The 54,833-nt window shown below is 65.1% G+C and carries 56 protein-coding genes and 1 pseudogene (1 of these 57 running past the window's edge); 24 read left to right on the top strand and 33 right to left on the bottom strand.

All coding sequences use genetic code 11. From position 1 onward, the window contains the following. The 8 genes from ABID26_RS30405 to ABID26_RS30370 all read right to left on the bottom strand — a co-directional run. Positions 1–145, bottom strand: partial view of a 2,3-bisphosphoglycerate-dependent phosphoglycerate mutase gene (locus tag ABID26_RS30405; protein WP_126096991.1) — the 5' end (the start) only. Its footprint begins 476 nt before the window's first position; 145 of the gene's 621 nt are visible here — the first part of the coding sequence; its start codon is at positions 143–145; its stop codon lies beyond the left edge, outside the window. Positions 146–174: 29 nt separating this feature from the next. After that, on the bottom strand, positions 175–996 hold the full coding sequence (dapB, locus tag ABID26_RS30400; protein WP_126096990.1) for a 4-hydroxy-tetrahydrodipicolinate reductase: 822 nt from the start codon (positions 994–996) through the stop codon (positions 175–177). Then, positions 993–2,843, bottom strand: coding sequence for an ABC transporter ATP-binding protein (locus ABID26_RS30395; protein WP_126096989.1), 1,851 nt, complete (start codon positions 2,841–2,843; stop codon positions 993–995). Before ABID26_RS30395 ends, dapB begins: the two co-directional genes overlap by 4 nt. Before the next feature lie 135 nt (positions 2,844–2,978). Further along, positions 2,979–4,004, bottom strand: coding sequence for a glucokinase (locus ABID26_RS30390; RefSeq protein WP_126096988.1), 1,026 nt, complete (start codon positions 4,002–4,004; stop codon positions 2,979–2,981). Positions 4,005–4,337: 333 nt separating this feature from the next. Continuing rightward, positions 4,338–5,420 carry a penicillin-insensitive murein endopeptidase gene (gene mepA / locus ABID26_RS30385; RefSeq protein WP_126096987.1) on the bottom strand — a complete coding sequence of 361 codons (1,083 nt, stop codon included), beginning with the start codon at positions 5,418–5,420 and terminating at the stop codon, positions 4,338–4,340. An 89-nt stretch (positions 5,421–5,509) separates the two neighbouring features. Then, positions 5,510–6,415 carry an SDR family oxidoreductase gene (locus tag ABID26_RS30380; RefSeq protein ID WP_126096986.1) on the bottom strand — a complete coding sequence of 302 codons (906 nt, stop codon included), beginning with the start codon at positions 6,413–6,415 and terminating at the stop codon, positions 5,510–5,512. Between the two features lie 12 nt (positions 6,416–6,427). After that, complete coding sequence (gene queG / locus ABID26_RS30375) at positions 6,428–7,585, bottom strand: tRNA epoxyqueuosine(34) reductase QueG (protein WP_126096985.1); 1,158 nt, start codon at positions 7,583–7,585, stop codon at positions 6,428–6,430. Continuing rightward, the gene (locus ABID26_RS30370; protein ID WP_126096984.1) at positions 7,566–8,258 is read right to left on the bottom strand and encodes a glutathione S-transferase family protein; all 693 of its coding nucleotides are present in this window, start codon (positions 8,256–8,258) and stop codon (positions 7,566–7,568) included. The genes queG and ABID26_RS30370 overlap by 20 nt, the downstream gene beginning before the upstream one ends. 161 nt (positions 8,259–8,419) lie before the next feature. Between ABID26_RS30370 and ABID26_RS30365 the strand changes: the two genes are divergently transcribed. Beyond that, complete coding sequence (locus ABID26_RS30365; RefSeq protein WP_126096983.1) at positions 8,420–9,226, top strand: undecaprenyl-diphosphate phosphatase; 807 nt, start codon at positions 8,420–8,422, stop codon at positions 9,224–9,226. A gap of 266 nt (positions 9,227–9,492) precedes the next feature. Here the strand turns inward: ABID26_RS30365 and ABID26_RS30360 are convergent, their stop codons facing one another. Both ABID26_RS30360 and rsmI read right to left on the bottom strand, forming a co-directional pair. Then, positions 9,493–9,870, bottom strand: a complete 378-nt coding sequence (locus ABID26_RS30360; RefSeq protein WP_126096981.1) for a YraN family protein — start codon at positions 9,868–9,870, stop codon at positions 9,493–9,495. Further along, complete coding sequence (gene rsmI / locus ABID26_RS30355; RefSeq protein ID WP_245460168.1) at positions 9,863–10,759, bottom strand: 16S rRNA (cytidine(1402)-2'-O)-methyltransferase; 897 nt, start codon at positions 10,757–10,759, stop codon at positions 9,863–9,865. Before rsmI ends, ABID26_RS30360 begins: the two co-directional genes overlap by 8 nt. A 156-nt stretch (positions 10,760–10,915) precedes the next feature. Here rsmI and ABID26_RS30350 point away from each other — a divergent pair, with 156 nt between their 5' ends. Then, positions 10,916–11,104 carry a hypothetical protein gene (locus tag ABID26_RS30350; protein WP_126096979.1) on the top strand — a complete coding sequence of 63 codons (189 nt, stop codon included), beginning with the start codon at positions 10,916–10,918 and terminating at the stop codon, positions 11,102–11,104. A gap of 202 nt (positions 11,105–11,306) precedes the next feature. Here ABID26_RS30350 and hemW read toward each other — a convergent pair whose 3' ends face one another. The 4 genes from hemW to rph form a co-directional block, all read right to left on the bottom strand. Next, entirely contained in the window at positions 11,307–12,485 is a 1,179-nt protein-coding gene (hemW, locus tag ABID26_RS30345; protein WP_126096978.1) for a radical SAM family heme chaperone HemW, read from the bottom strand. Continuing rightward, positions 12,482–13,144: an RdgB/HAM1 family non-canonical purine NTP pyrophosphatase gene (gene rdgB, locus ABID26_RS30340; protein WP_126096977.1), complete on the bottom strand. Its 663-nt coding sequence runs from the start codon at positions 13,142–13,144 to the stop codon at positions 12,482–12,484. Before rdgB ends, hemW begins: the two co-directional genes overlap by 4 nt. After that, the gene (locus ABID26_RS30335; RefSeq protein WP_126096976.1) at positions 13,144–13,554 is read right to left on the bottom strand and encodes a VOC family protein; all 411 of its coding nucleotides are present in this window, start codon (positions 13,552–13,554) and stop codon (positions 13,144–13,146) included. Before ABID26_RS30335 ends, rdgB begins: the two co-directional genes overlap by 1 nt. Positions 13,555–13,738: 184 nt before the next feature. Then, positions 13,739–14,455 carry a ribonuclease PH gene (gene rph, locus ABID26_RS30330; protein ID WP_126096975.1) on the bottom strand — a complete coding sequence of 239 codons (717 nt, stop codon included), beginning with the start codon at positions 14,453–14,455 and terminating at the stop codon, positions 13,739–13,741. 167 nt (positions 14,456–14,622) lie between these two features. On the opposite strand from rph, the gene hrcA reads away from it, so the two are divergent. The 5 genes from hrcA to cysK all read left to right on the top strand — a co-directional run bounded on the left by hrcA (position 14,623) and on the right by cysK (position 19,602). After that, positions 14,623–15,705, top strand: coding sequence for a heat-inducible transcriptional repressor HrcA (hrcA, locus tag ABID26_RS30325; RefSeq protein WP_126096974.1), 1,083 nt, complete (start codon positions 14,623–14,625; stop codon positions 15,703–15,705). A gap of 30 nt (positions 15,706–15,735) precedes the next feature. Then, entirely contained in the window at positions 15,736–15,933 is a 198-nt protein-coding gene (locus ABID26_RS30320; protein WP_126096973.1) for a hypothetical protein, read from the top strand. A 115-nt stretch (positions 15,934–16,048) separates the two neighbouring features. Beyond that, positions 16,049–17,389 (top strand): PQQ-dependent sugar dehydrogenase, encoded by a 1,341-nt coding sequence (locus ABID26_RS30315; protein ID WP_126096972.1) that lies wholly within the window; start codon positions 16,049–16,051, stop codon positions 17,387–17,389. Positions 17,390–17,814: 425 nt separating this feature from the next. Further along, on the top strand, positions 17,815–18,432 hold the full coding sequence (locus tag ABID26_RS30310) for a LysE family translocator (RefSeq protein WP_126096971.1): 618 nt from the start codon (positions 17,815–17,817) through the stop codon (positions 18,430–18,432). Between the two features lie 189 nt (positions 18,433–18,621). Then, the gene (gene cysK / locus ABID26_RS30305) at positions 18,622–19,602 is read left to right on the top strand and encodes a cysteine synthase A (protein ID WP_126096970.1); all 981 of its coding nucleotides are present in this window, start codon (positions 18,622–18,624) and stop codon (positions 19,600–19,602) included. 220 nt (positions 19,603–19,822) lie between these two features. On the opposite strand, the gene ABID26_RS30300 is transcribed toward cysK, so the two are convergent. Together ABID26_RS30300 and ABID26_RS30295 are read right to left on the bottom strand one after the other, a co-directional pair. Then, complete coding sequence (locus tag ABID26_RS30300; protein WP_126096969.1) at positions 19,823–21,070, bottom strand: RNA polymerase sigma factor; 1,248 nt, start codon at positions 21,068–21,070, stop codon at positions 19,823–19,825. 4 nt (positions 21,071–21,074) lie between these two features. Next, positions 21,075–21,437, bottom strand: a complete 363-nt coding sequence (locus ABID26_RS30295; protein WP_126096968.1) for a YciI family protein — start codon at positions 21,435–21,437, stop codon at positions 21,075–21,077. 252 nt (positions 21,438–21,689) lie between these two features. Between ABID26_RS30295 and ABID26_RS30290 the strand changes: the two genes are divergently transcribed. The 3 genes from ABID26_RS30290 to ABID26_RS30280 all read left to right on the top strand — a co-directional run bounded on the left by ABID26_RS30290 (position 21,690) and on the right by ABID26_RS30280 (position 25,353). Continuing rightward, entirely contained in the window at positions 21,690–22,649 is a 960-nt protein-coding gene (locus ABID26_RS30290) for a TAXI family TRAP transporter solute-binding subunit (RefSeq protein ID WP_126096967.1), read from the top strand. 180 nt (positions 22,650–22,829) lie between these two features. Then, positions 22,830–24,914 (top strand): TRAP transporter permease, encoded by a 2,085-nt coding sequence (locus ABID26_RS30285; RefSeq protein WP_126096966.1) that lies wholly within the window; start codon positions 22,830–22,832, stop codon positions 24,912–24,914. Positions 24,915–24,975: 61 nt separating this feature from the next. Beyond that, positions 24,976–25,353: a DUF1850 domain-containing protein gene (locus ABID26_RS30280; RefSeq protein ID WP_126096965.1), complete on the top strand. Its 378-nt coding sequence runs from the start codon at positions 24,976–24,978 to the stop codon at positions 25,351–25,353. Positions 25,354–25,397: 44 nt separating this feature from the next. Here ABID26_RS30280 and ABID26_RS30275 read toward each other — a convergent pair. The 3 genes and pseudogenes from ABID26_RS30275 to ABID26_RS30265 form a co-directional block, all read right to left on the bottom strand. Continuing rightward, positions 25,398–26,990 (bottom strand): annotated as a pseudogene (locus ABID26_RS30275) (DUF4166 domain-containing protein); the annotation flags it as partial. 190 nt (positions 26,991–27,180) lie between these two features. Next, entirely contained in the window at positions 27,181–27,630 is a 450-nt protein-coding gene (locus tag ABID26_RS30270; RefSeq protein ID WP_126096964.1) for a thiol-disulfide oxidoreductase DCC family protein, read from the bottom strand. A 179-nt stretch (positions 27,631–27,809) separates the two neighbouring features. Beyond that, a complete protein-coding gene (locus ABID26_RS30265) occupies positions 27,810–27,956 on the bottom strand; it encodes a hypothetical protein (protein ID WP_126096963.1) in 147 nt (48 codons plus the stop codon). 392 nt (positions 27,957–28,348) lie between these two features. Between ABID26_RS30265 and ABID26_RS30260 the strand changes: the two genes are divergently transcribed. The 3 genes from ABID26_RS30260 (at position 28,349) to ligD (ending at position 32,470) form a co-directional block, all read left to right on the top strand. Beyond that, positions 28,349–28,852, top strand: a complete 504-nt coding sequence (locus ABID26_RS30260; protein ID WP_126096962.1) for a YciE/YciF ferroxidase family protein — start codon at positions 28,349–28,351, stop codon at positions 28,850–28,852. Between the two features lie 183 nt (positions 28,853–29,035). Next, on the top strand, positions 29,036–29,935 hold the full coding sequence (gene ku, locus ABID26_RS30255) for a non-homologous end joining protein Ku (RefSeq protein ID WP_126096961.1): 900 nt from the start codon (positions 29,036–29,038) through the stop codon (positions 29,933–29,935). Between the two features lie 12 nt (positions 29,936–29,947). Beyond that, positions 29,948–32,470: a DNA ligase D gene (gene ligD, locus ABID26_RS30250; RefSeq protein WP_292374779.1), complete on the top strand. Its 2,523-nt coding sequence runs from the start codon at positions 29,948–29,950 to the stop codon at positions 32,468–32,470. Positions 32,471–32,688: 218 nt separating this feature from the next. Here the strand turns inward: ligD and ABID26_RS30245 are convergent, their stop codons facing one another. Beyond that, positions 32,689–33,363 (bottom strand): ArsR/SmtB family transcription factor, encoded by a 675-nt coding sequence (locus ABID26_RS30245; protein ID WP_126096959.1) that lies wholly within the window; start codon positions 33,361–33,363, stop codon positions 32,689–32,691. A gap of 169 nt (positions 33,364–33,532) precedes the next feature. On the opposite strand from ABID26_RS30245, the gene ABID26_RS30240 reads away from it, so the two are divergent. Both ABID26_RS30240 and ABID26_RS30235 read left to right on the top strand, forming a co-directional pair. Next, positions 33,533–33,901: an NIPSNAP family protein gene (locus ABID26_RS30240; protein WP_292303388.1), complete on the top strand. Its 369-nt coding sequence runs from the start codon at positions 33,533–33,535 to the stop codon at positions 33,899–33,901. Further along, positions 33,898–34,242 (top strand): antibiotic biosynthesis monooxygenase family protein, encoded by a 345-nt coding sequence (locus ABID26_RS30235; RefSeq protein ID WP_126096957.1) that lies wholly within the window; start codon positions 33,898–33,900, stop codon positions 34,240–34,242. The genes ABID26_RS30240 and ABID26_RS30235 overlap by 4 nt, the downstream gene beginning before the upstream one ends. A gap of 157 nt (positions 34,243–34,399) precedes the next feature. On the opposite strand, the gene mbfA is transcribed toward ABID26_RS30235, so the two are convergent. Next, positions 34,400–35,383 carry an iron exporter MbfA gene (mbfA, locus tag ABID26_RS30230; RefSeq protein WP_292304289.1) on the bottom strand — a complete coding sequence of 328 codons (984 nt, stop codon included), beginning with the start codon at positions 35,381–35,383 and terminating at the stop codon, positions 34,400–34,402. A gap of 170 nt (positions 35,384–35,553) precedes the next feature. On the opposite strand from mbfA, the gene ABID26_RS30225 reads away from it, so the two are divergent. After that, complete coding sequence (locus tag ABID26_RS30225) at positions 35,554–35,877, top strand: hypothetical protein (RefSeq protein ID WP_126096955.1); 324 nt, start codon at positions 35,554–35,556, stop codon at positions 35,875–35,877. 215 nt (positions 35,878–36,092) lie between these two features. Continuing rightward, positions 36,093–37,070, top strand: a complete 978-nt coding sequence (locus tag ABID26_RS30220) for a threonine/serine dehydratase (RefSeq protein ID WP_126096954.1) — start codon at positions 36,093–36,095, stop codon at positions 37,068–37,070. 244 nt (positions 37,071–37,314) lie between these two features. On the opposite strand, the gene ABID26_RS30215 is transcribed toward ABID26_RS30220, so the two are convergent. Genes ABID26_RS30215 through ABID26_RS30200 form a run of 4 tightly spaced genes read right to left on the bottom strand, consistent with a single transcriptional unit; the run spans position 37,315 to position 41,043 of the window. After that, entirely contained in the window at positions 37,315–38,451 is a 1,137-nt protein-coding gene (locus tag ABID26_RS30215) for an ABC transporter permease (RefSeq protein ID WP_126102478.1), read from the bottom strand. Between the two features lie 8 nt (positions 38,452–38,459). Continuing rightward, complete coding sequence (locus tag ABID26_RS30210; RefSeq protein ID WP_126096953.1) at positions 38,460–39,380, bottom strand: ABC transporter ATP-binding protein; 921 nt, start codon at positions 39,378–39,380, stop codon at positions 38,460–38,462. Next, on the bottom strand, positions 39,377–40,342 hold the full coding sequence (locus tag ABID26_RS30205) for an HlyD family secretion protein (RefSeq protein ID WP_126096952.1): 966 nt from the start codon (positions 40,340–40,342) through the stop codon (positions 39,377–39,379). Before ABID26_RS30205 ends, ABID26_RS30210 begins: the two co-directional genes overlap by 4 nt. Then, the gene (locus tag ABID26_RS30200; protein ID WP_126096951.1) at positions 40,339–41,043 is read right to left on the bottom strand and encodes a DUF1956 domain-containing protein; all 705 of its coding nucleotides are present in this window, start codon (positions 41,041–41,043) and stop codon (positions 40,339–40,341) included. The genes ABID26_RS30205 and ABID26_RS30200 overlap by 4 nt, the downstream gene beginning before the upstream one ends. Positions 41,044–41,133: 90 nt before the next feature. Here ABID26_RS30200 and ABID26_RS30195 point away from each other — a divergent pair, with 90 nt between their 5' ends. After that, positions 41,134–41,607, top strand: a complete 474-nt coding sequence (locus ABID26_RS30195) for a CYTH domain-containing protein (protein ID WP_126096950.1) — start codon at positions 41,134–41,136, stop codon at positions 41,605–41,607. Continuing rightward, the gene (locus tag ABID26_RS30190) at positions 41,604–42,542 is read left to right on the top strand and encodes a CHAD domain-containing protein (RefSeq protein ID WP_354417338.1); all 939 of its coding nucleotides are present in this window, start codon (positions 41,604–41,606) and stop codon (positions 42,540–42,542) included. Before ABID26_RS30195 ends, ABID26_RS30190 begins: the two co-directional genes overlap by 4 nt. A 153-nt stretch (positions 42,543–42,695) precedes the next feature. On the opposite strand, the gene ABID26_RS30185 is transcribed toward ABID26_RS30190, so the two are convergent. Together ABID26_RS30185 and ABID26_RS30180 are read right to left on the bottom strand one after the other, a co-directional pair. Then, positions 42,696–43,517: an alpha/beta fold hydrolase gene (locus tag ABID26_RS30185; protein ID WP_292345353.1), complete on the bottom strand. Its 822-nt coding sequence runs from the start codon at positions 43,515–43,517 to the stop codon at positions 42,696–42,698. Between the two features lie 55 nt (positions 43,518–43,572). Further along, a complete protein-coding gene (locus ABID26_RS30180; protein WP_126096947.1) occupies positions 43,573–44,367 on the bottom strand; it encodes a helix-turn-helix domain-containing protein in 795 nt (264 codons plus the stop codon). Between the two features lie 113 nt (positions 44,368–44,480). Here ABID26_RS30180 and ABID26_RS30175 point away from each other — a divergent pair, with 113 nt between their 5' ends. Both ABID26_RS30175 and ABID26_RS30170 read left to right on the top strand, forming a co-directional pair. Continuing rightward, positions 44,481–45,341 carry an NHL repeat-containing protein gene (locus ABID26_RS30175; protein WP_292345355.1) on the top strand — a complete coding sequence of 287 codons (861 nt, stop codon included), beginning with the start codon at positions 44,481–44,483 and terminating at the stop codon, positions 45,339–45,341. Between the two features lie 102 nt (positions 45,342–45,443). After that, positions 45,444–46,370 carry a DMT family transporter gene (locus ABID26_RS30170; RefSeq protein WP_292345357.1) on the top strand — a complete coding sequence of 309 codons (927 nt, stop codon included), beginning with the start codon at positions 45,444–45,446 and terminating at the stop codon, positions 46,368–46,370. Positions 46,371–46,507: 137 nt separating this feature from the next. Here the strand turns inward: ABID26_RS30170 and ABID26_RS30165 are convergent, their stop codons facing one another. Continuing rightward, positions 46,508–47,209, bottom strand: a complete 702-nt coding sequence (locus ABID26_RS30165; protein ID WP_292345359.1) for a phosphatase PAP2 family protein — start codon at positions 47,207–47,209, stop codon at positions 46,508–46,510. A gap of 13 nt (positions 47,210–47,222) precedes the next feature. After that, entirely contained in the window at positions 47,223–47,561 is a 339-nt protein-coding gene (locus ABID26_RS30160; RefSeq protein WP_292345361.1) for a hypothetical protein, read from the bottom strand. Positions 47,562–47,998: 437 nt separating this feature from the next. On the opposite strand from ABID26_RS30160, the gene ABID26_RS30155 reads away from it, so the two are divergent. Further along, positions 47,999–49,996 carry a PhoX family protein gene (locus tag ABID26_RS30155; RefSeq protein ID WP_292304992.1) on the top strand — a complete coding sequence of 666 codons (1,998 nt, stop codon included), beginning with the start codon at positions 47,999–48,001 and terminating at the stop codon, positions 49,994–49,996. Between the two features lie 271 nt (positions 49,997–50,267). Here ABID26_RS30155 and ABID26_RS30150 read toward each other — a convergent pair whose 3' ends face one another. Next, entirely contained in the window at positions 50,268–50,948 is a 681-nt protein-coding gene (locus tag ABID26_RS30150) for a GNAT family N-acetyltransferase (protein ID WP_126096942.1), read from the bottom strand. Further along, entirely contained in the window at positions 50,945–51,430 is a 486-nt protein-coding gene (locus ABID26_RS30145) for a MarR family winged helix-turn-helix transcriptional regulator (RefSeq protein WP_126102477.1), read from the bottom strand. The genes ABID26_RS30150 and ABID26_RS30145 overlap by 4 nt, the downstream gene beginning before the upstream one ends. 246 nt (positions 51,431–51,676) lie before the next feature. Here ABID26_RS30145 and ABID26_RS30140 point away from each other — a divergent pair, with 246 nt between their 5' ends. Further along, complete coding sequence (locus ABID26_RS30140) at positions 51,677–52,714, top strand: phosphatidylglycerol lysyltransferase domain-containing protein (protein ID WP_292304629.1); 1,038 nt, start codon at positions 51,677–51,679, stop codon at positions 52,712–52,714. A gap of 167 nt (positions 52,715–52,881) precedes the next feature. Here the strand turns inward: ABID26_RS30140 and ABID26_RS30135 are convergent, their stop codons facing one another. Both ABID26_RS30135 and ABID26_RS30130 read right to left on the bottom strand, forming a co-directional pair. Continuing rightward, positions 52,882–53,643: an ABC transporter permease gene (locus ABID26_RS30135; protein WP_126102476.1), complete on the bottom strand. Its 762-nt coding sequence runs from the start codon at positions 53,641–53,643 to the stop codon at positions 52,882–52,884. A gap of 14 nt (positions 53,644–53,657) precedes the next feature. Next, positions 53,658–54,584 (bottom strand): ABC transporter ATP-binding protein, encoded by a 927-nt coding sequence (locus ABID26_RS30130; protein ID WP_126096940.1) that lies wholly within the window; start codon positions 54,582–54,584, stop codon positions 53,658–53,660. Between ABID26_RS30130 and ABID26_RS30125 the strand changes: the two genes are divergently transcribed. Continuing rightward, positions 54,578–54,808, top strand: coding sequence for a hypothetical protein (locus tag ABID26_RS30125; protein WP_292304628.1), 231 nt, complete (start codon positions 54,578–54,580; stop codon positions 54,806–54,808). The two genes, ABID26_RS30130 and ABID26_RS30125, sit on opposite strands and share 7 nt — an antisense overlap. Positions 54,809–54,833: the final 25 nt, after the last annotated feature.

Genomic DNA, 54,833 nt, shown 5'->3' with positions numbered 1-54,833 from the left:
GCCCGCGCGCCTTGAGCTTCTCGCCGGCGGCAAGCGCTTCAGCGTTGCCTTGCTCGGTCAGACCCACGTCGCGCCAGCCGGTGAACAGGTTCTTCAGGTTCCATTCGCTCTGGCCGTGGCGCACGAGCACGAGAGTTCCCGACATGTTTGCTCCTTGTTTCGGATTTGGGGTGCTCAGCTCAGGCCGAGCACGTCCCGCATGGAATAAAGGCCCGGCTTCTTGCCGCGCGCCCAAAGCGCCGCCTTGACCGCGCCCCGGGCAAAGATCGCCCGGTCCTCGGCCTGATGGGAGAGCGTGATGCGCTCGCCGGTGCCGGCCAGGATCACGCTGTGCTCTCCGACCACCGAGCCGCCGCGCAGCGTGGCGAAGCCGATCGCGCCGGTCTTGCGCACGCCGGTGTGGCCGTCGCGCACCCGCACGCTGTTGTCCTCGAGCGCGATCTCCCTGCCCTTCGCCGCCGCCTCGCCGAGCAGCAGCGCCGTGCCCGACGGCGCGTCGACCTTGTGCTTGTGGTGCATCTCCAGGATCTCGATGTCGAAATCTTCGCTGTCGAGCGCGCGGGCCGCCTGCTCCACCAGCACCGCCAAAAGGTTGACGCCTAGGCTCATATTGCCGGATTTGACGATCGTCGCATGGCGGGCTGCGGCCGCGATCTTCGCATCGTCGTCGGCCGAGCAGCCGGTCGTGCCGATGACATGGACGATGCGCGCCTGCGCGGCGTAGCCGGCGAATTCGACGCTTGCCTTGGGCGCCGTGAAATCGAGCACGCCATCGGCCTTGGCGAAGGCCGGCAGCGGGTCGTCGACGATCGGCACGTTGATGATGCCGATGCCGGCAAGCTCGCCGGCATCCTTGCCGAGATAGGGCGAACCTGCCCTTTCAACGGCGCCGGCTACTCTTGCACCCGGAATCGTGTGGATGGCGCGGATCAGCGTCTGGCCCATGCGGCCGGCCGCACCCACCACCACCAGGCCCATGTCGCCCGCTTCGCTCATGCGCTTCTCCTGACGGCCTTCTTCGCGCGCTGCGGAGTTTGGATTGGCTTGGCGTCATCGACAAGCCCCAGCCCCTTCTTGCCCTGCACCCGGTGGAAGCGGGCATAGACGCTGTGCGGGTCGGCCATCAGCGCGGCATGCGTGCCTTCCTCGACCAGCCGGCCTTCTTCCAGCACGATGATGTGGTCGGCATTGACCACCGTCGACAGCCGGTGCGCGATGACGATCGTGGTACGCCCTTCCATGACATGGGTCAGCGCTTCCTGGACGCGCGCTTCCGCCTCGTTGTCGAGCGCCGACGTCGCCTCGTCGAGCAAAAGGATCGGCGCCTGGCGCACGATGGCGCGGGCGATCGAGACGCGCTGGCGCTGGCCGCCCGACAGCGTCACGCCGTTTTCGCCGACCGGCGTGTCGTAGCCCTGCGGCTGCTGGCGGATGAAGTCGTCGGCCGCCGCCTGGCTCGCCGCCAGCTCGATCTCGGCGTCCGAGGCGGAAAGCCGTCCGTAGCGAATGTTGTCGCGGATCGTGCCTTCGAACAGATAGGGCGCCTGCGAGACATAGGCGATCGAGCCGCGCAGCGACTGCTTGGTTACCTTGGCGATGTCCTGGCCGTCGACAACGATGCTGCCGCTATCGACGTCATAGAAGCGCTGCAAGAGTGCCACCAGCGTCGACTTGCCGGCACCGGAGGCGCCGACGATCGCCGTCACCTTGCCGGCGGCGGCGGTGAAGCTCAGGTTCCGCAGCACCGGCATGTCGGCGCTGTAACCGAAGGTGACGTTGTCGAAGCGCACCTCGCCGCTGGCGATCCTGGCCTCGGCCGCGCCGGGCGCGTCGCCCTGCTGCGGCTCGAGGTCGAGCAGCTCGTAGATCATGCGCGCATTGACCAACGACCGCTCCATGCCCACCTGCATGCGCGCCAGCCGCCGTGCCGGATCATAGGCGAGGATCAGCGCGGTGATGAAGGAGAAGACCGCGCCCGGAGGCTGGCCCAGCACCAGCGCGCGGTAGCCGGAATAGGCGATGACGCCGGTGACGGCGAGGCCGGCCAGCAAGTCGGAGATCGGCGTCAGCCGCTCCGAGACGCGGGCGATCTTGTTGCCGCGCTGCTCGGCGCTCTCGGAGAGCTGGCCGATGCGGCGCGCAAGCTCCTCCTCCATGGTGAAGGCCTTGACGATGGCAATGCCTTGCGTCGCTTCCTGCATGGCGCCGATCAGCCGCGAGTTGATCTGCACGGATTCGCGCGAGATGCGCCGCACCCGGCGCTGCAGGTAGACGACGGCCCAGATCAGCGGCGGCCCGATCAGCAACGAGGACAGCGACAACAGCGGGTCCTGATAGATCATGATGCCGATCAGGCCTATCAGCGATACCGCATCGCGCGCGATCGAGGTCAGCGTCATCGACAGAAGATCGCGGATGCCGTTGATGTTCTCGTTGACCCGCGCCGCGAGCTGACCCGAACGCGTGTCGGTGAAGAAGCCGACCCCGAGCTTCATAAGATGGTCGAAGATTCGGCGCTGGTAGCGCGCAACCAGATTGTTGCCGATTCTCGCCAGCGTCACCGCCTGGCCGTAGGTGGCAATTCCGCGCAACACGAAAGAAGCCATGATGCCCGCGCAGATCAGGAAGATCAGATCGCCGCGTCGATCATAGAAGATCTGGTTGACGACCGGGCTCATGATCCAGGCGGCGAAGGCCGTCGTGCCCGAAACGACCAGCGAGCAGGTGATGGCCACCACATAGGCCCAGCGGTATTCGCGGCCGTTCTCGGCGATGATGCGGCGCAGGATCGCCCAGGTCTCGCCCGGCAGGGCCTTCGCTTGAGGTTGAAGCGACTGGTTCAAATCGGGGTTTGTTCCGTGATTTTTCGGTTGCTTTCGCAGCAGGGCCGCAATTTGGCACCCCTCTTAGCGCTCCGGTCGTGGCTTGCCTATGGCGAAACTTCGTCGCGGCTCATAACAGGTCACGAACCCGTAGCCTCAAACGGCCGCCCGCCAGTGCCGTCCCACGGTCTGGACGCCGAACAGCGCTGGGGTCCTGGCATAGGCGGCGAGGCCAAGAAGCGCGGCCAGCGGGTGCGTGATGACATAGACCGGCATCGCGCGCATCAGCGCGCTGTGCGGCGCCTTGTCTTCGAAAGCGGCGCGGAAATTGCCGGCTTTCAGCGCCGGCACGATTTTTTGTGCGATGCCGCCGGTCAAAAACACGCCGCCCCGGCTCATGAACACCAGCGCCAGATCGCCGGCGGTGCGGCCGAGGCAGGTGACGAACAGCGACAGCGCCTCTTCCGCCACCGGATCGGATTTGGCGAGCGCCGCCGCTGTGATTTCGGCCGGTGTCGTGAACGGCGTCGGCTTGGCGTCGGCCTTGGCCACCGCGCGATAGACATTGACCAGCCCGCGGCCGCACAGGATCTGCTCGCCGGAGATGCGGCCCTCGAGCTTTTCGATATGCGGGAAGACTTCGAAGTCGCGCGCCGTGCGCGGGCCGATGTCCATGTGCCCGCCCTCGCCCGGCACCGGTATCCAGTGGCGCAGCGCGTAGATCAGCCCGGCGACGCCAAGCCCGGTTCCGGGGCCGAGCACGACCCGGCCGGCGCTCGGCTCCGGCGTGCCGCCGCCGATCTTTTCCATATGCTCTTCGCCGAGCGCCACGACGGCCAGCGCCTGCGCCTCGAAATCGTTGAGCACGACGATCTCGCTAAGGCCGAGATTGGCAAACATCTGGCGCGGCTTGACCACCCAGGGGCAGTTGGTGAGCCGGATCTCGTCGCCGTCGACCGGGCCGGCAACCGCCAGCACCGCCGAATGCGGCTGGATCGACGAGCGATCGAGCACCGCCGCCTGGATCGCCTCGTCGATGGTCTTGAAATTGGCCGTCTGGACGATCTGCGGCTCGGTCGCTTCCGAGTTCGCGTCGAGCACGATCGAGAAACGCGCATTGGTGCCGCCGATATCGCCGATCAGGACCGGAAACCGCAGCGCTGTATCGTCTTCGCCTGCCATGCTCTTTGTTCGTCCCCGTTCGGGCGAATATGCCGTTGTCTGTTCGTTGAACTAGCGCATGGACTTGCAAAGGGAAAGCCGGTTTGGCCCCAGTTTCGGGGCATCGCTTCATGTTTTGAATTCCGTCCTTGCCCCGTTTTCCGGCGGCGGCGCTGCCCCTCACCTGCCTGCCGGCATCCTCTCCCCGTATAGGCACGGGGAGAGGGAAGCTCGCCACCGGTTTCGCCAATCGCCAGCGTTGCAGAAAAGGCTGCAAGGCTGCGGCCGAAGTGCCCGGCAGGGCGATGAGGGGCAGCGCTGGCTTCGACAATTGGCCTGCCCAAAACCCTGTCGTCAGTTCCCCGGCCTCGGTCGCGGCAGTGGAATGCCGATTTTCGGCGTCGGAGCAAAAGCGCTGGCCGCCGCGGGAAGCACAGCATTGCCGCTGGAGATCGTCTCCGCCGGCTCGGTCGGTTCCTGCTTCGCGGCCGCCACCGCTGCCGCGCCGCCGCCCTGATAGGTGACCGCTTCCAGCGAAGGCGCGTCCGGCGCGGCGAGCACCGCCTGGCATTCCCTCGGCAGGTTGGCCATGGTCATCAGGTCGCGGGCCTTCGGCGCGTCCGGGTTTTTGTTCGGGCGCCAGGGCTCCTCGGTGAACCACCAGGCCAGCGGCTTGCCGCAGCCGTCGTCGTCAGGCGTCGCCTCCTGCGCCTTGCAGCCTGGCGAGCCAGGCTGACAGCCGATGCGCATGTGGAAATGATAGTCGTGGCCCCAGAACGGGCGGATCTTGCGCAGCCAGGAACGGTCGCCGGTGACCGTGTCGCAAAGCTTCTTCTTGATGCCCGGATTGACCAGGATGCGCTCGACTTCCGCGTAGCTCGCCGCACGCTTCAACAGCCGCGTATGCGCCGGCGTCCAAAGCGCCTCCTTCACCAGATGCGTCTTCTCGTCGACCATCAGCGTCGCGCTCATGGTCTCGCGCTGGGCTATCGTCAGCGGGCGGCGAGGCATCGGCGTCAGCCAGATGTCGGCGTCGAGGCCGATCTGATGCGAGGCATGGCCGGTCGTCATCGGACCGCCGCGCGGCTGCGAGACGTCGCCGATCAAAAGACCCGGCCAGCCATCCGCGTGGGCGTCGCGCGCGAGCTTCTCGATCAGCGCGATCATCGCCGGATGGCCCCAGCGGCGGTTGCGCGAGGGGCGCATCACTTCCCAGCTCGGTCCGTCCATCGGCAGGGCGACGCCGCCGGTGAAACAGCCTTTGGAATAGAAGCCGAAGGATTGCGCCGGCGCTACCGCCGGCAGCTTCCTGGCGCCGAACAGGTCTTTTGCACGCGGTTCGGCCGAGATCGCGGCCGCCGCCAGGGCTGCTAAAGTCGCCAGCGCAAGCGCGGCGGTCAGGAACGGCTTCCTGTCGGGCAGCGATCGCAACGTCATCAGGTCGGGTCCCCTCTCCAGTAGAGCGACGCAATCTCGGGCGACATGCTTCAGCAGCGAATCATATCATGTCCCGCGCTTGGCTTCGATCACGAGCGTTTCATGGGGCTGCGCGGCTCCCCGTCCCGCCAATTGCCGTCGGCCCACATCCGCTCCAGCGTCACCCGATAGTTCGGGAAACGAAAGCTGTAGCCGGCCGCCTTGATCGCCTTGTTGGCGACGCGCTTGTTCTCGCCATAGAAGGAACGCGCCATGGGCGAAAGTTGGGCGGTCTCGAAAGGAATTTCGGGCGGCGGCTCCACGCCCATCAATCCGGCGGCATAGGCGACGACGTCCTGCGGCGGTGCCGGCTCGTCGTCGGTGACGTTGAAGATGCCGCCGAGATTGTTCCCGGCCAGATGCCAAAGCGCCCCGGCGATGTCGTCGCAATGGATGCGATTGAACACCTGATCCTTCTTGACCAGCCGCCTCGCGGTGCCGTCCTCGAGATTGACCAACGCGTTGCGGCCCGGGCCGTAAATGCCGGAGAGCCGCAGGATCGCCACCGGTTTTCCGATCTCCTGGCCGAGCCTCAGCCAGTCCTTTTCGGCCGCCACCCGCATCATCGAGCGCTTCGATACCGGTCTGCATTCGGCGCTCTCATCCACCCAGGCGCCGCCATGGTCGCCATAGACGCCGACGGTGGAGAGATAGCCGATCCATTCCAGCGCCGGCATCTTTGCCCGGATCGTCTCGCCGGCGGCGTTGAGCACCGGATCGCCCGCTTCGTCCGGCGCGACCGAGACGATGAGATGCGTGGTTTGCCGAAGCGCGTCGCTGATTTCAGACGTCAGCGAACCGTCGAAGCGCAACGGCCCGATGCCCGCCTGCCGCAACGCCGCGAACTTTTCCGGCGCGCGGGTCGTGCCCAGGATCGGCGCGCCCTGCCCGTTGGCCTGCGCGAAGGCCTTGCCGGAATAGCCGGCGCCGAAGATGAAGAAGCGTCTTTCGCCCATCAATGAACCCCTTCAACGATCCTTCGCAGAATCCGGCAGCGCCAAGAACCATTCGTCGCGCACCGCAGCATTGCCTTCGGCCTTCAAGGCCGATGCCGCGAGCCTGGCAAGATCGCGCCGAGGCATCAGTCGCGAAAGTGCCCATACCGCCGCACCCCGCACCAGCGGCGAGCCGTCGTCGAGCAGGCCTTGCACGATCGGCGTCAGCGAGGCATCGCTCGAATTGCCGGCGGCGATCAGCACGTTGCGGACGAAACGGTCGCGGCCGATGCGCTTGATCGGCGAGCCCGAGAAGAAGGCGCGGAACGCCGCGTCGTCGAGGAGCAAGAGTTCCGAAAGCGACGGCTCGCGCAGATCGGCGCGCGCGGCAAGCTTGGCTTCCGAGGCAACGCTGGCGAACTTGTTCCATGGACAGACGGCGAGGCAATCGTCGCAGCCATAGATGCGGTTGCCGATCTTCTCGCGGAATTCGCGCGGGATCGGCTCCTTGTTCTCGATGGTGAGGTAGGAGATGCAGCGCCGCGCATCGAGCCGGTAGGGCGCGGGGAAAGCATCGGTCGGGCACACATCAAGACAGGCGCGGCAGGAGCCGCAATGGTCGATTTCAGCTTTGTCCGGCTCGAGCTCGGCCGTCGTGAAGATCGTGCCGAGGAACAGCCACGAGCCATGCGCGCGGCTGACCAGATTGGTGTGCTTGCCCTGCCAGCCGAGGCCGGCGGCTTCGGCCAGCGGCTTTTCCATCACCGGGGCCGTATCGACGAAGACTTTGACGTCGCCCCCGGCGCGCGCGACGATCTTGCCGGCGATCTCCTTCAGCCGGCCCTTCATCACGTCGTGATAGTCGCGATTTTGCGCATAGACCGAGATCGCCCCGCGATCGCGCTTTTCGAGGACGTCGCGCGGATCGCGATCCGGGCCGTAATTCATCGCCAGAACGATGATCGAGCGCACCTCCGGCCACAATGTCGAGGGTTCGGCCCGGCGCTCGATGGTCTCGGCGATCCACTCCATCGAGCCATGGAAACTGTCCGCGACGAACTCGGCCAGGCGCGCGGGCGCCAGCGGGATCGCGTCCGGCCTGGTCACGGCGACCGCCTCGAAGCCGGCGCGGCGCGCCTCCGCGTCGATCAGCGCGCGCAGGCGGGTTTTGTCAGAAATCGAGGTCCGCATAATGCGATACCGGCGACAGGCCGCGCACCCGGTCGGTGAGCAGCGACCGGAACGACGGCCGTGATTTGACGCGTGTATACCATTCGCGCGCTGCCGAGTGCTCGCGCCAGTCGATCTCGCCGAGATAGTCGAGCACCGAAAGCGTCGCCGCGGCGGCGAGGTCGGCATAGGTCACCTTGTTGCCGGCCAGCCAATGGCGCGTGCCGGCCAGCCAGTTGGTGTATTTCATGTGCTGGCGGATGTTGGCGCGCGCGGCGCGGATCGCCGCCGAATCGGGCGAGCCGCCGCCCGCGGTCTCCGGCATGACCGGCTTCAGCACGCGCTCGCGCACCAGATGGCGGGTGACCTCGCTTTCGGCCTTCGCGAGATACCAGTCGGTCAGCCGGCGGATTTCGGCGCGTTGCATCGGGTCTTCGGCGAACAGCCGCTTGTCGCGCTTGAGCACCCCGCGCGTCTCGTCGAGATATTCGGCGATCACCATGGCGCCGACGATCGGCACGTCGCCCTCGGCAAGCAGGATCGGCAGCGTGCCGGCCGGGTTGAGCGCCAAGAACTCCTTGCGCCGCGTCCACGGCTTTTCCTCGATCAGCGCCAGTTCCTCGCCGTATTCGCCGAAAGCGAGACGCACGAACCGGCAGGTGGCGAACATGGGATGGTGGAAAAGCGTCAGCATGGTTCCGCGATGATAGGGCGCACTGGCGAATCGTTTTCGGCGCCGGTAAGTCTTGGCCGCCCGATTCCAGGGACTGTCATGTGTTGCGACCTATAGGGGCACTTACGCGCCATGACAAGCAAGCCCTTCCCGTTAGCCGTTACTCGAAAGCAGAGGTTGCCATGGAAAGCCAAACCATCGTCGAAGCGCTGCTGCTTGGCCTGCTGGAGGGCCTGACCGAATTCATCCCGGTCTCCTCGACCGGCCATATCCTGCTCGCCGGCCATTTCCTCGGCTTCCATTCGACCGGCAAGGCCTTCGAGATCCTGATCCAGCTCGGCGCGATCCTCGCCATCCTCAGCGTCTATTTCCGCCGCCTGTGGAAGATGGTGCTCGAACTGCCCTATGACCGGCTGACCCGGCACTTCGTCATCGGCATCCTGATCGCCTTCCTGCCGGCCGCGGTCATCGGCGCGCTGGCGCATGATTTCATCAAGACCTTCCTGTTCGAATCGCCGCGGCTGATCTGCATCATGCTGATCATCGGCGGCGTGGTGCTTTTGGCCGTCGACCGCATGAACCTCAAGCCGGTCTATCGCGACGTCGAGCGTTTCCCGACCAGGCTTTACCTGCAGATCGGCCTGTTCCAGTGCCTGTCGATGATCCCCGGCACCTCGCGTTCCGGCTCGACCATCGTCGGCGCGCTGCTGCTTGGCGTCGACAAGCGCGCGGCGGCGGAGTTCTCCTTCTTCCTGGCGATGCCGACCATGGTCGGCGCTTTCGCCTTCGACCTGTTCAAGAACCGCAACGTGCTGACCTCGGCCGACCTGCCGATCATCGCCGTCGGCTTCATCGCCGCCTTCGTCAGCGCGCTGATCGTCGTGCGCTTCCTGCTCGATTTCGTCTCGCGCAAGGGCTATTCGCTGTTCGGCTGGTGGCGGCTCGTGGTGGGTGCTGTGGGATTGGTGGCACTGATGATCTGGGGGTGACTTCAGATCTGGTGAGATTGGCATCTTTTGGACGTTTGCGCTGCCCCTCACCTGCCTGCCGGCATCCTCTCCCCGTATAGTGACGGGGAGAGGGGCGCTCTCATCGCCCGTTTCACCAATCACCAGCGTTGCACAGGACAGCGCCAAGGCTGCGGTCAGCCCTTTCTCCCCGTCACTATACGGGGAGAAATGCCCGGCAGGGCAATGAGGGGCGGCGCCGACGTCGACAGTTGGCATCTTGCAAGGTCACGTCTTCGGGGTGCTCCTCAATTCCTCCCATAAAACGCATTCTCGACATGCACCGGCCAGCGCCAGGGCAGCACCGCCACCATGTCGAAGCGTATCGACAATCGCCCATAGTCGGGCTGGCGCGACAGCCAGAGATCGGCGGCGCCCTCGATGCGCCGCTCGGAGCTGTGGGCGATCGCCTCCATCGCCTCCATCAGCGTTCGGCGCGCCTTGACCTCGACGAACAGAACGAGGTTCCCACGCCTGGCGATCAGGTCGATCTCGCCGAGCTTGGTGCGATGGCGGCGGGCGAGAATCCGGTAGCCCTTCAGCATCAACGCCAGCGCCGCCAGCCATTCGCCGCGATGGCCGCGCCGATAAGCCTTGCGTCGATGGCCGACAGTGCGCTCAGCCACCGCCGGCGTCCTTGAGCCCGAGCAGCCGCCGGTAGAGCGCCTGTTTCTGACCGCCGGTCATCTTCGCCGCTTCCGCGGCGGCCTTGGACGCCGGCATTTCGGCCGCGAGCGACAGAAGCAGCCGGTCGATGTCGGCCGGCTGGTCCGCCGTGGCCTCGGCCGGACCGACGCAGATGACGATTTCACCCTTCGGCGTGTCGGCCGCCCCATAGTGGTCGGCAAGCTCGCCGAGCGTGCCGGTCCGCATCTCCTCGAACGCCTTGGTCAGCTCGCGGCCGATCGCGGCCTTGCGCGCGCCGCCCAGCGCCTCGACCATCGCGGCAAGCGTCTCGGCCAGCCGTCGCGGCGACTCGAAGAAGATCAGCGTCGCCGGGACCTGCCTGAATGTTTCGAGCTTCGTCAGCCGTTGACCAGCTTTTGCAGGCAGGAAACCGGCGAACAGGAAGGCATCGGAGGGCAGTCCGGAAGCGGTCAGCGCGGCGAGCGCCGCCGACGGTCCCGGCACCGGCACGACGCGGATGCCCTGCTCCAGCGCTTCGCCGACCAGCCGGTAGCCGGGATCGGAGACCAAAGGCGTGCCGGCATCCGAGATCAACGCCACGCTCCGCCCCGCCGCCAGGGCCTCGATCAGCTTCGGCCCCGCCGAGGCGGCATTGTGCTCGTGATAGGCCGTGGTGCGGCGACGGATGCCGTAGCGTTCGAGCAGCACGCGCGAGACGCGCGTGTCCTCGCAGGCGACGATGTCGGCGCTAGCCAGCGTCTCCAGCGCGCGCAGCGTGATGTCGGCGAGATTGCCGATCGGCGTCGCCACCAGATAGAGCGCCGACGCAATCGGCCGCGCCGGAATCTCGGTCTGCCCGATCAGATAGCTGCGTTTCTCGCCGGTCAAGAATAACCCTCCGTTCACTCTGTTTGGCATGGCTCACGGCCGGTTGCAAAACGTGAAGTCGAGGCAAGGAAATCGCCATGCCTTTGCCATAGTGAGGAACGAAACCGCTACCGGCGAATTTCATCCCTGATTCCCGGTAGGAGGCAGGACCGGACGATGCCCAGTCGCTTCGACATTTTTATCAGCCGACTTGAAAGCAAAACCGCCCGCGAGGGCACTCCCCCACATCCGATCGCCGAACAGAACGGCGCTCGCCGCGACAAGGCGGACCAGAAGCAGGTCCGCAACGGCGAGGCGCATGCCGAGAAGAACCGCGGCAAGCACCGCCAGAAGCATGATGCCTAGAGTGTGGCATCTGGCGCAGACGAGCTCTCGCTTCGTCATCCTAGGGCGAAGCAAGGAGCGAAGCGACGCAGCGTAGACCCTAGGATCCATTCCGTGACATCAGAGCGTCGCTAACGGTGCAGAATTCTGCTCCGCTGCATCCTTCGGCCGAGGTCACGGAATGGATCCTCGGGTCAAGCCCGAGGATGACGAAGGCGCGAGGTTACCTGGCCAGATCCGCCACCACCGCATCGAGCACGATCATCCCCGCGGTCGTGGCGCGCAGCCGGGCATTGCCGACCGGCGCCACCAGCCCTTCTTCCTGCAGCACCGAAAGCCTCGCGGTCGAAAGGCCACGCCCAGCTAGCATCTCGTAACGCGCGAGGTCGATGCCTTCGGCAAGCCTCAGCCCCATCAGCAGGAACTCGTCGGCCTCTTCCGAGCGCGTCAGCACCTCGCCGCCGGTGACGCCATGGCCCCTGGCCTCGACCAGGTTGGCCCATGTTTCCGGCATTTTTTCCGCGACCGTCACGGTCCGGCGGCCGTTCTCGACAAAGCGGCCATGCGCGCCCGGCCCGACGCCGACATATTCGCCATAGCGCCAATAGGTCAGGTTGTGCCGGCTCTCGGCGCCCGGCCGCGCGTGGTTGGAGATCTCATAGGCCGGCAGGCCATGCGCCGCGGTCACTTCCTGCGTCAGCGCGTAGAGATCGGCGGCGTGGTCGTTGTCGGGAAGGACGAACTTCCGCGCCGCGTGCAGCGCGTGGAAGGGCGTGCCTTCCTCGATCGTAAGCTGGTAGAGCGACAGATGATCGGCGGCGTGGCCGATCGCCTGTTCGAGCTCCCCTTGCCAGTGCTCCGGCGTCTGGCCCGGCCGCGCATAGATCAGGTCGAAGGAAAGCCGCGGGAAGATTTCGCGCGCGAGCCCGATGGCGTGAAGCGCCTCCTCGACATTGTGCAGCCGGCCGAGGAAGCGCAGGTCCTTGTCGTTCAGTGCCTGCACGCCGAGCGAGACGCGGTTGACGCCGGCTGTCCGGTAGCCACGAAAACGCTCAGCCTCGACCGAGGAGGGGTTTGCCTCCAGCGTGACCTCGATGCCGGCAGGCACCGTCCAGTTCTTTGCCACGGCCTCCAGCACCGCCGCGACGGTTTCCGGCTTCATCAGCGACGGCGTGCCGCCGCCGAGGAAGATGCTGGTGACCTCGCGCGGCCCAGTGCGGGCGCGCATCGTCGCCAACTCCGTCTCGAAGGCGCGCGCGAAGCGCTCCTGGTCGACCGGCTGGTGGCGGACATGGCTGTTGAAATCACAGTAAGGGCACTTGGCCGCGCAGAACGGCCAATGGATGTAGACGCCGAAGCCGGGGCTGCGGTCGAGGGGCATGGTTTGGCCGGTCCCGATCATCTTGAGTCGAGCCGCGCCAAGTCCAGGCGGGCTTGCGCGAATTTCTGGAAGGCGCGGGCGCGGTGCGACAGGGCGGTTGCCTGGCCGGGCTTCCAGCCATGCTTTTGTTCGGCGCTCATCTCGCCGAAAGTCTTGTCGAAACCGTTGGGCAGGAACACCGGATCGTAGCCGAAGCCGAGCGTGCCGCGCGGCGGCCACACCAGCGTGCCCTCCGCCTCGCCCCGGTAATATTCGGCATCGCCGTCCGGAAAGGCGAGGCAGATGACGGCGACGAAGCGGCCGGTGCGCTGCGCGGGCCCGGTCGCGCCGACCTCTTGCAGCGCCACCTCGGTGCGCTGCATGGCCATGCCGAAATCGCGTGTGCCGTCGGGCGTCTCGGCCCAGTTGGCTGTGTAGACGCCCGGCGCGCCGTCGAGCGCGTCGACACAGAGGCCCGAATCGTCGGAGAGCGCCGGCAGGCCGGTCGCCTTGGCCGCGGCGTAGGCCTTGATATAGGCGTTTTCCTCGAAGGTCGTGCCGGTCTCGTCCGGTTCCGGCAGGCCGTACTCCTTGGCCGACTTCGCCTCGAAGCCGAATGGCGCCATCAGGTCGGCGAATTCGCGCAGCTTGCCTTCGTTGTGGCTGGCGACGACGATCTTCTGTCCGTTCAAGGAATGCATCACAGGCCCCAGATCCTTGGCTCGGCGAACTCGATCGAATTGCCCGAAGGGTCGCGGATATAGATCGAGTGTCCGCCCTGCGGCCATTCGAAATCGCTTTCGATGGCGACGTTCTTGGCCGTGAGATGCTTGCGCCATTGGCCAATCTCATCGGCGCTTGCCGTGAAGCAAAGATGACCTTTGCCGGCCGTTCCGTGCGGCGGAACCGCCAGCCTGGCATCGGGCGCCGGCGGGATTTTCGTCGCCTCGGCGTTGAAGAGCAGCAACACGCCGCTGCCGCAGCGGAAGAAGACGTGGCGGCCCTCGACTTTGCCAAGCGGATCCAGGCCGATGATGTCGCGGTAGAATTGTTCGGCAGCGTGCAAGTCTGTGACGTAGAGCGCCGATTCCAAAATCGCCGAGGGAGTCACGAGGCACCCCCCTCTGCCCTGCCGGGCATCTCCCCCTCAAGGGGGGAGATTAGCAGCTCCGCCGACATCGTCTCAACGTTGATGGTTGGCGAAACCCGAAGTGACGCCCGATCTCCCCCCTTGCGGGGGAGATGGCCGGCAGGCCAGAGGGGGGTGTGACGGATCGCCAACCTCATCAATAACCCTACGCCACCGCCATCTGCTGCAAGCTCACCAGCCGCGAAATGCCCTTCTTGGCCAGTCCCATCAGCGCGGCAAACTGCTCTTCGGAGAAGGGCTCGCCCTCGGCCGTGCCCTGGATCTCGACGATGCCGCCCTTGCCGGTCATGACGAAATTGGCGTCGGTGCCGGCCGAGGAATCCTCGAGATAGTCGAGATCGATGACCGGCTGGCCGTCATGGATGCCGCAGGAAATCGCCGCGACATGATCCCTCAGCACCTTGGCGACACTTGCCATCTGGCGCGCCTCCATCCAGCGCAGGCAGTCGTAGAGCGCCACCCAGCCGCCGGTGATCGAGGCCGTGCGGGTGCCGCCATCGGCCTGGATGACGTCGCAGTCGACGGTGATCTGCTGCTCGCCCAGCGCCTGCAGGTCGACCACGGCCCTGAGTGAGCGGCCGATCAGCCGCTGGATCTCCAGCGTGCGGCCGCCCTGCTTGCCGGCGGAGGCCTCGCGGCGCATGCGCTCGCCGGTCGAGCGCGGCAGCATGCCGTATTCCGCCGTCACCCAGCCCTTGCCGGAATTGCGCATCCAGGCCGGCACTTTTTCCTCCAGGCTCGCCGTGCACAACACATGCGTGTCACCGAACTTCACCAGGCACGAGCCTTCGGCGTGCTTGGAGACGCCGCGCTCGAAGGAGATGGCGCGCATTTCGTCAGCTTGGCGTTTGGAGGGGCGCATTCGGCCTTCTTTCCTATCGTTTTTGGATTCGTCGGCGGCTTGTAGACGCATGCGACGCATGGCGCAAAGGAAAAGGGCGCAAAGGAAACGGGGCGCAAGGGAAAATGGCCCGGGTTGCGCCAGGGGGGCTTAAGTCTATATCTTTCAATAGGAGGTTTTTTGCTGGAATGAACAAGGCAGTCGATCCCGCATCGCAGCCGCCCGTACTTCAATCGCTCGACATGCGTTCGCGCGACATCTTCCGGCGGATTGTCGATTCCTATCTGCGCGATGGCGAGCCGGTCGGTTCGCGCAGCCTGTCGCGCATCCTGCCTTCGTCGCTGTCGCCGGCCACCATCCGCAACGTGATGAGCGACCTCGAGCATCTGGGCCTGATCTATGCCCCGCACATCTCGGCCGGCCGGCTGCCGACCCAGACCGGCCTGCGCTTCTTCGTCGATGCCTTCATGGAGCTTGGCGATCTCTCCGACGACGAGCGCCGCGTCATCGAGGCGCAGGTGCGCGCCTCGGGCTCGGGCGCCACGCTGGAGCATATGCTGACCGAGGCGAGCCAGATGCTGTCCGGCATGTCGCGCGGCGCCGGCCTGGTGCTTGCCGCCAAGAACGAGGTGGCGCTGAAGCATATCGAGTTCATCCAGCTGGAGCCCACCAAGGCGCTCGCCGTCATGGTGTCGCAGAGCGGCGACGTCGAGAACCGGGTTGTCGACCTGCCCGCCGGCATCACCGTCTCGCAGCTGCATGAGGCCTCGAACTTCCTCAACGCCCACATCCGCGGCCGCACGCTGGCCGAGGCGCGCATTGAGATCGCCCGTATCAAGGACGAGACCAGGGCGGCCCTCGACACGCTGTCGCAGGACCTGGTCGAGAAGGGCCTCGCGGTCTGGGCCGGCGCCGAGAGCGGCCTGCCGGCGCGCCTCATCGTGCGCGGCCGCGCCAACCTTCTGGAGAACGTCACCGCTCAGGCCGACCTCGAATTGCTGCGCCATCTTTTCGAGGATCTGGAAACGCAGGACGGGCTGCTGCAGCTCCTCGACCTTGCCGAGGAAGGGCCTGGCGTGCGCATCTTCATCGGCTCGGAGAACAAGCTGTTCTCGCTGTCCGGCTCCTCGCTTGTGGTCGCGCCCTATCGCGACAAGGATGCGCGCGTCGTCGGCGCGCTCGGCGTCATCGGCCCGACCCGGCTCAATTATGCCCGTATCGTGCCTATGGTCGACTATACTGCCCAATTGATTTCGCGCATGCTGAGATAGGCGAACGGGATCGCCGCAAGGAGGGTGGAAATGGCGCTGGAATCGTTCAAGGCCCAGATCAGCCTGCTGCTCGAGGAGATGGTGAACCAGCCCGAGGACGAGCACGAAATCCAGGAGCAGCTGCGCGAGAAGCTCAGGGAAATGCGCGCCATGGGCCTGCCGCTGCCGGCCGATCTGGTCGCGCTGGAAAAGCGGCTCGACGAGGATTTCGACGTCGAAGAGAGCTGATCGGCCGGCAATCCCCGTCAAATCTGCGTGCCCGCGCTTCTCTTTTGCAGCGCCTGCCCGATATCTGCTGTCTGGTTGCGCTGACAAGGCATGTCGGCGAATGACGGAGAACGGCATGACAAGGATCGCCGGCTTTGCGGGCGCTGCCCTGCTTCTGGCTACCGGCGCTTTTGCGCAGCAGGCCGACCAACCTTTGCTCACAGGCAAAAAGGCCTTCGGCGATTGGAAGGCCGACCGTCCAGGCGTGCGTCGTCTGATCAAGCCGGACGATCTCCAGCAGCCGAACCTCGCCGAATCCTCGTCGAATAGTGCCGGCCTCGCCGACCGCCCTGCGGATGCCAAGCCCGCCGTGCCGGCCGGCTTCTCGGTCGAGCTCATCGCTTCCGGCATCGACAATCCGCGTGTCGTGCGCGTGGCGCCGAACGGCGACCTCTTCGTCGCCGACAGCGACGCCAATCGAGTCAGGGTCTATCGGCTGGCGGAAGGCAGCGCGAAGCCCGCCGAGAAAGCCGTCTTCGCCAAGGGCCTCACCCAGCCCTACGGCATTGCCTTCTATCCGCCGGGCGACAAGCCGCAATGGGTCTATGTCGCCAACAGCAACAGCGTCGTGCGCTTTCCCTATCGCGATGGCGACATGCAAGCCTCGGGCAGGCCGGAAACGATCGTCTCCGACATTCCCTCGAGCCATCACTGGACGCGCGACATCGCCTTCTCGCCCGACGGCAAGACGCTCTACCTGTCGGTCGGCTCGGGCTCCAACACCGCCGAGGATATGGGTGCGAGGCCGAAAGGCGGTGTCGAGGAATGGGCGCGGTCTGAGCCGCTCGGCGCCACCTGGGGCGCGGAAGAAGGCCGCGCCGACGTGCTCGCCTTCGATCCCGATGGCAAGAACCGCAGGATGGTCGCCACCGGCCTGCGCAACTGCTCTGGCATGACCGTGCAGCCGGCGACGGGCGCGCTCTGGTGCGTCGTCAACGAACGCGACGAGCTCGGCGACAACGTGCCCTTCGAATACGCCACGGCCGTCAAGGACGGCGCCTTCTATGGCTGGCCCTGGTACTATATCGGCGACAACGAGGATCCGCGCCAGGAGGGCGCGCGGCCCGACCTCGCCGGCAAGGTCACCGTACCCGACGTGCTGATGCAAGCGCATTCGGCGCCGCTCAACATCGCCTTCTATGAAGGCGGCAACTTCCCCGCCGACTACAAGGGCGACGCATTCGTCACCCTGCATGGTTCGTGGAACCGCGGCGCCCGCACCGGCTACAAGGTGGTGCGGCTGAAATTCAAGGACGGCAAGCCGACCGGCGAATATGAGGATTTCGCCACCGGCTTCGTCATTTCGGATGACGAGGTCTGGGGCCGGCCGGTGGGCGTGGCGGTGGCGAAGGACGGCGCGCTGATCCTGACAGAGGACGGCAACGGCACCATCTGGCGGGTCACCTATGGTGGCTAGCTCTTCGACAGAGGGTCTTAGGGGTCAGCGCAAACGGTGGAAATTGGCGGAAGCCTTCCAACCTCGTCATTCCAGGGCGGAGCGGCCGCGAAGCGGCGTCGCGGAGACCCTGGAATCCATTCCGTGACCCTGATCAAAGAATGCGGCGGAGCAGAATTCTGCACCGCGGCAGCGCTCGGAAGTCACGGAATGGATTCTAGGGTCTGCGCGCGTCGCTCCGCTCCTTGCTCCGCCCTAGAATGACGACAGGACTGGTCGTTTCGGCCAATCTCCAAGGTGTGCGGTCTGCCAACAAGAGAACGAGCTCTCCGTCGAACTGGCGCAACAAATCCCGCCGCGAGGGAATTACCAGTGACCTGGCGCCATGGTAGAAGCCGCGCTCCACACCGGTCCCTTCGGGGAATCATACGCCAGGCCCAGAACCATTGACACTGACCGGATTTCTCGCTTACAGCGCCGCGCTCGGCGTCGCCGCCGCCATTCCGGGCCCCGGCGTCACGGCGCTGGTTGCCCGCGCGCTCGGCTCCGGCTTCCGTTCGTCGCTGGCGATGTCGTTCGGCCTGATGCTCGGCGACATCACCTACCTCACCGCCGTGGTGCTTGGCCTGGCCTTCGTCGCACAGACCTTCGGCATGGTTTTTCTCGCCATCAAATGGGCCGGCGTCGCTTATCTCGCGTTCCTTGCCTGGCGCTTCTGGACGAGCGGCATCTCGCCCGAGAACATCGAGGCGCGCAAAGGCAAGAGCGGCTTCGTGGCGAGCTTCATTGCCGGGCTGACTGTGACGCTCGGCAACCCGAAGACGATGATCTTCTATCTCGCCATCACGCCGACCATCGTCGACCTGAAGACCATTACGCTGGCCGATTACGGCATCCTGGTAGCGCTCACCGTCGTCGTGCTCTTCGTGGTGCTGGTGCCCTACCTGGCGCTGGCTGCCAAGGCGCGCTGGTTCCTGAAGTCGCCGCGTGCACTGAAAGTTCTGAACCGCACCGCCGCCGGCTTCATGATGGGTGCCGCTGCGGCCATAGCGGCGCGTCAATAGGCTCCAATCTCAACCGGTCTCTGATCTCGGCCAAGTCATTCCGAAAATGGGCCGATCCGGAAAATGCATTTCCGGCGCGAGGTTGTTTTCAGCAACCACCCCACTCGGATATTTTCGGCGACCAGCCTATCTTGCGCGGCTGAAAGCACTATTCTGTCTGCCTATGCCATTGCCTTGGGAGCGAAACCAATGAACAAGCCCGTCACCTCCGCGCGCGTCCCCGGCCGCGGCCGCATCTTCAATTCGATCACCGAGACGATTGGAGACACGCCGCTGGTGCGGCTGGACAAGTTCGCCAAGGAAAAGGGCATCGTCGCCAACGTGCTCGCCAAGCTCGAATTCTTCAACCCGATCGCTTCGGTCAAGGACCGCATCGGCGTCGCCATGATCGAAGCGCTGGAGGAGGCCGGCAAGATTTCGCCCGGCAAGACCACGCTGATCGAGCCGACTTCCGGCAACACCGGCATCGCGCTCGCCTTCGCCGCCGCCGCCAAGGGCTACAAGCTGATCCTCACCATGCCGGAGACGATGTCGGTCGAGCGCCGCAAGATGCTGGCGCTGCTAGGCGCCGAACTGGTGCTCACCGAAGGCCCGAAAGGCATGAAGGGCGCCATCGCCAAGGCCGACGAGCTCGCCGCGACGCTCCCCAACGCCATCATCCCGCAGCAGTTCGAGAACCCGGCCAATCCGGAGATCCACCGCCGCACCACGGCCGAGGAAATCTGGAACGACACCAATGGCGAGGTCGACATCTTCGTCGCCGGCATCGGCACCGGCGGCACCATCACCGGTGTCGGCCAGGTGCTGAAGAAGCGCAAGCCTTCGCTCAATGTCGTGGCCGTCGAGCCGGAAGCCTCGCCGGTTCTCTCCGGCGGCCAGCCCGGCCCGCACAAGATTCAAGGCATCGGCGCCGGCTTCGCGCCCAAGATTCTCGACACCTCGATCTATGACGAGATCGTCAGGGTCTCGAACGAGGATTCGGTCGCCAATGCGCGCCTCGTCGCCCGCCTCGAGGGCGTGCCGGTCGGCATCTCGTCGGGCGCGGCACTGCAGGCGGCGATCGTCGTCGGCTCGCGGCCGGAGAACAAGGGCAAGAACCTCGTCGTCGTCATCCCGTCCTTCGCCGAGCGCTATCTCTCGACGATCCTGTTCGACGGACTGGGGGCGTAGGTCGTCGATGGGAAATATGGGATCGTAGCGATCCTTCGCGCCCCACATGCCGCACCAAATCTCCCCCCTTGAGGGGGAGATGTCGCCGAAGGCGACAGAGGGGTCGCCGGGCGTGAAGCGCCAGCGCCTTTTTCGCGACGAGAGACGAGGCTGGCGATCTACGCGAGACGACCCCCTCTGGCCGCTTCGCGGCCATCTCCCCCTCGAGGGGGAGATTCCCTCAATTCCGCACCAACTTCGCCCGCTCCGTCTGCAGGTAGCGGCGCAATGCCGGATCGCGCTCCAGGCCGATCGCCCGGTCATAGGCTTCAGCGGCATCGGCGGTCTTGCCGAGCCTGGCGGACAGCTCGGCCCGCGCCGCCCAATAGGGCTGGTATTCCGCAATCCGCCTGTCGGCGCCGATCGCGTCGAGCGCGGCAAGCCCCTCGGCCGCTCCCTCGGTTTCGGCTATCGCCACGGCGCGGTTGATCGCCACCACAGGCGAGCCGGCAATCGCCATCAGCGCATCGTAGAGCTGGCGGATCGCGGCCCAGTCGGTGCCGCCGCCACGCCGTCGCGCCGTATGCGCCGATTGCACCGCGGCTTCCAATTGGTAGCGGCCGATGATTCTCCCGGCAGCGGCGCGCCTCAGCACCGCTTCCGCCTCGTCGATCAGCGTGTCGTCCCAGAGCGCGCTGTCCTGCTCGGCCAGCGGCACGAAATCGCCCTCGGGGCTTCGCCGCGCCGCGCGCCGCGCTTCGGCGAAAAGCATCAGCGCCAGAAGCCCCAGTGTTTCCGGTTCGTCCGGGATCAGCGACGCGACCAGCCGGCAGAGCCAGATGCCTTCGCTGGCAAGGTTGCGCCGTCGCGTCTCGGTGCCGGCAGGGTCCGACCAGCCTTCGGCAAAAGTGGCGTAGATCGCTTCCAGCACCGCGTCGAGCCGCTCGCCGAGCTCGGCCCGTTCCGGCACGCGAAAGGGAATGCCGGCCTCGCGGATGCGGTTCTTGGCGCGCACCAGGCGCTGGCCCATCGTCGCCGGCGAAACCAGGAACGCAGAAGCGATCGTGGCGGCGTCGAAGCCCAGCACGGTTTGCAGGATCAGCGGCGCGCGCACGCTCGATTCGATCGCCGGATGCGCGCAGGCAAACATCAGCCTAAGCCGCTCGTCGGGCAAATCCTCATTCGTCATGCGCGCCTCCGCCTCCTCGGCAATCAGCCGCAAATGGTCGCGGGCCGCCTCGCCGGTCAACCGCCGCCGCACGGCATCGACGTCGCGCCGGCGCGCCACCGCGAGCAGCCAAGCTTCCGGCTTTTCGGGCACACCGCTCTTCGGCCAGCGCTCCAGCGCGGCGGCGAACGCATCGGCCAGCGCGTCCTCGGCGCCAGCGACGTCGCGCATGCGGGCCGCGAGGTAGGCGACCAGCTTGCCGTAGCTCTGCCGGGCGGCCGCCTCGGCCGCCGCCCGCGCCAACTCCGAGCGGCTGTCCATATTCCTAGGACAGGTAGTCGGTCATTTCCCAGATCGGCCGCACCTCGACCGTGCCGGTGCTGGCTGCCGGACAGCGCGCGCCCCATTCCATGGCCGTGTCGATGTCCGTCGCCTCGATCATGTAGAAACCGGCAAGCTGTTCCTTGGTATCGGCATAGGGGCCGTCGAGCACGTTGGTCTTGCCATTGGCCAGCCGGATCGATGTGGCCGCCTGGGTCGGGCGCAGCCTTTCGCCGGCAAGATACGCGCCGGATTTCTTCAAGGCTTCCGTATAGGCGCCATAGGCCGCCAGCGTCTGCTCGGTCTTGTCGCGCGGCGCACTCGCCATTGCGGCTTCGTCATTGTAGATCAACAGCATGTATCGCATGGGTCTCTCCTGTTTCTCGAAGGCCGCGTCATCGCGGGCCAAGCTAAAGTCGTGCGGCTGCGGCCGATTTCGACAGGTGCCTTGAAAATCTTTCGTCCCAAAGCCATCGGGCGCAAGCCGGCGCTTTTCGCCATACTCAGCCGTTCGTCTAATGCATGCAATTGCGGGTTGGCATTTGGCGCCTCCTGTCTAAACTCACGAGCTCGCGCCGAGGAGGCGGCGCGGCGCGACCGTTTCAGGAGGAGGAACCATATGCTCAATTTCAGGACGAAATTTGTTGCCGCCGGCGCCTTGGCGCTGTCGCTCGGCCTCGGCGCCGTGTCGGCCGGGGCGCAGGAATTCATCAACGTGCTGACCGGCGGCACGTCGGGCGTCTATTATCCGCTCGGCGTCGCGCTGTCCGAGATTTACGGCAAGGGCATCGAAGGCGCCCGCACCCAGGTGCAGGCGACGAAAGCCTCGGTCGAGAACCTCAACCTGCTGCAGCAGGGCAAGGGCGAGATCGCCTTCGCGCTCGGCGATTCCGTCAAGCTCGCCGCCGAAGGCAACACCGAGGCCGGCTTCCCCGGCAAGCTCGACAAGCTGCGCGGCATCGCCGCCATCTATCCCAACTACATCCAGATCGTCGCCAGCAAGGAGTCCGGCATCAAGACGCTCGCCGATCTCAAGGGCAAGAGCCTGTCGGTCGGCGCGCCGGCTTCCGGCACCGAGCTCAACGCTCGCGCCATCTTCGCCGCCGCCGGGCTGAAATACGAGGATCTCGGACGGGTCGAATATCTGCCTTTCGCCGAATCGGTGGAGCTGATCAAGAACCGGCAGCTCGACGCCACGCTGCAATCGGCGGGCCTCGGCGTCGCTTCGATTCGCGACCTCGCCACCTCGGTGCCGATCAACGTCGTCGCCGTGCCGGCCGAGGACGTCGCCAAGATCGGCTCGCCCTATCTTTCGGTCGTCATTCCCAAGGGAACCTATGAAGGCCAGACCGAAGATGTCGCGACCGCCGCGGTCGGCAATTTCCTCGTCACCCGCGCCGACGTTTCCGACGAGACCGCCTATCAGATGACCAAGCTGATGTTCGACCATCTCGACCAGCTCGCCGCCGCCCACGCCGCCGCCAAGGCGATCGATCCGGCCAAGGCGCTGGTCGGCATGCCGGTGCCGCTGCATCCCGGCGCGGAGCGGTACTACAAGGAAAAAGGGCTGCTGAAGTAAGGCGCCGATTCCCCTCCCCCTTGAGGGGAGGGTGGCCCGCAGGGCCGGGAGGGGTCCTCGGCGACGCGCTCCAACTTCTTAGATGAAAGTCGAGGCAGCTGAGGTGACCCCTCCCGCCTCGCTTCGCTCGGCACCCTCCCCTCGAGGGGGAGGGGATCGCCCCGCCAGGAAACCCTGCCAATGACAGATACCCCGACAGTTCTCGCCCCGGAAGAACAAGTCGAAGGCCTGCCGCCGGGCTTCGGCGAAGGGCTTGCCGGTAAGGCGGCCTTCCTGATTGCCGTCGCCTTCTCCGTCTTCCAGATCTACATCGCCGCCTATGGCAGCCTGCCCAGCCAGGTGGTGCGCGCCATGCATGTCGGCTTCCTGCTGCTGCTCGGCTTCGGCCTGATCGCCAATCTGCGCGCCACCGGCATGGCGGCGAAGGCCGCCTTCTGGACGCTTGGCGTGCTCGGTTTCGCCACCGGCCTCTACAACTGGATCTTCTACGCCGACCTCATCCGCCGCTCCGGCTTCCTCACCACGCCGGACCTGATCGTCGGCACGCTGCTGGTGGTGCTCGTCTTCGAGGCGGCTCGACGGCTGATGGGCCTGCCGCTCGCGGTCATTGCCTTCCTCTTCCTCGCCTATTGTTTCGTCGGCAATCACCTGCCGCCGCCCTTTATCCATCGCGGCTACGATTTCGCGCAATTGGTCGACACCTTCGCCTTTGGCACCGAAGGTATATACGGCACGCCAGTCTATGTTTCGGCGGCTTACATCTTCATCTTCGTCGTTTTCGCCGCCTTTCTCGAACGCGCCGGCATGATCGCGCTGTTCAACGATTTCGCGCTTGGCCTGGTTGGTTCCTGGCGCGGCGGCCCGGCCCAGGTCTGCGTGCTCTCCTCGGCGCTGATGGGCACGATTTCCGGTTCCGGCGTCGCCAATGTGGTGGCCAGCGGCCAGTTCACCATCCCGCTGATGAAACGCTTCGGGTTCCGCTCGGCCTTCGCCGGCGCCGTCGAGGCGACCTCGTCCATGGGCGGCCAGATCATGCCGCCGGTGATGGGCGCGGTAGCTTTCATCATGGCCGAGACGCTGAACATTCCCTATGCCGAGGTGGTGAAGGCGGCGATCATTCCGGCGCTGCTCTATTTCGGCGCCTGTTTCTGGCAGGTGCATCTGGAGGCCGGCAAGGCCGGCCTGCACGGCATGGCCAAGGCGGAGCTTCCCGATCCCTGGGAGGCGGTGCGGCAGCACTGGCCGCTGGTGCTGCCGCTCGCCGTGCTCGTCTATCTCCTGTTCGCCGGCTACACGCCGATCTTCGCCGGCACCATGGGCCTGGCGCTGACCATCGTGCTGATCCTCGGCACGCCGCTGGCGGCGCTGATCGGGCCGTTCGCGTTCCGCGTCGTCTTCTGGCTGGCGCTTGGGCTTGCCGCCGCGTCCTTCATGCGGTTCGGCGTCAACATCTTGAGCCTCGTCATCGCGGCGCTCGTCGTCGCCTGCTTCGCCTTCAAGGGCGGGCGCGAGACGCTGCGCATCTGTGTCGACTCGCTCGCCGAAGGCGCCAAGAACGCGCTGCCGGTCGGCATCGCCTGCGCCATCGTCGGCATCGTCATCGGCACGCTGACGCTCACCGGCATCGCCTCGACCTTCATCGGCTGGATCATCTCCATCGGCGAGAACAACCTGTTCCTGTCGCTGGTGCTGACCATGCTCACCTGCCTTGTGCTCGGCATGGGCATCCCGACGATCCCCAACTACATCATCACCTCTTCGCTCGCCGGCCCGGCGCTTTTGTCGCTCGGCGTGCCGCTCATCGTCAGCCACATGTTCGTCTTCTATTTCGGCATCATGGCCGACCTCACGCCGCCGGTGGCGCTTGCCGCCTTCGCCGCGGCGCCGATGGCGAAGGAAAGCGGCCTCAAGATCGGCATCCAGGCAACCAAGCTCGCCATCGCCGGCTTCGTCGTGCCGTTCATGGCCGTCTATACACCAGCCCTGATGCTGCAGGACGCGGGCCCGATCGCCGCCTCGTTCGGCTACCCCGTCGAGGTCGCCTACATCGTCGTCAAGGCCTGCATGGGCATCGTGCTCTGGGGCGCGGCCGCGGTCGGCTTCCTCGCCCGCCGCATGGCCTGGTGGGAACGCATCGTCGCTTTCGTTGCCGGCGTGCTCCTGGTCGCGGCACTGCCGCTTACCGACGAGGCCGGCTGGGTGCTGGCGCTGGTCTGGATCGGCTGGCATTGCTGGCGCGCGCGCCAGGCGTCCACCAGAGCATGATCCCGAAAAGTGGAATCCGGTTTTCGGAGAAGATCATGCTCAACCAAATGAAAAGCCCCATATGAGCCTGTGCATTCTCGCCGCCGGCAAGACGGTGACGCTCGCCGTTGCCGCCTTCACTTTGTCCTGGACGCATTCGGTGGAGCGCACGCGCTGGCGGGAAGACTGGAAAGTGCTGCCCGTCGGGCTGCAGGTCGTCGAGGCGCGGGTCAAGGGCTCCGGCGCCGGCATGGACCCGCCCGAGGGCTCGGTGCTGCGCAACGGCTGGTGGGTCTATGCGCCGCGGATCGGACCTCAGCCACGCCTGGTGCTCGCGGCATCCGGCGCCACCGGGGAAGGCTGGACGCTATGCACGGCCAAAGGCTGTCGCGAGCTGGGCAAGGCAGCGGGAGAGACGACGGTGCTCGAATCCTGCGACGGCACGAGCCAGCCGCGATAGCGCACGATCAGTCCGGCGAGCGGGTGCGAGATGTCGACATGGAAGCGGAAGCGGCCATCCTCGACGGTCTCGTAGGATGTCGAGCGCGGGCAAAGCCACATCGGCAAAGGCAGGCCAAGAAAGCTCCAGCGGCGCAGCACGAGCGACAGCCGGTTCTCCTCGGCCACTAGCGCCATGGCGAAGGTCAGCGGGCCGAAGCGCTCGGCAAGCAGACGTTGCGAGCGGCCGCGCCCGGCAAACTGCCGGCTCGAAAAGCTGTGCGCGCCGAAGGTTCGCGTCCAGGTCTCGCCTTGCCCGCCGGTAACGAACCTCACCTTGACGGGGACATCGGCTGCGCCGGGTGGGAAGCCGGCCACGCGCGCGGCAAGCCGGCTAAGGATGCCGCTGCCGCGTTCGACGCTGGCGCGTCCATCCGCCATTGCCGCTCCCTCATGCATGGCGCGGATTGCGGCGGGAAGGCCCTTCCAGGCATCGCCGAGCAGATCCGGATAGAGTGCCTTCCCCTTGTCGGTGTCGTCCCTGAAGCCGATGTAGATCGTCTTGCCGGCAAAGAGCGCTTCATAGTCCTCCAGCTCGACGTCGCGCACAGCCGCGCGGGCGCCCGGCAAAGGCGTGCGGCCATCGAGCGCCTTGCCGACCAAGGCTGCGACCGCCATCGACGGGATCAGCGGCCCGTCATCGCCTTCGGCCAGGAGATGCCAGGATCGTTTGATCGGCCCGCCCGCCTCGTCCGCCCCTTCGACCTCGACGAACATGCCGCCGCGATGCTCGCCCCAGGCGAGCCGGTTGGTCGCCCAGTGCATCAGCGGCGCCAGCGGCGACAGCGTTGGGATCGGGCCGGCGCGAACCAGCCAGGCCAGGCCGATCAGGGCGCGGTGCAGCACTTCCGGCACCGGCCCCGCGCCCATCCAGACCGTTTTTGCCTCGGGCCACAGCGCCGCCAGCGCGCGCAGGTCCGGCACGTCGACTAGCGAGAACAGCGTCTTTTTGAGCGGCAAGCGACCGGGCGGCGCGATCGTGTAACGCATCTGTTCCGTGAACGGGCGGCCTTCGGCCGGCCGCCCGCCGCGAACCAATTGCACCGGCTGCCCGGCATAGCTGGCGATGGCGCGGATGACGTTCTCGCCGACGCCCGCGAAAGGCGATGGCGCGATGCCGCCGCGGATGCTCTCGACGCGCGCCATCTCGGATGAGAGCCGGCGCACCACCGCCGCCGTCAGCACCGGGAAGCTCGACACGCCGGACAGCACGAAAACGCCTGCTTCCCTGGCGGCGGCGTCGAAGCTTGCCACGCCGGCGACGAAGTCCGAGCCGTCGGCGAGGTCGAGATAGTTGATGCGCTCGGCCATGCAGGCCTCGATCAGCCGGTAGCGTCCCTCGCCATAGGCCTGGAACGGGCCGCTTGCGTCGACGAGGATGTCGGGCGCGAGCGCGGCCAATTGTGTGGCAAGATCGCCGTCGCGATCGAAGAGCGCCGGCACCAGCCTGGCCCTCGCGCGATCCCTGCCCTCGCAATACGCCTTGGCCTTCCCCGGCGAGCGGCCGGCGACGATCAGGGTGAGGCGCGGCTCGGTCTCCAGCAACTGCACGATGCGGCCGCCGAAGGTTCCGTAGCCGCCGACGATCAGAAGCCTCATCCCACCCCCCAATGCCTTCCACAGCGTGACGCGCTTCAGATCTTTGTTTGATGACCCAAAGCCGCTGCGCAGTTTTGGGCGACATTCACTAGAGCGGTTCACCGTTTCACGGAAACGCCGAACCGCTCTATCTCTTTGCTTTTACGCAATTCCAGACGGAAAACCGCTAAACACTTTTCCTGGAATTGCTCTAGCCGATCAGCCGTTGCCGCAATTCGGCGGACGGGATTTCGCAGCTGTCCTTCCTGCCGAACAGCGCGTAGCGGTTCTTGGCGACGCGGTCGTAGAGCCAGTCGCGCAGCGGCCGCGGCAGGACGAGCAGCAGCCTTGCGGCGCGCCACGGCCAGCCGAGCGCGGCCATGACGGCGATGAAACTGTCGAGCTTCGTGAAGGCCGCGCCGTCGATGATGGCGAGATTGGTTTCGTAATTGTCGGTTGCCAGGCCGTATTTGCGGAACAACGCCTCGCCGAACGGCGATTGCGCCGTGGCGAAGCGGAAGCGTTTTTCCCGGTCGAGCTTGAGGATGAGCTGGACAAAGCCCGAGCAGAACACGCAGACGCCGTCGAAGACGATCAGCGGCTGGCTTGCGCCGAAGAACTCGGATCGAGGCGGACGGTTCGGGTCGGGCAGGTCGGTCATGTCGGCCCCGGCTGCTTGTGCCTCAAAACACTAAGCCAGCCGGCGGCGGCGTCAAAGTCGCGGCGTTGTCGCACGCCTGCCGTCGGCGACGGCGGGGCGCTCGTCACGGTAGGTCGTGGCGCGGGTGTCGGCGGCCGGCTTGCAGATCCGGCTGTTGTGGCGGCTGTCGAGCATGGTGTTCAGTGCGTGCCGATGCCGAACGAGTTGCCGCGGCGGGCGCAGGCCGGACCCGGGCCGCGCATGTAGTAGCGCTCCGGCCGATAGGTCGGCGCGACGAATTCGCGAATGGCGGCGGCATAGCCGGCGATGTGGTTCCAGAAGTTCATTTTACCTGTCCCTGTCCCGTTTTCGGATGTCCCTTCCGAATTGTCCGAGAGCATAGCGTCGAGGCGTGAATAGTCGGTGAACGCGATGTTAATTTCTGGTCCGAAACCCGTTGCATCGTGGCCGGAATGCGGCTGATTCGCGGTCTTTCGATGCCCCTTGTCGTGATTTCGGGCCGTGTGACTTTTGCATCACATATGTTTCGTCTCGATGTCGCTTGGACGCGCTTCTGTTTCACGTTCGGCCGGCGCGGAAATTTCATTGCGCGTCCGGAAAAGGTCAGGAACCGGCCCGGAAGGGACACGTTGATTCCTTCAAGCCCGCGGCTCCGACGAAGGCGGCCGCGCCGCCGATTGAATTCCCCAACCCGGAACAAGCATGGAAGGCAACAGCCATGGGTTTCTTTTCGAAAGACATCAAGACGCTGGACGACCTCTTCATCCATATGCTGCGCGACATCTATTATGCCGAGAAAAAGATCGAGCGGACGCTGCCGAAGATGATCGGCGAGGCGACCGATCCGCAGCTGAAGGCCGGCTTCGAAAAGCACCTCGAGCAGACCAAGGGCCATATCGATCGCGTCGAGCAGGTGTTCGAGCTCAATGGCGTCAAGGCCAAGGCCGTCAGCTGCCCCGCCATCGACGGCATCCTCGAGGAAGCCGACGAGGTGAGCGGCGATATCGACGACCGCGAGGTTCTCGATGCCGCGCTGATCGCATCCGCGCAGGCGGTCGAGCATTACGAGATGACGCGCTACGGCACGCTGATCGCCTGGGCCAAGCAGCTCGGCCGCAGCGACTGCGCCAATGTTCTGGCCAAGAACCTCAAGGAAGAGCAGGCGACCGACCGCAAGCTTACCGAGATGGCGGAAAGCAGGATCAACCTGCTGGCGGCGTGATAGATCCGGCACCATGTGTGACCGGCCTGCCGGCTCCGCCGGAACCCAGGCGAGCCCCTATCCGTTGCGGTCGGAGCGATACGACGAAAGTGTAGCAGCGTTGCGTTCGCGATTGCGTCAGAACGAAAGCGGTCGGCATTCAACGGCTAACGCGCTTCGGATCGCATCGCGCAGGAGATCACTATGGCACCGCGCCCCGCCTGGAAGGGTTATCTGAAACTGTCGCTGGTCACTTGCGCCATCGAGCTGACCAACGTCGTCACCCACGCCGAGAAGGTTTCCTTCCGCATCCTCAACCGCAAGACCGGCAACACCGTCAAACGCATCTATGTCGATGCCGAAACCGGCAAGCCATTGGAGGAAGGCGATGAAATCAAGGGCTATGAGGTCAGCGACGGCGACTTCGTCCATGTCGAGGAGGACGAGATCGAGGCGGTTGAGATCGAGTCCTCGCACACGCTGGGCCTCGACGGCTTCGTCGAGAAATCCTCGATCCAGCAGATCTATCTCGACACGCCTTATTACGTCTCGCCGGCGGACGAGGTGTCACAAGAGGCTTTCGCCGTCATCCGCGATGCGATGGCGGCGAAGAAGATGGCCGGCCTCGCACGCATCGTGCTCTACAACCGAGAGCGCCCCGTGGTGATCGAGCCGCTCGGCAAGGGCATGGTGATGACGACGCTGCGCTACGACGACACCGTGCGCCGGCCAAGCACGGTCTTCGACGAGATCAAGGCAGCCAAGACCGATGACGAGATGATCGACCTCGCGGAGCACATCATCGACAGCAAGAAGACGAAGTTCGACGCCTCGAAATTCGACGACCGCTATGAGGACGCGCTGCTCGAGCTGATCCGCGCCAAGAAGGCCGGCAAGAAGGCGCCCAAGGCCAAGGCGCCGCCGAAGCCGTCCAACGTCGTCAACCTGTTCGACGCGCTGAAGAAGAGCCTGAGCGCGGAAGGCGGCGGTAAAGCCGGCAAATCGTCATCGAAAGCGCCGGGGCGGACGAAAGCCAAGGCCGCCGCGCCCGGTCACAATCGGCATAGAAGTCACCGTCAACACAGAAGCCGCAAATCCGCATAGGAGCAGGATGCCATGGCCGGCCTCGAGCAATATCATGCCAAGCGCGATTTCCGCAAAACCGCCGAGCCGGCCGGCAAGGTGCCTCGGCGAAAGAAAAGCGAGGCGGGCGGCATCTACGTCATCCAGAAGCACGCCGCTACCCGCCTCCACTACGATTTTCGGCTGGAACACGAAGGCGTGCTGTGGAGCTGGGCGGTGACACGCGGCCCAAGCCTCGATCCGCATGAAAAGCGGCTGGCCGTGCATGTCGAGGACCACCCGATCGACTACGCGTCCTTCGAGGGAACCATCCCGAAGGGCGAGTATGGCGGCGGCTCGGTCATCGTCTGGGACGACGGCCGATGGATTCCGGACGGCGACCCGGCCGAAGGCATGAAGAAAGGCCATATCGATTTCGAGCTCGAGGGCTACAAGCTGCACGGGCGCTGGCATCTGGTCAGGCTGAAACCCCGTCCCGGCGAAAAGCGCGACAACTGGCTGCTGATCAAGTCCGACGATGCCGCCGCCCGTCCCGGCGAGGACATCCTCAAGGACCAGCCGCAATCGGTGAAGTCCGGCCTGACCGTCGAGGAGGTCGGCGAAGGCAAGGCGGCCAGGGGCGCGAAGCCGAAGGTCTGGCACTCCAACAAACCGGCCGCTCGCAAGGCTAAGGCCGGGCACGCCAAGCGCCTGGAGTTCATCGAGCCGCAGTTGGCGACACTGGAAAAGAATGCGCCCTCAGGCGACGATTGGCTGCATGAAGTAAAATTCGACGGCTACCGCATGCAGGCGCAGATCGCCGGCAGCGAGGTCAGGCTGCTGACGCGCGCCGGCCTCGACTGGACGGAAAAATTCGACGGTCCGGTCACCGCGGCGCTTGCCGGCTTGAAATGCCGCGACGCCGTCATCGACGGCGAGGTCGTCGTGCTGGCCGACAGCGGCATATCGTCCTTTCCGCTGCTGCAGGCTGACCTTTCGGCCCGCCGCACCGGCCGCTTCATTTACTACGTCTTCGATCTGATGCGGCTCGACGGCGAGGATTTGCGCCGCGAGCCGCTGGTCGAGCGCAAGCAGGCTTTGGCCGAACTGCTCGGCGAGCAGCCGGAGAACTCGGCGCTGCGCTTCAGCGACCATTTTTCCGAGCCCGGCAAGATCATCCTGCAGCATGTCTGCCGCATGGGCCTCGAAGGCGTGGTCTCGAAACGCGCCGACGCCCCGTACCGCAGCGGGCGTGGCCTCACCTGGATCAAGTCGAAATGCACGCTGCGCCAGGAATTCGTCATCGGCGGCTATCTGCCCTCGGACAAGACCGGGCGCGGCCTGCGCTCGCTCTTGGTCGGTTATTTCGAGGGCGGCAAGCTCAATTATGCCGGCCGTGTCGGCACCGGCTTTTCCGGCAAGGTGATGACGGATCTGAAGAAGAAGCTCGACGGCCTGAAGGCGAAGGACTCGCCGTTCTCGGCGGCCGTGCCGAAGGGCAAGGGCCTCACCTGGGTCAAGCCCGAGCTGGTCGGCGAAGTGGAGTTTCGCAGCTGGACATCCGACCGTATAATCCGCCACGCCTCGTTCCAGGGATTGCGCGAGGACAAGCCGGCGGAGGAAGTCGTGCAGGAGAAGCCGAAACACGCCGACGGCAAAGCCGGAAGCGAAACAAAGTCGAGCAGCGGCAAGGTAGCAACCAAGGCGTCGGCCGGAACCGCGATGACCTCGATAAAACTCTCGCATCCCGACAAGCTTTTGTGGCCCGACGAAAAGGTGTCCAAGCAGGATCTGCTCGACCACTACGCCCTGGTCTGGCCGCGCATGGAACAATTCGTCGTCAACCGGCCGCTGAGCCTGGTGCGGGCGCCCGACGGCATCCATGGTCAGCGCTTCTTCCAGAAACATGCCTCGCCCGGCATGAGCGACAAGATCGCCAGGATGAAGGATCCGACCGACGGCGAGGAGATCCTGTTCATCAAGGACTTCGACGGGCTTGCGGCACTCGTCCAGTACGGCGTTGTCGAGGTCCATATCTGGGGCTCCACCATCGACCAACTGGAAAAGCCCGACCAGATCATCTTCGACCTCGACCCTGACGAAGGCGTCGATGTGAAGGCTGTGCGCAAGGCGGCGCTCGACATCCATAAGCAGCTCGACGAGCTGTCGCTGCCGAACCTGGTCAAGACCTCCGGCGGCAAGGGCTATCACGTGCTGGTGCCGCTTAAAGCGTCGGCGGACTGGGACGAGGTCAAGGATTTTGCTCATGACTTCGCCCGCGCCCTGGAGCAGGCATCGCCCGACCGCTACACGGCGACGCTGTCGAAGAAGGCGCGCACGGGCAAGATCTTCGTCGACTATCTGCGCAACGGTCGCGGCTCGACCACGGTGGCGCCCTACTCGTCGCGCGCCAAGAAGGGCGCGACGGTATCGATGCCGGTGACATGGCCGGAGCTTGAAAAGGGTCTTGCGCCCAACGCCTTCCCGCTCGGCGACGACACGACGTTGAGTGAGCTGAAGAAGGCCGATCCGTGGAAGGATTTCTTCAAGCTGGGGAAGGTGTTGAAGCGGGGGTAATTTTCAATGCCGAGGGACAGCGCCCCCCTCTGTCCTGCCGGACATCTCCCCCTCAAGGGGGGAGATTGGCAGCTTCGGCGCAGGCGACTCTCCTGCAACATTGGCTATTGGCGAAGAGCGGCGTGACAGCTGATCTCCCCCCTTGAGGGGGAGATGCCCGGCAGGGCAGAGGGGGGCGCCTCACGCCGACATTGCGTGGTTATCATTGCGGCGCAGCCCTACGCCAGAAACACCCTCTCGAACGCCTGCTTGCCCTTCGGCGAGAACACCACGGCGCGGCTGTCCTTTTCGCGCCGCGCCCATTTCTCGGCGATGATCTTGTCGAGGATGGCGGCGCCCAGCGTGCCGGCCAAGTGCGATCGCCGCACGCTCCAGTCGAGGCAGGCGCGGCACACCGGGCGGCGCGCCTTGGCATGGATCTCGATGCCGAGCGCGGAAAAATGCGAGACGCCGGATGGTGAGAGCCTGATCTCGTTTTCTTCGCGCAGCAGCAGCTTTCTGTCGACCAGGCGGTCGAGCATCGCCACCGCCTGCTCGCCGGCGAGATGATCGTAGCAAACGCGGGCCACGCGCATCGCAGCATCGCGCGGTCCCGGCCGCACCCGCTTCGGGCCGACCGCCTCGGCGACGCCGATGATCGCCTCGATCATGCCCGCCACCTGCGGGCCGGCGAGGCCGTAATAGCGGTGCCGGCCCTGGCTCGCGAGCGTCAGCAGCCCGCCATCCATCAGCTTCGACAGATGCGAGGAAGCGGTGGGGAGCGACACGCCGGCTTCCAGCGCCAGTTCCGATGCGGTCAGCGCCGTGCCGCCCATCAGCGCGTTGAGCATGTTGGCGCGGGCCGGATCGCCGACCAGGCCGGCGATGCGGGCGATGTCCGGTCCTTCACGCATGGTTCGATCTCCATCGAAGCATTCCCGCAACGAAAGCACTATTCTCGGGTCAGCTCAAGCAGTGCGGCAAACGCTCCTGACACGAGAATGCCTAGCACACCGAGTGAAGCGATGTTTCGACCGCGGTCGAACCATCGTCGCCAATAGCCAACCGACGAGGAGACCGAGAATGACCATCACCTGCTTCATCCGCTACGAGATCGACCCGTTCGGCAAGGCTGCCTTCGAGCAATATGCGCGCGCCTGGGGCCAGGCCATTCCGCGCTGCGGCGCCGACCTAATCGGCTATTTCGCGCCGCATGAGGGTTCGGCGACCACGGCTTACGCCGCCTACAACATCGAGAACCTCGCCGCCTACGAAGCCTATCGCGCCCGGCTTGCCGCCGACCCCGCCGGCAAGGCAAACTACGAGTTCGCGCGGCGCGAGAAATTCATCCTCAAGGAGGATCGCGTCTTCCTGAAACTGGTGTCGGGACCGCATGGCCCACGACAGGTCTTTCAAACTGACGTCACTGTCAGGGAAGGGATAGAGGCATGATCGCTGTCATCTTCGAGGTGGAGCCGGCCGAGGGAAAACGCGATGCCTATCTCGGCATCGCCGCGGAGCTCAGGCCCCTGCTCGAGAGCATCGACGGCTTCATCTCGGTCGAGCGTTTCCAGAGCCTGACCGACCCGAAGCGCGTGCTCTCGCTGTCGTTCTGGCGCGACGAGGAAGCGGTGAAGTTCTGGCGCAACACGGAGGAGCATCGCCAGGCGCAAAAGGCGGGACGCGGCGGAATTTTTGCCGGCTATCGTCTGCGCATCGCCCATGTCGTGCGCGACTATGGGCTCAACGAAAGGGCTGAGGCGCCACAGGACAGCCGGGCGGTGAACGGGTGAGTGAAATCGCCGAGCTCGGCGCTGCCCCTCACCCTTACCCTCTCCCCGTGAAAAACGGGGAGAGGGGATCGCCAGCGCTGGAGCTTATCCCTTCTCCCCGTTTTTCACGGGGAGAAGGTGCCGGCAGGCGGATGAGGGGCAGCGCGAACCTTCCCAGTTACGCATTCCCGATCAGCACGCCCGCCGCAAACACCAGCGCGCCGCCCAGCACCACCTGGAAGGCGGCGCGCCAGAAAGGCGTCTGCATGTAGCGGTTCTGGATGAAGGCGATCGCCCACAGCTCGAAGAACACCACGATCGCGGCGACGATCGTTGCCGTCCAGAAATAGGGGATGAGGTAGGGCAGCGCGTGGCCGAGCCCGCCCAGCGTCGTCATGATGCCGACCGTCAGACCGCGCTTCACCGGCGAGCCGCGTCCCGACAGCTTGCCGTCGTCGGAGGCCACTTCGGTGAAACCCATCGAGATGCCGGCGCCGATAGAGGCGGCGAGGCCGACGAGGAAGGTCTGAAACGTCTGGTGTGTGGCAAACGCCGCGGCGAAGATCGGCGCCAGCGTCGACACCGAGCCGTCCATCAGCCCGGCCAGCCCCGGCTGCACATAGGTGAGGATGAACTGGCGCTGCTCGGCGCTCGCTTCCTCCACCTTCACCGCGCCCGGCACGTGCTCCTGCTCCAGTTCATGCGCGGAATTCTCATGGCCGAGCTCGGCCGCGGCCAGTTCGTCGAGCAGTTTTCGGGTCGAAGCATCGGTGGTGCGCTTGGCCGCCTCGACATAGAAGCGGTAGGCCTGCCGCTCCATGTCCTCGGCCTGGCGGCGCACATGCTCGATGCCGAGTGGCCGCACCAGCCAGTCCGGCTTGCGCTCGTAATAGCCCTTCACATGCTCGCGCCGGATCAGCGGGATGCGCTCGCCGAAGCGCTTGCGGTGGAGCTCGATGAGGGAATCGCGATGGCCGTCTTCCTCCTCGGCCATCGCCTCGAACACCTTGGCCGATTGCGGAAAATCTTGCGCCAGCCCGTCGGCATAGGCGCGGTAGATGCGTCCATCGTCCTCTTCGGAAGAGATCGCCAGCGCCAGGATCTCCTGCTCCGACAGCGAATCGAAGGAGCGGCGGCCGAAGCCGAAAACACGGGAAAGCATGAGGAAATCACCCTAGTTTAGAATAGTTCTAAACTAGGGACTCGTAAGGCGAGGGTCAATCACGGACGTCGTCGGGCGCACGGAATTCGTCGGTCCGGCGACGCACCCTTCATTATTGCCGAATGTTCACCTATATGAAGCGCATCAGCCCAAATCCAAGGAAACAAGGCATGACGGAAAAGAAGCCCCCGCATTCGTTCGACGTGAAGCCCGTTCTCGATCTCATCGCCGGCATCGAGGCCGACCTGCAGCGCCTCAAGGGCCTGGTCGAGCAGCAGGCCGAGAAATTCGATCCGGCCAATCCGCACAACAAGACGCCGGACGGCAAGCTGACCGGTGAGGGCGTCGAGTGCTGCTACCGCATGTTCGACGAGGGCAAGTCGCGCTATACGGTCGCCCAGCAGATGAAGATCTCCTTCGCCGCCGCCACCCACCGCTTCAACAGCTGGCGCAAGCTGGGCGGCAAGAAGAGGGCAAGGACGTTGTTGGGGTGAGCGGCTGCCGAGAGACGGCCAGAGGGTCGTCTCACCGTGGCGTACTTCAGGAAGGGCGTCGGCGCTAAAGCTGCCAATCTCCCCCGCAAGGGGGGAGATTACGCGCTTCGCCGTCTGTCGCATCCCAAACATTGTCTCCATCACATTTTTTCGTTGGCGCGCCGGCATAATTTCCGGGCAGCATAGGTTCACCGTTTTTCCGCGAGACCACACCCATGACCACTCTCCCCGGCATCTCCGACATCCACGCCGCCGCCGCGCGGCTTTCCGGCCTGGTCGTGGAAACGCCGCTGATCGAATCGCCGGAGCTCAACAAGCGCCATGGCGGCCGCATCCTGTTCAAGCCGGAGACGCTGCAGCGCACCGGTTCCTTCAAGATCCGCGGCGCCTACAACAAATTGTCGTCGCTGAGCGAAGAGGAGCGCAGCCGCGGCGTCGTTGCCTTTTCTTCCGGAAATCACGCGCAAGGCGTTGCCGCTTCGGCCGCCATGTTCGGCGTCAGGGCGGTCATCGCCATGCCTGTCGACGCGCCGGCGCTTAAAGTGGGCAATGTCCGCAAGATGGGCGCCGAGGTGGTGCCGTTCGACCGCTTCAAGGACGACCGCATGACCGTCGTTCGTCCCTATATCGAGAAGGGCATGGTGCTGGTGCCGCCCTTCGACGATCCGGCCATCATTGCCGGCCAGGGCACCATCGGGCTGGAGCTGATGAGGCAAGCGAAGGCATTGGGCGTCAGCCTCGATGCTGTCGTCGTGCCCTGCGGCGGCGGCGGTCTGTCGAGCGGCATTTCCGTCGCTGTCAAGGATGCTTCGCCGGGCACCGCAGTCTGGGCGGTCGAGCCGGAACATTTCGACGACACGCGCCGCTCGCTCGCCAAGGGCGAAAGGGTCCCGAACGAGCCCGGCCACACCTCGATCTGCGATGCGCTGCTTACCGCCGAACCCGGCGCCATCACCTTCGAGATCAACCGCAAAAATCTCGCCGGCGCCATCGCGGTCTCCGACAGGGCCGCCGCGCAAGCGATGCGCGACGCCATGGCCCATCTGAAGCTGGTGGTCGAGCCCGGCGGCTGTGTCGCGCTCGCGGCGCTGTCATCCGGCGAGATCGACCTCGCCGGCAAATGCGTGGCGGTGGTGCTTTCCGGCGGCAATGTCGATTTCGGCACTTATGCGCAGATCATGGCCACGGCCTAAGAGGTGCAGCGGCCCCACGCTGGAAGTGCCGCGCTTGAGCACCCCCCTCTGTCCTGCCGGACATCTCCCCCGCAAGGGGGGAGATCAGCTGTCGCCGCCGCTTTCGCCAATCTCCAACGTCACAGGAGAAGCGGAGCGCCGGAGCTGCCAATCTCCCCCCTTGCGGGGCAGATGCCCGGTAGGGCAGAGGGGGGTGCTGTCCCGCCGGCCTTAGGCTTTTGTGTGCAAGAAGTCTTCGGTGACTTCAATCCAGCGTCCGCCTGAACCGCACCAGCGCCACGCCGGCAAACAACGCCACGAACACCACCAGCCAGCCGATCTCGGTCGCCACCGCCGGCAGCTCGGCGCCCTTCAGCATGACGGCGCGGGTGATGCGCAGGAAATGCGTCAGCGGAAAAATCTCGCCGAAGATCTGCGCCCAGCCCGGCATGCCGCGATAGGGGAACATGAAGCCCGACAGCATGATCGAGGGCAGGAAGAAGAAGAAGGTGAGCTGCAGCGCCTGCATCTGCGTGCGTGCGATCGTCGAGATCGTGTAGCCGAGCAGCACCAGCGCCAACACGAACACCAGCACCGCCGACAACAAGAGCGACAGCGAGCCCATGAAAGGTATCGAAAACAGAAGCTTCGCCGCCGCCAGCACCACCACCACCTGCACCGCGCCGACGACCAGATAGGGCAGCACCTTGCCCAGCATGATCTCAAGCGGACTGGAGGGCATAGCGAGCAGATTTTCCATCGTGCCGCGCTCGGTCTCGCGAGTCAGCGCGATCGAAGTCATCATCACCATCGTCATCTGCAGGATGACGCCGAGCAGGCCGGGAACGATGTTGTATTGCGAGATGCCTTCCGGGTTGTAGCGGCGGTGCACCACGACATCGAGCTGGCCGCGCGCCGCCTCCTTGGCCGCTTCCTGCATGCCCTGCGCTCTCAGCAGCGCCTGGCCGGCAACGGTGCTCAGCGTCGAGATGGCGCCGCTGGCCACCGCCGGGTCGGTGGCGTCGGCCTCGATCAGGATCTGCGGGTTGTCGCCGCGCTCCACCCGCCGCGCGAAATCGGCTGGGATGGTGACGACGAAGGCGACGTCGCCGCGCGCCATCAGGAACTCGGCTTCGGCAGCGCTTTGCGCCACATGGTCGAAACGGTAGTAGCCGGTCGTCTGCAGCGCCGAGACCATCGCCCGCGTATAGGGATCGCTGCTGGTCGCGACCAGCGCGGCCGGCAGGCTCTTCGGATCGTTGTTGATGGCATAGCCGAACAGCACCAGCTGGATCAGCGGCACGCCGAGCATCATGGCGAAGGTGATGCGGTCGCGCCGCATCTGGATGAACTCCTTGATCAGCAGCGCGCCGAGTCTCGCGAAGGAGAAGACCGCTCTCAAGCCATCTTTCATGCCATGTTGTCCTTCGAGCCGGACATGAACTGGATGAAGACGTCTTCCAGGCTGGTCTCGCCCGGCGTCACCGTCACGCCCTTGTGTTCCTTCTCGACATCGGCAAGCGCCTTTTCCAGCGCCGCCTTGTCGGAGCCGACGACATGCAGCGTCGCGCCGAACGGCGCCACCTGATCGACGCCGGGGCGGCCCTGCAGCGCCTCGGCGACCTGGTCGAGACGCGGTCCCTGCAGCACGAAGGTGGTCAGGCCGGCATTCCTCACCACCTCGTCCACCGTGCCGGTGGCGAGCATCTTGCCGTAGGAGATGTAGCTGATGCGGTGGCAGCGCTCGGCTTCGTCCATGTAGTGGGTGGAGACGAGCACCGTCAGTCCGCCGCTCGCCAGCCTGTGGATCTCGTCCCAGAACTCGCGCCGCGCTTTCGGGTCGACGCCCGCCGTCGGCTCGTCGAGCAGCAGCAGTTTCGGCTGGTGCATAATGCAGGCGGCCAGAGCCAGCCGCTGCTTCCAGCCGCCGGAAAGCGTTCCGGCCAGCTGGTTTCGGCGCGTCGCCAGGCCGAGATCCTGCAGCGTGCGCGACACATAGTGCTCGACCGGCCTCAGCCGGTACAGCCGCGCCACGAATTCGAGATTTTCGCCGATCGTCAGATCCTCGTAGAACGAGAACTTCTGCGTCATGTAGCCGACTTCGCGCTTGATCCTCAGCGCATCGGTAAGGATGTCGAACCCCAGCACCGTGCCCTCGCCCTCGTCCGGCGTCAAAAGCCCGCACATGATGCGGATGGTCGTCGTCTTGCCCGAGCCGTTCGGCCCGAGGAAGCCGACTATCTCGCCCTCGGCGACCGTCATCGTCACATGGTCGACGACGGTCTTGTCGCCAAAGCGCTTGACCAGTCCGCGGACGTCGATGACGCTCATTTTCCGAGGTCCGCCCCGAGGTCCGCCAAGTCGACATCGACGATCTGGCCGGGCTGCAGCGGGCCGGCACCGCCCTCCGGCCGCGCCTCGACCAGAAACACCAGCTTCTGCCGGTTCTCCAGCGAGTAGATCACCGGCGGGGTGAATTCCGGATCGGGCGACACATAGCTGACGCGCGCCTTCACATCCGGCCCGCAGCCGTCGCAACGGACGCTGAGCAATGTGCCGACCTTGACCGAGGAGAAGGCGGCCTCCGGCACATAGACGCTGAGCTTCACGGCGCCGTCCGGCAGCATCGAGAGCACCGGCGCGGTCGGTCCGGCGGTGTCGCCCGGATTGCGGATGACATCGTTGACGCGGCCGGGGGAAGGTGCCGTCAGCACGCGCTTCGACAGGCGCCACTCGGCCTGTCCCAGTTCCGATTGCGCCTGCTTGACCTGGTTCTCGGCCGCCTTGATCGTCTCGGCCCGCGCCGGCAGGCCGCCGACGGCGAGGTTGGCCTCCGCCTGGCCGACCTGCGCGTTGGCCGTCTCCAGCGAAGCCGAAGCGGTGTCGTAGTCGGCCTGCGTGCCGGTGCCGCGCTTGTAGAGGTCGCTGGCGCGGTCATATTTGCGCTTGGCGTCGGCGGCCTGCGCCTTCGCCATGTCGACCTCGGCCTTGAGCACCGCTATCTCTTCCGGGCGCTTGCCGACCTGCAGATCGGCGAGCTGGGCCTTAGCCTGTGCGAGTGCTGCCTCAGCCTGCACTACGGCGATCTTGGCGTCGGCGCTTTCCAGCGTCACCACCGGAGCACCCGGCTCGACGCGGTCGCCGCGCGTGACGGCGACCGTCTCGACCTGCGCCACCTCGATCGGCGCGAGCAGCACGTATTCGCCCTCGACATAGCCGACGGCGAGCGGCGCCGCCGGCGCGCAGGCGCCGAACAATTGCGCCGCAAGCGGCAGGGAGCAGAGAAAACTCATGATTTGCCCTTCCTGCCGGCGGCCGGCACACGCGCCGCCAGCATTGCCCTGAGGTTGTCGGTCGCGACCGCCACGACCTTGGCGGCCTCTTTGTCGCCGATCTCGCGCCAGCCCATCCTGCGCATCACCGCCTCGCGCCCGATCCGGAAATAAATGACCTGGCCGATAACGGTGAACACGGTGAGCTTGGTATTCTCGCTCTCTGCCGGCTCGCCGGTCGCCTGTTCCCAGATCTGGCAAAGCCGGCGATGCGTCGGCTCGAAAACGCCGGCATAGATGCGGTCGAGAGCCGCCGTCGGGTGCGACAGCTCGCGGAGTACGAATTGTACGATCTCGCCGGCCTGGGGGCTTGCCACGACAAAGCCGACCATCCGCTCCAGCGCGGCAAAGAGTTGCGCCCGTGCGGCTTCCGGGTTTGAGGCCGCGGCCGCTTGGGGCGCACCGAGCGCCTGGCCAGCGATCCCCTGGATGGTCTCGACGATGAAGTCGGCGGCGGCGGCGCGTAAACCTTCCTTGCCGCCGAAATGATAGGCGATGGAGCCGATATTGGCCTTGGCCTCGGCCGCGATCTCGCGCGTCGAGGTGCCGTCGAAGCCCTGCCGTCCGAACAGCTTGAGCGCGGCATGGACAAGCGCCGCGCGCGTTTGATCGGCGGGAGAGGCCTCGCGTTGTGGCCTTTTGACGTTCGTTTGCTTGCCCATGACATTAGTTTAATCAATCGATTGATTAAAGTCAAATTGAATCCCGACTCGGCTTGCCATCTCCGTCCGCGCGGGCTTTAGTGCGCGGCCATGGGCAAGGAAGTCGAGCGCAAGTTCCTGGTCTCTGATCCCGCTTGGCGTAGCCTGGTCGAGGCGGATATCCGCATTCGCCAGTTCTACGTCGCCGCGCAGCCCGGCCGCACGGTGCGTGTCCGCATCAGCGACGGGCGTTCCGCCGAGCTGACGTTGAAGTTCGGCGACAGGGCGCGCGAGCGCGACGAGTTCGAATATCCGATCCCTCTACACGAGGCCGAGGAATTGATGGCGTTCGCCATCGGGCGTGTCATCGAGAAGACACGCCACCATGTTAGACACCGTGGCTATCTCTACGAAGTCGATGTGTTCGGCGGAGTGCTCTCGGGGCTCGTGGTCGCGGAGCTGGAGACGCCGGAGGACGTACCTGACGAAATGCTGCCCGACTGGCTCGGCCGCGAGGTCACCGGCGAACAGAAATTCTACAACGCGTCGCTGGCCCTCGGGGAGATTCCGGAGATCGCCGCATGAGCTTTCGCATCGATCCGCGCTTGCCGCTGACCGGCGAGGTCAGGCGCATATTGGCCGACGAGATTGGCAGGGCGCTCGGCCATCTTGAGACGGCGCGCGACAAGCCGGAACAGGGACTGCACAAATGCCGCAAGCGGCTGAAGAGCATCCGTGCCTTGCTGCGCCTGGTTCGTTCCGGAGACGAACCGTTCTGCCAGACCGAAAACGAATGTTATAAGCAGGTGTCGGCGCTGCTTTCCGGCCCGCGCGAGGCCACCGCTCTCATCGAGACCATCGACCGCCTGGCGGATGCCTTTCCGGAACAGACCGCCGGCGGCGGTCTCGACCCCGTCCGCGATCGGCTGCTGCTGCGCCAGCATGAGCTCCATGCCGGTCCCGGCCTCGATGCCGCCATCAATGCCGCCGTCACCGCCTGCCAGGAAGGGCTGGAGCGGATCGACAAGCTGGCCCTGCCCGACCAGCCCGAGCAGGCTGCCGACATCCTGGCCGAAGGCGCCCGCGCCACCTTGCGGCGGGCGAAAAAGGCGCTGGACAAGGCCGGCTCGCGCGGCGAGGCCGATGACTTTCACGATCTGCGCAAGGCGGCCAAGACGCACTCGATGCATCTGTCGCTGCTCGGCCGCCTGTGGCCGACGCCGATCAAGGCGCGCCGCAAGGCCGTCGACAAGCTTGGCGAGCTGCTCGGCGAACTGCATGATGTCTTCGTCATGCGCGCGCTGCTCGACGCCGATGGCGAGCCGCTCGGCCCGCCGGAAGATACGAAGCTTCTGCGCAAGCTCCTGAAACGCTCGGAAAAGAGCCTCGGCAAGGCCTGCCTTGCCGATGCCGCCGACTTGTTCGGCGACAGCCCCAGGCGCTCGGCCAAAAAGCTCGCGCGCAAGGCGCGCGACGATCTCGCCGGCCAGCGGGAAGACGCAGCCGCGGCCGTCGGCTGACTTGGAGCGAAAATCCGGTCTCTCCCAGGGCTATGTCAGGCAACAAACTCCGGTCGCATATCCCATCCCTAACCCTCCCGCAGGGGAGGAAGATTTTTTGCGGCCGCCAAGGCTGACGAAACCATCGATGACTGGTTCCTTGCGGAGATGTCATCAAGTCCCGCCTGAAAATGCCTGCAGTCGCGTCAGCACCAGATCCGGAGCTTCAAGCTGAGGCAGGTGGCCGACGCCAGGCAGCGTTTCGAACGACGCCTGCGGGATCAACGCATGAAGCGCTTTGCCTCGCTTCAGCGGAATCCATGGATCGTCCTCGCCCCAGATTATCTTTACCGGACAGCGTATGTCCCCAAACATGGGCTCGACTTCGGCGGTATATCTTTCATCGGCTTGCGCGAATTGGCGATAGAAGCTCGCGCGCCCTTCCTCGGAAAGCCACGGCTCGACAAGCTTCTCGAAATCTCCGGAATCGATGTCGTTTACGATGGCTCCCTTGATGTAGGCCTCTACGACCGCTCTGTGGATATGCGGCGGCAGGCCCCGAAAGGCATCCACATGGCGACCCACATGATCGAAGAACTCCGATCCCCAAGGGCGCATCGCGACAACATTCATCAGCAGATACCGGTCGAAGTCGCAGCCATGCAGCAAATGCGCCCGCAGCGTTGTCGCTCCACCCATATCGTGCGCAATGACGATGGGACGTTCGATATCCCAATACGCAAGCATCTCGGCGAATATCTTTCCTTGCACATCGAGTGACGTGCGCTGCCCCGCATCCTTTTCGGATTGCCCGTATCCAGGCATGTCATACCAATGGACGCGATACCGCCTTGCAAGGTCCGGGATGATCCGATGCCATGAGAACGAAGACCAAGGCCAACCATGAGCCAGCACGAGTGCAGGCCCGCTACCAAGTCGACCCGCTGCCACTGTGCCCGCAGATGTACGCACGGTCTCATCGAGTTTCCACGACATCCAATACTCGCCCTGGTTTTCTAGACTGCGGGTACCAAGCGCTAGATTTCAACTATTACGCCGGGAGCGGTCGTCTTCCTTTCACCCCGCCACCCGCCCGGGCACCCGCATCCCGCGGGTGCGGCCCGATCGGCATGATCGCCGGAAATGGCGTCGCCCCGAAGGCAAAGGTCCATTTGTAACCGATGAGCTGGTCTTCCGGCGTGGTGTGCTGGTCGTGGTGGGCAAGCAGCCTTGCGCGTTCCGCCAGGTCCTCCGCCTCCCGCCGCACCATTTCCGCCGTCTCCGGCCGCATCCGCCGCGAGAAGCTGACGAAGGTTGCCTGCCGTTCCATATGGCCGATCGCCCAGCCGATGAAGTTCTTGTTGGTCGTCTCGAAATGCGGCTTCAGCGGCCCCTCGAAATCCCATTGGATCGGCGTCTCCACCAGCAGCCTCGCCGACAGGCCGCGCCCGAGCGCCACCAGGCCGAGCTCTTCCAGATCGCGCAGATAGAGGAACATCGAGGCCTCGCTCAGGCCTTGCGAGCGCATGATGCCTTCGGGCGTGAATTTTTCCGACAGCATGATGAAGACGAAGAGCAGCGCCGGCCGCGCCGCCAGTTTGCGTTCGATCTCCGGCGCGACGTGGTTGGCCGGTCCCGGCCCCCGGTTCATCGAACCCAGCACATTCTCCAGTTCCACTTCCGCCGCGGCGCAGATCTCCATCAGCCGGTCGAGCTTGCAGTTCCGCTCATGGAAGATGCGCTTCACCGTCGGCTCGGATACGCCCATGCGCTCGGCCAGCGTCCGGTAGGTCAGGCCCTTGGCCTTCAGCGTCCGTTTCAGCGCCTCGAAGATCGGACCGTTCATGGAATGCACCTCATCTGCGCGAATTCGTATCGATCTTCGATACTAGGCTTGAACCGTCTTCCAGGAAAGTATCGAAAAACCTAGCTCTCCGCCGTCATCACAGGAGAGCACTCATGAAAACCCTCATCGCTTCGGCCCTTCTCGTCATCGTCGGCATCGCAACGGCTCCCGCCGTCCAGGCCGGCGAGATATGGCGCGCATCGGGCTTCGAACAGCCGGAATCGGCGCTTGTAGACGCCGCCAACAAGCGCATCGTCGTCTCCAACATCGTCGGCAATCCAGGCAAAGCGGACGGCAACGGCTATTTGTCGCTGCTGTCCATGGACGGCAAGGTCGTCGCCAGGCACTGGGTGGACGGCATGGACGCGCCCAAGGGCATGGCGATCTCGGGCGGCAAGCTTTACGCCGCCGACATCACCAAGGTTCGCATCGTCGATCTCGCCAGCGGCAAGCTGGTCTCCAGCATCGACGTGCCCGGCGCCGTCTTCCTCAACGACATGACGGCCGATGCCTCGGGCAAGGTCTATGTCACCGACATGCTGGCCGACACGATCTACCGCATCGACGGCGGCAAGCCGGAGCTGTTCGTCAAGGATGCGCTGCTCGCCTCGCCCAACGGCGTCTTCGCCGACGGCGACCGGCTGATCGTTGCGTCCTGGGGCAAGGGCATCAAGCCCGACTTCAGCACCGCGGAGCCCGGCGGGCTGCTGGCGGTCGATCTCGCCGGCAGGAAGGTGACGCCGCTGCCCGGCGCCCAAAGATTCGCCGATCTCGACGGCGTCATCGCCATCGGCGACACTATCTACGCCACCGCCTACATGACCGGCACGCTCTACAGCTACCGGGCCGGCGGCAAGCCCGAGGTTGTCGCTTCCTTCAAGCCGGGCAGCGCAGACATCGGCACCGACGGCAGCTCGACCATCTATGTCCCGCTGATGAACGAAGGCGAGGTGACGGCTCTGAAGATCGACTGAGAGCGGGCGGGAACACGCTAACCGAGATTGGACCGCCATATCGACGGCGCTGCCATCTGGCCACGCCGTCCGCCCCGGGATATCGGGCTGCGATCCCATTTCATGAGCGAAGCCGTGAAGACATCCAGCCTTACCGGCGCCGTTTCCCCGACGATCCCAGTGCTGGTATGCGCGCTGGCGATCTTCCTGCTGTCCGGGATGGACGCGGCAATGAAGTCGCTGGTCATTGCGGTGGGCGTCTACAACACGGTGCTGTGGCGCAGCATGGTCGCGACCCTGGTCGCGGGCGCGGCCTGGTCGGCAGGGCCGCGCTCGAAGCCGACCCTTCCGGTGCTGGGGCTGCATGCGCTGCGCGCCGCGATTGTCGGCATCGTCCTGCTCTCGTTCTTCTGGGGTCTCGCCAGGCTGCCGCTCGCCGAGGCGATCGGGCTCAGCTTTGTCGCGCCCCTGTTTGCTCTTTTCCTCGCCGCGCTGCTGCTGGGCGAACGCATAAGGCGCCAGGCCGTGTGGGCGTCGCTGGCCGGCATCGCGGGCGTCGCGATCATATTGGCCGGTCAGTTCGGCCAGGCCGGGCATTCGCAGGATGCCCTGCTCGGCACGGCAGCGGTGCTCGCATCGACGGTGTTCTATGCCTACAATCTGATCCTCTCCCGGCAACAGGCGCTGTTGGCCAAGCCGATCGAGATCATGCTGTTCCAGAACCTCTGCCTCGCAATCATCCTTGGTCTTGCCGCGCCGTGGCTCGCCGTTGCGCTGCCGAGGGACCTCTGGCTTCCCCTGGTCGGGGTGGCGTTGCTGTCGCTTTCCGGCCAGTTCCTGATGAGTTGGGCCTACGCCCGCGCCGAAGCGCAATATCTGATCCCGACGGAATACTCGGCCTTCATCTGGGCGATCGCGCTCGGCTGGTTTTTCTTCGGCGAGGAGGTGGCCTGGACCACGCTGGCAGGGGCGTGCCTGATCGTCGCCGGCTGCCTGATCGCTGCGCGCGCAAATCCGAAACTTGCCGAGCCGATCGAAGCGGCGGTTTGAGAAGCATCTCACTGGCCGGCAAATCCCGGATGCCGCCACGGTTTGATGTCGACTGCGGCTCGGCCCTGCGGTTTTGCGCCGCGATAGACTTGAGGCGCGCGCCTCCGCCTCCGCGCTCGCTCGCATCATTCAATACATCACTCCGTGTCCGCCATCACCTTGCGCCGCTGCAGCAGGCGCGCCGCAAGCCAGCACAACATGGCCCAAGCGAAGCCGGCGCACCAGCCGGCAAGCACGTCCGACGGCCAATGCACGCCGAGATAGACGCGGCTGGTTCCGACCAGCACCGTGACGAGCACGGCCAGGGCGAGCACGAAGATCTTGGTCCTGCGGTCCGGCAGGAAGCGGGCCGCCAGCGAGCCGAGGGTAAGATAGGTCACCGCCGACAGCATCGCATGGCCGCTGGGGAAGGAGAGCGACGTCTCGTTGACGAGATGCGAGACGAGATCGGGCCGCGGCCGGTAGACCTCGAACTTGAGCAGGCTGGAAAGCACCTGTCCGCCGGCGACGGCCACGAACATGAGCAACGCCGTGGTAGGACGCCGGATCAGCAGCAGATAGACGATAACCGCGCTGGTGATCAGCACCAGGACGGCGGAACTGCCGAGCGCGGTGACGTCACGCACCGCGCCTTCCAGCCAGGGCGGACCGATCGGACTGTCCGGCTGCCCGGCATGGCGGAAGGCGAGCAGGATTTCCGTGTCGAAGGCGTGCGGAGCGGTGGCGCGCGCCACCTCCATGAGCTCGACCAGGCCCCATAGACCGCCGGCGATCACCAGCCCGGCCAGCAGCACCGGGAATTCTATTCTGTTGAGCAGCGCGTTGGCGGTCGATTTCATTCGGAGGGTCCAGCTATAGCCGCTGCATATAGGGCCCGAGCGTGATCAGCGCGACGGCGGCGATCGCCAGCACGACGCCGGTGGCCTGCAATGCATTCAAACGTTCGCCGAAAAAGACCAGTGCAACGACGTTCACCGACACCAGTTGGATCACCGCCGACAGGCTGAACGACACCGACATGCCGAATTCTCGGATCAGCCTGAGCATTATCAGATTGCCCGCGGAATAGAGCGCGAGGGTCAGCAGGATCTTGGCCAGGCTCGGCGCCAGCCCCCATTGCTTGGCCGCCATCGCCGCAAAAAGGAAGATCACCGTCGAAACGCCAAGCTGCGTCAAGCCCCAGAAACTCACGTTTCATCCCCTCTCGAAGCGGCCTTCGCCGCGCCCGTCGCCGTCCTTGTTTCCCAAGCGCGTGGAGCCGTCAAGCCGAGCAGTGGAGGACAAGAGCGAAGGCCGCGGCCAGCCCCCTTCTCCCCGTCATTATACGGGGAGAAGGTGCCGGCAGGCGGATGAGGGGCGGCGCCAGCGTTGGCCATCAGCATTACACGCCGGGCGTTGTCCTTGCTTGAAGCGATCGTCACGGCGCCTCTGTTTGCTAGGTCGGCTCCGCCCCTCATTGCCCTGCCGGGCATTTCTCCCCGTATAGTGACGGGGAGAAAGGGCCGACATCGACGGCTTCGCCAATCACCGGGTGGTACGTCGAAGCCATGTCACGAAAATGTGATCGGCTGCCTTTAGGGATCGACGGGTCACAGTTCCAGCCACCTCAAGAAGCCAGAGGACAGCCCATGACCCAATCCCCTGAAACCCGCTTCCGCACCAGCCAGCTCGAGGAGAATGACGGCCCGTCCGTCAACCCCACCGACAACCGCACCATGGGCGAGATCATCGCCGCGCGCTTCTCGCGCCGCGGTTTCCTGAAGGGTTCGCTGGCCGTCTCGGCCATCGCCGCCACCGTCAGCCCGCTGGCGCTCGTCGCCGCCGACGAGGCGCGCGCGACCGAGGGCTCCGCCTTCAAATTCGACGAGCTCGAAGCCGGCATCGACGACAAGCATCATGTCGCCCCGGGCTACGATGCCGACGTGCTCTTGCGCTGGGGCGATCCGTTGTTTGCCGATTCGCCGGAATTCGATCCGGTGAAGCAGTCGGCCGAGGCCCAGGCCAGGCAGTTCGGCTACAACAACGACTATGTCGGCTATATCCCGATCGACGGCTCGGCCGAGCATGGCCTGCTGGTCGTCAACCACGAATATACCAATCCGCATTTGATGTTCCCGGGCATCGTCAAGATCGTCGAGAAGGATGGCAAGAAGGCCGCCGAGCTGGCGCCGCTCAGCAAGGAGCAGGTCGATGTCGAGATGGCCGCTCATGGCGGCACCATCGTCGAGATCCGCAAGGAAGGCGGCAAATGGCAGGTGGTGCGCGACGGCAAGCTCAACCGCCGCATCATGTCCACCACCGAGATGGCGCTTTCCGGTCCGGTCGCCGGCCATGACCGCGTCAAGACCAATGCCGACCCGTCCGGCACCAAGGTCATCGGCACGCTCAACAACTGCGCCGGCGGCGTCACGCCCTGGGGCACCTATGTGATGGCCGAGGAAAACATCCACGGCTATTTCTCGGGCGAATTGCCGGAAGGCCACAAGGAGGCCGCCAACTACAAGCGGCTCGGCATCCCGGAAGGCGCCTATGAATGGGGCGCGCATTACGACCGCTTCGACCTCGCCAAGGAACCGAACGAGCCCAATCGCTTCGGCTGGATCGTCGAGGTCGACGTCAACGACCCGAATTCGGTGCCGCGGAAGCGCACCGCCATGGGCCGCTTCAAGCATGAAGGGGCCGAATCGATCGTCGCCAGGGACGGCCGTGTCGTCTTCTATCTCGGCGACGACGAGCGCTTCGACTATGTCTACAAGTTCGTCACCGCTGGTAAGTTCAATCCCAATGACCTCGCGGCCAACATGAACCTGCTCGACGACGGCACGTTGCATGTGGCGAAGTTCGCCGAGGACGGCTCGGTCGAATGGATGCCGATCGTGTTTGGTCAGGGCCCGCTGACGGCGGAGAACGGCTTCGCCGGCCAGGCCGACGTGCTGATCGAGACGCGCCGCGCCGCCGACCTGCTCGGGGCCACCAAGATGGACCGGCCGGAAGACATCCAGCCCAATGCCGGCAACGGCAAGGTCTATGTGATGCTGACCAACAATTCCAAGCGCAAGTCAGACCAGGTCGACGCTGCCAACCCGCGCGCCGAAAACGTCTTCGGCCACATCATCGAGATCGTCGAGGATGGCGGTGATTTCGCCGCCACCAAGGGCAAGTGGGAAGTGCTCTTGAAATGCGGCGATCCTTCCGTTGCCGATGTCGGTGCCACCTTCTCGACGGCGACCACCGCCAATGGCTGGTTCGGCATGCCGGACAATTGCGCCGTCGATTCGGCCGGCCGGCTCTGGGTCGCCACCGACGGCCAGGGTCCGAAAGCCACCGGCCGCACCGATGGCCTGTGGGCGGTCGACACGGAAGGCGCCGCGCGGGCGACGTCGAAACTGTTTTTCCGCGTGCCGATCGGCGCCGAAATGTGCGGCCCGCTGTTCGCCCCGGACGACCAGACCGCCTTCGTCGCCGTCCAGCATCCGGGCGACGGCGGCGAGGACTGGGAGGCCTTCGGCCGCCCCTCCTACTATGAGGACCTGTCGACCCGCTGGCCGGACTTCAAGCCGGACATGCCGGTGCGGCCTTCGGTCGTCGCCATCACCAAGCAGGGCGGCGGCAAGATCGCGGTTTGAGAGACAGAGACTCTGCGGCAAGGGCACCATCGCTGACGTTGGGGATTGGCCGAAGCCTCCCCAACGTCGTCATCCCAGGGCGAAGCAGGAGCGAAGCTCCGTCGCGGAGACCCTGGGATCCATTCCGTTACCTCGGACGCAGGGCGCAGCGGAGCAGAATTCTGCACCGTCGCAGCGCCTCGAAGTCACGGAATGGATCCTCGGGTCTACGCGCCCGCTTCGCCCGTGGATGACGAAGCCATCGCGCCTTCGAGCCAATCTCCTAGGTCAACTATCCCGCGCGTTGCACCACCGCCATGTTCAGGGTGGTTCTCAGCCGGAAGCCGATCGACTCGTAGAGCCTGACGGCAGCGACGTTGCTGTCATAGGCGTGGAGATAAGGAACCTCGCCCCGCGCCATGATCCGGTTCGCCACGAAGAGCGACAGCAGCCTGGCAAGGCCGCCGCCGCGGAAATCCGGATGCGAGCAAACGCCGCTGAGTTCGGTGTAGCCGGGCTGCTTCATGCGCTCGCCGGCCATCGCCGCGAGCCTGCCGTCGATCTTCACGCCCCAGAACTCGCCGAGGCTCAAGGCCTCCAGCGTGAACGGACCTGGCTTGGTGAGCGACGCCAGAGCCAGCATCTCGGCGGCATCGGCCTCGGTCAGCTGTTGCACGCGCTCATCGGACACTGTCCCAACCGGCTGCTCTGCGACCATCTGCACCAGCGACGCCGTCGAAATCGCGGCAAGCTCCGCAGGCAGGATGATTTTATCCGTCTGAACCAGGATGGCGCTTTCAAGCGGTGGGAGCAGCTTGCCCAGGGCCCGCAGGCTTTCGGCATCGTCCGCCGCCGTGGCGGCGAAAGGAACGATCGACGGCCGGTACCGCCGGGCGAGGCTGCCGCCTTCCGCGAAGGCCTGATGGCGCGTCGCGAGCGCGCTCCAGATGGGACGGTCGAGAACGTGTTTCATGGCACACCAGCCTTCTCGGCACGGCGATCGAGCGGGGTTGCGGCCAACCGATCCTCGATGGCGGCGAGCTGACCAAGCAGCGGCCCGGAGAGGTCCGCGCACAATTCCGCGACCGCGTCCTCGATGCGCGGCCAGACGTCACGCTTCGCGGTGTCGACCAGCCGCTGGCCGTTCCGCGACAGCGAGACGATCCTGCGCCGCTGGTCGTCGTTCGATTGCGTGACCTCGACCAGGCCCAGTTCGGTCAGCAGCGACACGCTGCGCGTCACGCCCGGCTGCGCGATGCCGAGAGACTGCGCCAGCTCGCCGACCGGCAGCGGCCCCAGCCTGTCGAGCGCGGCGAGCAGAGGGTACTGGCTCGACTGGACACGCACATCCAAGCGGTCGAGCACGCGCTGCGTGTCGGCCTGCAGTTGCTCGCCAATGCGCTTCAGCCGGCTGCCGAGGCAGAGAAAGCCGAGAGATCGCAAGACGTCTTCCATGGCCGAGCTGTCCGAACAAGGAACTATAACTTGATATATAACATTGCATAGAACTCGGCAATATGCCTTCGCGGCGCAAGCTGATCGGTGCCGATCGCTGCATCGGACGGCAGACATTTCCTCTTCATTCGCGGCCGATAGCATCCTATATGGCGCTGGCGCGACATGACCGACAATCGGTCGCGCCAAGGCGACTGATTCGAGCCCGTGGGCTGCGGGTCTGTGTTCATCGGCACGCGGAAGCTCATGCCCTCCCTGCGCAAACATATCGACAGGTTACTTGAAGGCGCGGCGCCCAAGGTGCCGCGCCGCGAGCTGACCCATCTCGAGCGCCTGGCGATGGTTCGGCGGCACGGCGACTTCTCGCTTGCCTATTCGACCGCCGTGCAGCAAAAACTGTCCTATTTCAGCGACGGCGACGGCTACATCGCCTTCGGCAGCAAGATGAAGCACCATTTCGCGCTTGGCGATCCGGTGGTCGATCCGTCGGAGCGGCCCGGCTACATCAAGCGCTTCGTCGAGGCCGCCGGCGGCCCCTGGTTCGTGCAGATCGGCGCCGCCACCGCAAAGGTGCTGGCCGGCCTCGGCTATCAGGTCAACCGGCTGGGCGTCGACACCAGGCTGCAGCTGCCGGCGCATGACTTTTCCGGCAAGCGCAACGAAACCGTGCGTTATTCCGAGCGCTGGCTGGCGAAGAAGGGCTTCACCTTCGCCGAGGACAGAAAAAACATGCTCCTCGACGAGGTTTCGCGGCTTTCCGAGAACTGGCGCGGCGAGCGCATCGTCAAGCGCTGGGAGATGGGCTTCCTCAATCGCCCCTTCGCCGACCATCTCGGCGCCGACATGCGCCGCTTCGTCCTGCACGGTCCGGAGGGTGAGCTCGTCGCCATCCTCGATTTCGATCCGCTGTTCAGCGACGGCAAGGTCATCGGCTACACCACCGCCTTCAAGCGCAAGCATGTCGACGCCACGCCGCATTCCGAGATCGGCCTGACCAAATTCGCCGTCGACCGTTTTCGCGAGGAAGGCATTTCGGTCGTCACGCTGGGTCTGTCGCCACTGCTCGATGTCGAGCCGAGCGGCTTTGCCGAATCGAGCTTCTGGCGCGGCGCCTTCCAGCGCGCCTACGAGTCGCCCTGGGTCAACCGCTCGCGCTTCAATCTGCAGGGCCAGGCCGCCTTCAAGCGCCGCTTCCATGGGCTGGAGGAGCCGACCTACGTCGCCTTCCGCAGAGGCACGCTGATGGAGATGCTGGGGCTGCTGCGGCTGATCAAGGCGATCTAGGTCCGTCGATATTCAGGTGATGCCGGCCTGCAAATGGCGGTCTCCTGCGCTTCCGGTGCTCACGTACTTAAGTACGCTCCGCTCCGGTTCTCGGAGACCACCATTTTCGACTCGGCCTAACCTGAATCTCAACAGACCTAGTCGCGGCTCAAAGGCAACGTTTCCGTTCAATTCCTCAACCGATATCCGGTCCTGAAGATCCACGCCACGATCGCGATGCAGACGGCCAAGAACACCAGCGTCATGCCGAGGCTGACGCCGACCGAGACGTCCGCCTTGCCGTAGAAACTCCAGCGGAAGCCGCTGATCAGGTAGACGACCGGGTTGAACAGCGTGATCGTCTTCCAGATGCCGGGCAGCATATGGATCGAATAGAAGCTGCCGCCGAGGAAGGTGAGCGGCGTGACGATCAGGAGCGGCACCAGCTGCAGCTGCTCGAAGGTCTTGGCCCAGATGCCGATGATGAAACCGAACAGGCTGAAGGTCACCGCCGTCAGCACCAGGAAGGCGATCATCCAGAACGGGTGCTCGATTCTGAGCGGCACGAACAGCGACGCCGTCGCCAGGATTATCAGGCCGAGCATGATCGATTTGGTCGCAGCACCCCCGACATAGGCGAGGATGATCTCCAGATAGGAGACCGGCGCCGACAAAAGCTCGTAGATCGAGCCGACGAATTTCGGGAAATAGATGGCGAAGGAGGCGTTCGAGATCGACTGCGTCAAAAGCGACAGCATCATCAGCCCCGGCACGATGAAGGCGCCGTAGCTGATGCCGTCGATCTCGGTGATGCGCGAGCCGATCGCCGAGCCGAAGACGACGAAATAAAGCGACGTCGAGATGACCGGCGAGATGATGCTCTGCAGCACCGTGCGGAACGCGCGCGCCATCTCGACCCGGTAGATCGCCCAGACCGCACGAAGATTCATGGTCGCGCGCAGGTTCATGGCTCTTGCCTCAGAAGATTGACGAAGATCTCTTCGAGCGTGCTGTTCTTGGTGTCGAGATCGCGGAACTGGATGCCGGCGGCCTCGAGATCGCGGATCAGCGAGGCGACGCCCGGCCGGTCGCTCTGGTTGTCATAGGTGTAGGTGAGCTGCTCACCATCCGGTGACAGCTCCAGCGGATAGCGCTCAAGGCCATCGGGGATGGCCTTGAGCGGCGCCCGCAGCTCCATCGTCATCTGCTTGCGGCCGAGCTTGCGCATCAGCTCGGCCTTGCCTTCGACCAGGATGATCTCGCCGCGATTGATGACGCCGACGCGGTCGGCCATCGCCTCGGCCTCTTCGATGTAATGCGTGGTGAGGATGATGGTGACGCCATCCTCGCGCAGCCGCCGCACCATCGCCCACATGTCCTGGCGCAGCTCTACGTCGACGCCGGCCGTCGGCTCGTCGAGGAACAGAACGCGCGGCTCGTGCGACAGCGCTTTGGCGATCATCAGCCGGCGCTTCATGCCGCCGGAAAGCGTGATCGCCTTGGCGTCCTTCTTGTCCCACAGCGAGAGATCGCGCAGCACCTTCTCGACGAACTCCTTGTTCGGCGCCTTGCCGAACAGGCCGCGGCTGTAGTTGACCGTCGCCCATACCGTCTCGAAGGCGTCGATGGTGAGCTCCTGCGGCACCAGCCCGATCAGGCTGCGCGCGGCGCGGTAGTTCTTGCCGATATCGTGGCCGTCGACGGTGACGCTGCCCGAGGATCGGTTGACGATGCCGCAGACGATCGAGATCAGCGTCGTCTTGCCGGCGCCGTTCGGCCCGAGCAGCGCAAAAATCTCGCCGCGCTCGATATCGAGGTTGATTTCCTTCAGCGCCTTGAAGCCGGTGGCATAGGTCTTGGTGACACCGGATATCGAAATGATTGATGGCATGGCTGAAAACGGCTGCTGAAAGGGTGCTTTGGATTTTTATTGCGCTGAATGTCGGTGCGCGAGGCAGGAAGTCAATGCCGCTCCTGACAATTCAATGCATGTCGCCCAAAAGTGCGCAGCGGTTTTGGGATAACGACATGCATCAAGACAAAGGCTTAACAGGCCGCTGCAAAAGTCGCGCCCTTTTCGATTTTGATGACATTTATCGGATTGGTTTTGTCTGATCGGGCTGGATTTTGGCTTTTGCGG

It is taken from the genome of Mesorhizobium shonense, assembly GCF_040545255.1.
Taxonomy (GTDB): Bacteria; Pseudomonadota; Alphaproteobacteria; order Rhizobiales; family Rhizobiaceae; genus Mesorhizobium; species Mesorhizobium shonense.
The sequence above is the reverse complement of the archived record's forward strand: the minus strand, read 5'-3'. Positions and strand labels throughout refer to the sequence as shown.

Excerpts from the sequence above, each read along its gene's own strand:
- ABID26_RS30260 (WP_126096962.1), top strand. The coding sequence starts at position 28,349 with ATGGGTTTCTTTTCGAAAGACATCAAGACGCTGGACGACCTCTTCATC.
- ABID26_RS30200 (WP_126096951.1), bottom strand. The coding sequence starts at position 41,043 with ATGGGCAAGCAAACGAACGTCAAAAGGCCACAACGCGAGGCCTCTCCC.
- ABID26_RS30370 (WP_126096984.1), bottom strand. The coding sequence starts at position 8,258 with ATGCTGACGCTTTTCCACCATCCCATGTTCGCCACCTGCCGGTTCGTG.
- ABID26_RS30145 (WP_126102477.1), bottom strand. The coding sequence starts at position 51,430 with ATGGAAGACGTCTTGCGATCTCTCGGCTTTCTCTGCCTCGGCAGCCGG.
- ABID26_RS30205 (WP_126096952.1), bottom strand. The coding sequence starts at position 40,342 with ATGAGTTTTCTCTGCTCCCTGCCGCTTGCGGCGCAATTGTTCGGCGCC.
- ABID26_RS30210 (WP_126096953.1), bottom strand. The coding sequence starts at position 39,380 with ATGAGCGTCATCGACGTCCGCGGACTGGTCAAGCGCTTTGGCGACAAG.
- ABID26_RS30365 (WP_126096983.1), top strand. The coding sequence starts at position 8,420 with ATGGAAAGCCAAACCATCGTCGAAGCGCTGCTGCTTGGCCTGCTGGAG.
- mbfA (WP_292304289.1), bottom strand. The coding sequence starts at position 35,383 with ATGCTTTCCCGTGTTTTCGGCTTCGGCCGCCGCTCCTTCGATTCGCTG.
- hemW (WP_126096978.1), bottom strand. The coding sequence starts at position 12,485 with ATGATCGGGACCGGCCAAACCATGCCCCTCGACCGCAGCCCCGGCTTC.
- queG (WP_126096985.1), bottom strand. The coding sequence starts at position 7,585 with ATGCGGACCTCGATTTCTGACAAAACCCGCCTGCGCGCGCTGATCGAC.
- ABID26_RS30235 (WP_126096957.1), top strand. The coding sequence starts at position 33,898 with ATGATCGCTGTCATCTTCGAGGTGGAGCCGGCCGAGGGAAAACGCGAT.
- hrcA (WP_126096974.1), top strand. The coding sequence starts at position 14,623 with ATGAACAAGGCAGTCGATCCCGCATCGCAGCCGCCCGTACTTCAATCG.
- ligD (WP_292374779.1), top strand. The coding sequence starts at position 29,948 with ATGGCCGGCCTCGAGCAATATCATGCCAAGCGCGATTTCCGCAAAACC.
- ABID26_RS30315 (WP_126096972.1), top strand. The coding sequence starts at position 16,049 with ATGACAAGGATCGCCGGCTTTGCGGGCGCTGCCCTGCTTCTGGCTACC.
- ABID26_RS30300 (WP_126096969.1), bottom strand. The coding sequence starts at position 21,070 with ATGGACAGCCGCTCGGAGTTGGCGCGGGCGGCGGCCGAGGCGGCCGCC.
- ABID26_RS30225 (WP_126096955.1), top strand. The coding sequence starts at position 35,554 with ATGACGGAAAAGAAGCCCCCGCATTCGTTCGACGTGAAGCCCGTTCTC.
- ABID26_RS30180 (WP_126096947.1), bottom strand. The coding sequence starts at position 44,367 with ATGAACGGTCCGATCTTCGAGGCGCTGAAACGGACGCTGAAGGCCAAG.
- ABID26_RS30125 (WP_292304628.1), top strand. The coding sequence starts at position 54,578 with ATGGCATGGCTGAAAACGGCTGCTGAAAGGGTGCTTTGGATTTTTATT.
- ABID26_RS30150 (WP_126096942.1), bottom strand. The coding sequence starts at position 50,948 with ATGAAACACGTTCTCGACCGTCCCATCTGGAGCGCGCTCGCGACGCGC.
- ABID26_RS30285 (WP_126096966.1), top strand. The coding sequence starts at position 22,830 with ATGACAGATACCCCGACAGTTCTCGCCCCGGAAGAACAAGTCGAAGGC.
- ABID26_RS30165 (WP_292345359.1), bottom strand. The coding sequence starts at position 47,209 with ATGAAATCGACCGCCAACGCGCTGCTCAACAGAATAGAATTCCCGGTG.
- ABID26_RS30170 (WP_292345357.1), top strand. The coding sequence starts at position 45,444 with ATGAGCGAAGCCGTGAAGACATCCAGCCTTACCGGCGCCGTTTCCCCG.
- ABID26_RS30185 (WP_292345353.1), bottom strand. The coding sequence starts at position 43,517 with ATGTCGTGGAAACTCGATGAGACCGTGCGTACATCTGCGGGCACAGTG.
- ABID26_RS30265 (WP_126096963.1), bottom strand. The coding sequence starts at position 27,956 with ATGAACTTCTGGAACCACATCGCCGGCTATGCCGCCGCCATTCGCGAA.
- ABID26_RS30390 (WP_126096988.1), bottom strand. The coding sequence starts at position 4,004 with ATGGCAGGCGAAGACGATACAGCGCTGCGGTTTCCGGTCCTGATCGGC.
- ku (WP_126096961.1), top strand. The coding sequence starts at position 29,036 with ATGGCACCGCGCCCCGCCTGGAAGGGTTATCTGAAACTGTCGCTGGTC.
- ABID26_RS30380 (WP_126096986.1), bottom strand. The coding sequence starts at position 6,415 with ATGGGCGAAAGACGCTTCTTCATCTTCGGCGCCGGCTATTCCGGCAAG.
- rph (WP_126096975.1), bottom strand. The coding sequence starts at position 14,455 with ATGCGCCCCTCCAAACGCCAAGCTGACGAAATGCGCGCCATCTCCTTC.
- ABID26_RS30140 (WP_292304629.1), top strand. The coding sequence starts at position 51,677 with ATGCCCTCCCTGCGCAAACATATCGACAGGTTACTTGAAGGCGCGGCG.
- ABID26_RS30280 (WP_126096965.1), top strand. The coding sequence starts at position 24,976 with ATGAGCCTGTGCATTCTCGCCGCCGGCAAGACGGTGACGCTCGCCGTT.
- ABID26_RS30175 (WP_292345355.1), top strand. The coding sequence starts at position 44,481 with ATGAAAACCCTCATCGCTTCGGCCCTTCTCGTCATCGTCGGCATCGCA.
- dapB (WP_126096990.1), bottom strand. The coding sequence starts at position 996 with ATGAGCGAAGCGGGCGACATGGGCCTGGTGGTGGTGGGTGCGGCCGGC.
- cysK (WP_126096970.1), top strand. The coding sequence starts at position 18,622 with ATGAACAAGCCCGTCACCTCCGCGCGCGTCCCCGGCCGCGGCCGCATC.
- ABID26_RS30350 (WP_126096979.1), top strand. The coding sequence starts at position 10,916 with ATGCCCAGTCGCTTCGACATTTTTATCAGCCGACTTGAAAGCAAAACC.
- ABID26_RS30320 (WP_126096973.1), top strand. The coding sequence starts at position 15,736 with ATGGCGCTGGAATCGTTCAAGGCCCAGATCAGCCTGCTGCTCGAGGAG.
- ABID26_RS30195 (WP_126096950.1), top strand. The coding sequence starts at position 41,134 with ATGGGCAAGGAAGTCGAGCGCAAGTTCCTGGTCTCTGATCCCGCTTGG.
- ABID26_RS30135 (WP_126102476.1), bottom strand. The coding sequence starts at position 53,643 with ATGAATCTTCGTGCGGTCTGGGCGATCTACCGGGTCGAGATGGCGCGC.
- ABID26_RS30290 (WP_126096967.1), top strand. The coding sequence starts at position 21,690 with ATGCTCAATTTCAGGACGAAATTTGTTGCCGCCGGCGCCTTGGCGCTG.
- ABID26_RS30270 (WP_126096964.1), bottom strand. The coding sequence starts at position 27,630 with ATGACCGACCTGCCCGACCCGAACCGTCCGCCTCGATCCGAGTTCTTC.
- ABID26_RS30245 (WP_126096959.1), bottom strand. The coding sequence starts at position 33,363 with ATGCGTGAAGGACCGGACATCGCCCGCATCGCCGGCCTGGTCGGCGAT.
- mepA (WP_126096987.1), bottom strand. The coding sequence starts at position 5,420 with ATGACGTTGCGATCGCTGCCCGACAGGAAGCCGTTCCTGACCGCCGCG.
- ABID26_RS30130 (WP_126096940.1), bottom strand. The coding sequence starts at position 54,584 with ATGCCATCAATCATTTCGATATCCGGTGTCACCAAGACCTATGCCACC.
- ABID26_RS30220 (WP_126096954.1), top strand. The coding sequence starts at position 36,093 with ATGACCACTCTCCCCGGCATCTCCGACATCCACGCCGCCGCCGCGCGG.
- ABID26_RS30190 (WP_354417338.1), top strand. The coding sequence starts at position 41,604 with ATGAGCTTTCGCATCGATCCGCGCTTGCCGCTGACCGGCGAGGTCAGG.
- rdgB (WP_126096977.1), bottom strand. The coding sequence starts at position 13,144 with ATGCATTCCTTGAACGGACAGAAGATCGTCGTCGCCAGCCACAACGAA.
- ABID26_RS30295 (WP_126096968.1), bottom strand. The coding sequence starts at position 21,437 with ATGCGATACATGCTGTTGATCTACAATGACGAAGCCGCAATGGCGAGT.
- ABID26_RS30155 (WP_292304992.1), top strand. The coding sequence starts at position 47,999 with ATGACCCAATCCCCTGAAACCCGCTTCCGCACCAGCCAGCTCGAGGAG.
- ABID26_RS30240 (WP_292303388.1), top strand. The coding sequence starts at position 33,533 with ATGACCATCACCTGCTTCATCCGCTACGAGATCGACCCGTTCGGCAAG.